Source organism: Falsiroseomonas selenitidurans (genome assembly GCF_012103215.1).
Taxonomy (GTDB): domain Bacteria; phylum Pseudomonadota; class Alphaproteobacteria; order Acetobacterales; family Acetobacteraceae; genus Falsiroseomonas; species Falsiroseomonas selenitidurans.
Map to the genome: position 1 here is coordinate 1 of NZ_JAAVNE010000036.1, position 55,546 is coordinate 55,546.

The 55,546-nt window shown below is 71.8% G+C and carries 50 protein-coding genes and 1 pseudogene; 21 read left to right on the forward strand and 30 right to left on the reverse strand.

All coding sequences use genetic code 11. The annotated features are described in order from the left end of the window. Both HEQ75_RS19135 and HEQ75_RS19140 read left to right on the forward strand, forming a co-directional pair. The coding region (locus HEQ75_RS19135) for an AAA family ATPase (protein ID WP_209318649.1) at positions 1 to 1,920 on the forward strand (1,920 nt) is incomplete at its 5' end. Between the two features lie 40 nt (positions 1,921 to 1,960). Beyond that, positions 1,961 to 2,620: an MBL fold metallo-hydrolase gene (locus tag HEQ75_RS19140; protein WP_168033691.1), complete on the forward strand. Its 660-nt coding sequence runs from the start codon at positions 1,961 to 1,963 to the stop codon at positions 2,618 to 2,620. Positions 2,621 to 2,646: 26 nt separating this feature from the next. On the opposite strand, the gene HEQ75_RS19145 is transcribed toward HEQ75_RS19140, so the two are convergent. Then, positions 2,647 to 3,504: a DMT family transporter gene (locus HEQ75_RS19145; RefSeq protein WP_328734428.1), complete on the reverse strand. Its 858-nt coding sequence runs from the start codon at positions 3,502 to 3,504 to the stop codon at positions 2,647 to 2,649. 137 nt (positions 3,505 to 3,641) lie between these two features. On the opposite strand from HEQ75_RS19145, the gene HEQ75_RS19150 reads away from it, so the two are divergent. The 5 genes from HEQ75_RS19150 (at position 3,642) to HEQ75_RS19170 (ending at position 8,197) form a co-directional block, all read left to right on the forward strand. Next, positions 3,642 to 4,709, forward strand: a complete 1,068-nt coding sequence (locus HEQ75_RS19150) for a quinone-dependent dihydroorotate dehydrogenase (RefSeq protein ID WP_168033693.1) — start codon at positions 3,642 to 3,644, stop codon at positions 4,707 to 4,709. After that, on the forward strand, positions 4,706 to 5,569 hold the full coding sequence (locus HEQ75_RS19155) for a TIGR01459 family HAD-type hydrolase (RefSeq protein ID WP_168033695.1): 864 nt from the start codon (positions 4,706 to 4,708) through the stop codon (positions 5,567 to 5,569). The genes HEQ75_RS19150 and HEQ75_RS19155 overlap by 4 nt, the downstream gene beginning before the upstream one ends. 32 nt (positions 5,570 to 5,601) lie before the next feature. Next, positions 5,602 to 6,822, forward strand: coding sequence for a multidrug effflux MFS transporter (locus HEQ75_RS19160; RefSeq protein ID WP_168033697.1), 1,221 nt, complete (start codon positions 5,602 to 5,604; stop codon positions 6,820 to 6,822). Positions 6,823 to 6,908: 86 nt separating this feature from the next. Beyond that, on the forward strand, positions 6,909 to 7,958 hold the full coding sequence (locus HEQ75_RS19165) for a dienelactone hydrolase family protein (protein WP_168033699.1): 1,050 nt from the start codon (positions 6,909 to 6,911) through the stop codon (positions 7,956 to 7,958). Between the two features lie 29 nt (positions 7,959 to 7,987). After that, positions 7,988 to 8,197: a hypothetical protein gene (locus tag HEQ75_RS19170; protein ID WP_168033701.1), complete on the forward strand. Its 210-nt coding sequence runs from the start codon at positions 7,988 to 7,990 to the stop codon at positions 8,195 to 8,197. A gap of 3 nt (positions 8,198 to 8,200) precedes the next feature. On the opposite strand, the gene HEQ75_RS19175 is transcribed toward HEQ75_RS19170, so the two are convergent. The 5 genes from HEQ75_RS19175 to HEQ75_RS19195 all read right to left on the reverse strand — a co-directional run bounded on the left by HEQ75_RS19175 (position 8,201) and on the right by HEQ75_RS19195 (position 13,612). After that, on the reverse strand, positions 8,201 to 9,178 hold the full coding sequence (locus tag HEQ75_RS19175; protein WP_235961967.1) for a M14 family metallopeptidase: 978 nt from the start codon (positions 9,176 to 9,178) through the stop codon (positions 8,201 to 8,203). Next, entirely contained in the window at positions 9,175 to 10,335 is a 1,161-nt protein-coding gene (gene argE / locus HEQ75_RS19180; protein WP_168033703.1) for an acetylornithine deacetylase, read from the reverse strand. The genes HEQ75_RS19175 and argE overlap by 4 nt, the downstream gene beginning before the upstream one ends. Before the next feature lie 88 nt (positions 10,336 to 10,423). Further along, the gene (locus tag HEQ75_RS19185) at positions 10,424 to 11,386 is read right to left on the reverse strand and encodes a Bug family tripartite tricarboxylate transporter substrate binding protein (protein WP_168033705.1); all 963 of its coding nucleotides are present in this window, start codon (positions 11,384 to 11,386) and stop codon (positions 10,424 to 10,426) included. A 91-nt stretch (positions 11,387 to 11,477) separates the two neighbouring features. Next, positions 11,478 to 12,227 (reverse strand): DsbA family protein, encoded by a 750-nt coding sequence (locus HEQ75_RS19190; protein ID WP_168033707.1) that lies wholly within the window; start codon positions 12,225 to 12,227, stop codon positions 11,478 to 11,480. 8 nt (positions 12,228 to 12,235) lie between these two features. Further along, positions 12,236 to 13,612, reverse strand: coding sequence for a M48 family metalloprotease (locus tag HEQ75_RS19195; RefSeq protein WP_168033709.1), 1,377 nt, complete (start codon positions 13,610 to 13,612; stop codon positions 12,236 to 12,238). Here HEQ75_RS19195 and HEQ75_RS28840 point away from each other — a divergent pair. Both HEQ75_RS28840 and HEQ75_RS19205 read left to right on the forward strand, forming a co-directional pair. Next, positions 13,578 to 15,071 carry a gamma-glutamyltransferase gene (locus tag HEQ75_RS28840; protein ID WP_168033711.1) on the forward strand — a complete coding sequence of 498 codons (1,494 nt, stop codon included), beginning with the start codon at positions 13,578 to 13,580 and terminating at the stop codon, positions 15,069 to 15,071. The genes HEQ75_RS19195 and HEQ75_RS28840 overlap by 35 nt on opposite strands. Then, positions 15,071 to 16,240: a pyridoxal phosphate-dependent aminotransferase gene (locus HEQ75_RS19205; protein ID WP_168033713.1), complete on the forward strand. Its 1,170-nt coding sequence runs from the start codon at positions 15,071 to 15,073 to the stop codon at positions 16,238 to 16,240. Before HEQ75_RS28840 ends, HEQ75_RS19205 begins: the two co-directional genes overlap by 1 nt. On the opposite strand, the gene HEQ75_RS19210 is transcribed toward HEQ75_RS19205, so the two are convergent. Together HEQ75_RS19210 and HEQ75_RS19215 are read right to left on the reverse strand one after the other, a co-directional pair. Next, positions 16,218 to 17,069, reverse strand: a complete 852-nt coding sequence (locus HEQ75_RS19210; protein WP_168033715.1) for a 4-(cytidine 5'-diphospho)-2-C-methyl-D-erythritol kinase — start codon at positions 17,067 to 17,069, stop codon at positions 16,218 to 16,220. The two genes, HEQ75_RS19205 and HEQ75_RS19210, sit on opposite strands and share 23 nt — an antisense overlap. 1 nt (position 17,070) lies before the next feature. Next, a complete protein-coding gene (locus tag HEQ75_RS19215) occupies positions 17,071 to 18,777 on the reverse strand; it encodes a tetratricopeptide repeat protein (protein WP_168033717.1) in 1,707 nt (568 codons plus the stop codon). 159 nt (positions 18,778 to 18,936) lie between these two features. Here HEQ75_RS19215 and HEQ75_RS19220 point away from each other — a divergent pair, with 159 nt between their 5' ends. After that, on the forward strand, positions 18,937 to 19,557 hold the full coding sequence (locus HEQ75_RS19220) for a Tat pathway signal protein (RefSeq protein ID WP_168033719.1): 621 nt from the start codon (positions 18,937 to 18,939) through the stop codon (positions 19,555 to 19,557). Between the two features lie 283 nt (positions 19,558 to 19,840). On the opposite strand, the gene HEQ75_RS19225 is transcribed toward HEQ75_RS19220, so the two are convergent. From HEQ75_RS19225 to HEQ75_RS19240, 4 genes are all read right to left on the reverse strand, one after another. Next, a complete protein-coding gene (locus HEQ75_RS19225; protein WP_168033721.1) occupies positions 19,841 to 20,131 on the reverse strand; it encodes a hypothetical protein in 291 nt (96 codons plus the stop codon). Positions 20,132 to 20,168: 37 nt separating this feature from the next. After that, entirely contained in the window at positions 20,169 to 20,483 is a 315-nt protein-coding gene (locus HEQ75_RS19230; protein ID WP_168033723.1) for a YggT family protein, read from the reverse strand. 110 nt (positions 20,484 to 20,593) lie between these two features. Further along, positions 20,594 to 22,381, reverse strand: a complete 1,788-nt coding sequence (locus HEQ75_RS19235; RefSeq protein ID WP_168033725.1) for a sodium:solute symporter family protein — start codon at positions 22,379 to 22,381, stop codon at positions 20,594 to 20,596. A gap of 1 nt (position 22,382) precedes the next feature. Next, positions 22,383 to 22,637, reverse strand: coding sequence for a DUF4212 domain-containing protein (locus tag HEQ75_RS19240; RefSeq protein ID WP_328734436.1), 255 nt, complete (start codon positions 22,635 to 22,637; stop codon positions 22,383 to 22,385). A gap of 213 nt (positions 22,638 to 22,850) precedes the next feature. Between HEQ75_RS19240 and HEQ75_RS19245 the strand changes: the two genes are divergently transcribed. From HEQ75_RS19245 to HEQ75_RS19260, 4 genes are all read left to right on the forward strand, one after another. After that, a complete protein-coding gene (locus tag HEQ75_RS19245; RefSeq protein ID WP_168033729.1) occupies positions 22,851 to 23,456 on the forward strand; it encodes a hypothetical protein in 606 nt (201 codons plus the stop codon). 133 nt (positions 23,457 to 23,589) lie between these two features. After that, positions 23,590 to 24,396 (forward strand): enoyl-CoA hydratase, encoded by an 807-nt coding sequence (locus tag HEQ75_RS19250; protein ID WP_168033731.1) that lies wholly within the window; start codon positions 23,590 to 23,592, stop codon positions 24,394 to 24,396. A 191-nt stretch (positions 24,397 to 24,587) separates the two neighbouring features. Then, positions 24,588 to 26,228, forward strand: a complete 1,641-nt coding sequence (locus HEQ75_RS19255) for an acyl-CoA synthetase (RefSeq protein WP_168033733.1) — start codon at positions 24,588 to 24,590, stop codon at positions 26,226 to 26,228. A gap of 375 nt (positions 26,229 to 26,603) precedes the next feature. After that, the gene (locus tag HEQ75_RS19260) at positions 26,604 to 27,635 is read left to right on the forward strand and encodes an amino acid ABC transporter substrate-binding protein (protein WP_168033735.1); all 1,032 of its coding nucleotides are present in this window, start codon (positions 26,604 to 26,606) and stop codon (positions 27,633 to 27,635) included. A 117-nt stretch (positions 27,636 to 27,752) separates the two neighbouring features. Here the strand turns inward: HEQ75_RS19260 and HEQ75_RS19265 are convergent, their stop codons facing one another. Genes HEQ75_RS19265 through xseA form a run of 3 tightly spaced genes read right to left on the reverse strand, consistent with a single transcriptional unit; the run spans position 27,753 to position 30,789 of the window. Beyond that, positions 27,753 to 28,499, reverse strand: a complete 747-nt coding sequence (locus HEQ75_RS19265; RefSeq protein ID WP_168033737.1) for an SDR family NAD(P)-dependent oxidoreductase — start codon at positions 28,497 to 28,499, stop codon at positions 27,753 to 27,755. Positions 28,500 to 28,504: 5 nt separating this feature from the next. Beyond that, on the reverse strand, positions 28,505 to 29,311 hold the full coding sequence (locus tag HEQ75_RS19270; RefSeq protein ID WP_209318650.1) for a M23 family metallopeptidase: 807 nt from the start codon (positions 29,309 to 29,311) through the stop codon (positions 28,505 to 28,507). Next, a complete protein-coding gene (gene xseA, locus HEQ75_RS19275; protein WP_168033741.1) occupies positions 29,311 to 30,789 on the reverse strand; it encodes an exodeoxyribonuclease VII large subunit in 1,479 nt (492 codons plus the stop codon). The genes HEQ75_RS19270 and xseA overlap by 1 nt, the downstream gene beginning before the upstream one ends. A gap of 54 nt (positions 30,790 to 30,843) precedes the next feature. On the opposite strand from xseA, the gene purD reads away from it, so the two are divergent. Continuing rightward, positions 30,844 to 32,124, forward strand: a complete 1,281-nt coding sequence (gene purD / locus HEQ75_RS19280; protein WP_168033743.1) for a phosphoribosylamine--glycine ligase — start codon at positions 30,844 to 30,846, stop codon at positions 32,122 to 32,124. A 59-nt stretch (positions 32,125 to 32,183) separates the two neighbouring features. Beyond that, positions 32,184 to 33,173, forward strand: coding sequence for a MerR family transcriptional regulator (locus HEQ75_RS19285; protein WP_168033745.1), 990 nt, complete (start codon positions 32,184 to 32,186; stop codon positions 33,171 to 33,173). 36 nt (positions 33,174 to 33,209) lie between these two features. On the opposite strand, the gene HEQ75_RS19290 is transcribed toward HEQ75_RS19285, so the two are convergent. Together HEQ75_RS19290 and HEQ75_RS19295 are read right to left on the reverse strand one after the other, a co-directional pair. Next, complete coding sequence (locus tag HEQ75_RS19290; RefSeq protein WP_168033747.1) at positions 33,210 to 35,384, reverse strand: glycosyltransferase; 2,175 nt, start codon at positions 35,382 to 35,384, stop codon at positions 33,210 to 33,212. A 54-nt stretch (positions 35,385 to 35,438) separates the two neighbouring features. Next, positions 35,439 to 36,878, reverse strand: a complete 1,440-nt coding sequence (locus HEQ75_RS19295; RefSeq protein ID WP_168033749.1) for a mannose-1-phosphate guanylyltransferase/mannose-6-phosphate isomerase — start codon at positions 36,876 to 36,878, stop codon at positions 35,439 to 35,441. A 254-nt stretch (positions 36,879 to 37,132) separates the two neighbouring features. On the opposite strand from HEQ75_RS19295, the gene HEQ75_RS19300 reads away from it, so the two are divergent. Then, positions 37,133 to 38,488, forward strand: coding sequence for a glycosyltransferase family 4 protein (locus HEQ75_RS19300; RefSeq protein WP_328734442.1), 1,356 nt, complete (start codon positions 37,133 to 37,135; stop codon positions 38,486 to 38,488). A gap of 99 nt (positions 38,489 to 38,587) precedes the next feature. Here HEQ75_RS19300 and HEQ75_RS19305 read toward each other — a convergent pair whose 3' ends face one another. The 5 genes and pseudogenes from HEQ75_RS19305 to HEQ75_RS19325 all read right to left on the reverse strand — a co-directional run bounded on the left by HEQ75_RS19305 (position 38,588) and on the right by HEQ75_RS19325 (position 44,198). Further along, entirely contained in the window at positions 38,588 to 40,057 is a 1,470-nt protein-coding gene (locus tag HEQ75_RS19305) for a PAS domain-containing methyl-accepting chemotaxis protein (RefSeq protein ID WP_168033753.1), read from the reverse strand. 246 nt (positions 40,058 to 40,303) lie between these two features. Beyond that, positions 40,304 to 41,746, reverse strand: a complete 1,443-nt coding sequence (locus HEQ75_RS19310; RefSeq protein ID WP_328734443.1) for a methyl-accepting chemotaxis protein — start codon at positions 41,744 to 41,746, stop codon at positions 40,304 to 40,306. A 229-nt stretch (positions 41,747 to 41,975) separates the two neighbouring features. Next, on the reverse strand, positions 41,976 to 42,533 hold the full coding sequence (gene rsmD / locus HEQ75_RS19315; protein ID WP_168033757.1) for a 16S rRNA (guanine(966)-N(2))-methyltransferase RsmD: 558 nt from the start codon (positions 42,531 to 42,533) through the stop codon (positions 41,976 to 41,978). A gap of 169 nt (positions 42,534 to 42,702) precedes the next feature. Beyond that, a pseudogene (locus HEQ75_RS19320) lies at positions 42,703 to 43,488 on the reverse strand (pseudouridine synthase); the annotation flags it as partial. Beyond that, positions 43,485 to 44,198 (reverse strand): gamma-glutamyl-gamma-aminobutyrate hydrolase family protein, encoded by a 714-nt coding sequence (locus HEQ75_RS19325; protein WP_168033761.1) that lies wholly within the window; start codon positions 44,196 to 44,198, stop codon positions 43,485 to 43,487. The pseudogene HEQ75_RS19320 and the gene HEQ75_RS19325, both read right to left, overlap by 4 nt. Before the next feature lie 98 nt (positions 44,199 to 44,296). On the opposite strand from HEQ75_RS19325, the gene HEQ75_RS19330 reads away from it, so the two are divergent. From HEQ75_RS19330 to HEQ75_RS19340, 3 genes are all read left to right on the forward strand, one after another. After that, entirely contained in the window at positions 44,297 to 44,737 is a 441-nt protein-coding gene (locus HEQ75_RS19330; RefSeq protein WP_168033762.1) for a nucleoside deaminase, read from the forward strand. Between the two features lie 101 nt (positions 44,738 to 44,838). Continuing rightward, positions 44,839 to 46,632: a hypothetical protein gene (locus HEQ75_RS19335; protein WP_168033763.1), complete on the forward strand. Its 1,794-nt coding sequence runs from the start codon at positions 44,839 to 44,841 to the stop codon at positions 46,630 to 46,632. Next, on the forward strand, positions 46,633 to 46,911 hold the full coding sequence (locus HEQ75_RS19340) for a hypothetical protein (protein ID WP_168033764.1): 279 nt from the start codon (positions 46,633 to 46,635) through the stop codon (positions 46,909 to 46,911). Here HEQ75_RS19340 and HEQ75_RS19345 read toward each other — a convergent pair. The 8 genes from HEQ75_RS19345 to HEQ75_RS19380 form a co-directional block, all read right to left on the reverse strand. Then, complete coding sequence (locus tag HEQ75_RS19345; RefSeq protein WP_168033765.1) at positions 46,908 to 47,888, reverse strand: CorA family divalent cation transporter; 981 nt, start codon at positions 47,886 to 47,888, stop codon at positions 46,908 to 46,910. The genes HEQ75_RS19340 and HEQ75_RS19345 overlap by 4 nt on opposite strands. Before the next feature lie 52 nt (positions 47,889 to 47,940). Further along, complete coding sequence (locus HEQ75_RS19350) at positions 47,941 to 48,852, reverse strand: hypothetical protein (RefSeq protein ID WP_168033766.1); 912 nt, start codon at positions 48,850 to 48,852, stop codon at positions 47,941 to 47,943. Positions 48,853 to 48,925: 73 nt separating this feature from the next. Next, positions 48,926 to 49,906 (reverse strand): tripartite tricarboxylate transporter substrate binding protein, encoded by a 981-nt coding sequence (locus tag HEQ75_RS19355; protein WP_209318652.1) that lies wholly within the window; start codon positions 49,904 to 49,906, stop codon positions 48,926 to 48,928. 134 nt (positions 49,907 to 50,040) lie between these two features. Continuing rightward, on the reverse strand, positions 50,041 to 51,807 hold the full coding sequence (locus HEQ75_RS19360) for a polysaccharide biosynthesis/export family protein (protein ID WP_168033767.1): 1,767 nt from the start codon (positions 51,805 to 51,807) through the stop codon (positions 50,041 to 50,043). A 115-nt stretch (positions 51,808 to 51,922) separates the two neighbouring features. After that, a complete protein-coding gene (locus HEQ75_RS19365; protein WP_168033768.1) occupies positions 51,923 to 53,140 on the reverse strand; it encodes a capsule biosynthesis protein in 1,218 nt (405 codons plus the stop codon). Next, entirely contained in the window at positions 53,109 to 53,759 is a 651-nt protein-coding gene (locus HEQ75_RS19370; RefSeq protein ID WP_168033769.1) for an ABC transporter ATP-binding protein, read from the reverse strand. The genes HEQ75_RS19365 and HEQ75_RS19370 overlap by 32 nt, the downstream gene beginning before the upstream one ends. Positions 53,760 to 53,768: 9 nt before the next feature. Beyond that, complete coding sequence (locus HEQ75_RS19375) at positions 53,769 to 54,602, reverse strand: ABC transporter permease (protein WP_168033770.1); 834 nt, start codon at positions 54,600 to 54,602, stop codon at positions 53,769 to 53,771. A 7-nt stretch (positions 54,603 to 54,609) separates the two neighbouring features. Then, on the reverse strand, positions 54,610 to 55,101 hold the full coding sequence (locus tag HEQ75_RS19380) for a DVU3141 family protein (protein ID WP_168033771.1): 492 nt from the start codon (positions 55,099 to 55,101) through the stop codon (positions 54,610 to 54,612). Positions 55,102 to 55,139: 38 nt separating this feature from the next. Here HEQ75_RS19380 and HEQ75_RS19385 point away from each other — a divergent pair. Next, a partial coding sequence (locus tag HEQ75_RS19385) for a hypothetical protein (RefSeq protein ID WP_209318653.1) occupies positions 55,140 to 55,546 on the forward strand: 407 nt, incomplete at its 3' end.

A 55,546-nucleotide genomic window follows, 5' to 3' on the forward strand; every position in this document is an offset into this window, starting at 1 on the left:
CCGCCACCATTGCCGCCCCCTCGCCAAGCACGAAGGACAGCGAATCACACTCGCCGTGACCGTGGGAACACTCATGAGTCACTGCAGGACGCCGGGCGTATTAGACTAATCCGCTTCAAGAAATTTACGAATACAGTGGTTAAATTGCATAGCCCCGGGATATCGTATCTGGCAGGGGGCAATAATTCTGGCAAATCGACTTTGCTACAAGCTGTTGCTGTTTGGGATTTTTGTCGATCGGTTCTTGAAAATGAACGTGGCATCAAGAGCCTTCTGACAGGCTACGGCGGACAAGGTCTTGGTCTTGCCGACGATGAGTTTTCACCGATAGCTCTTGCAAGTTTGAAGCACCTTTGGACCAATCTAAAGAGCCAAATACCGGATGATGGATATTCATTGTCAGTAGAATGTCGATGGCTCAATCCAAACAAAGAAGAACGCCATCTTAGACTCGCACTCGCGCTGACCAACGATAGGCTTTTTATAAAGCCGACTGCCTCAAATCTAACCGCCAGTGACGCTTTGCCGTCAGTTGCCTATCTACCGCCATTCGCCGGCATTACTAGCCGCGAAAACAAAATGTCGGGCGCAGAGCGCCGGGCCATGATCGGGCGCGGTCTGGCAGGCGGAATCATACGAAATCTTCTTCATGATATGCATCAAGATAATCTATCCGAGCGGGATAAACTGAAAATCGGGCGGTCAAAAATTAAGAACTCTGATCTTGCACGGCTCCGGCAGTCCGATCCCTGGGAAATCCTCCAGACCGCACTTTCTACTAATTTTAACCTTCAACTTAACGTAGAACCATTTAACGATATTTTTCACACTTACATTAAAGTTAGCTGCACGAAGGTAACTCTAGATGACAATAAAATTAAACGAATTCCCGCGTATAACTCGCGAGATTTAATGGCGGAAGGCAGCGGCTTTTTACAATGGCTGAGTGTCTACGTCTTGGCGCTCAGCCCCAGCAACAGCACGCTGCTCTTGGATGAACCAGATGCGCATCTGCATCCTGCCCTTCAAGCGCGGTTGGTTGAAACCTTGGAAGATATAGCGCAGAAGAATGGCAAGCAGATTCTTCTTGCGACTCACAGCACAGAAATACTTCGCACGGCAGAACATGCGAAAATATTGCAGTTTAGGGGCGGCACAGCGAAATATTTGAACCGTGACACACAAAAAATCGACCTGTTCATAGGGCTTGGGAGTGACTATGCCCCCAAAATTGATCCACTTCGTCGACACAAAAAAATGCTTATTGTTGAAGCCGAGAGCGACGCGCGGCTCTTGACGATTTGGGCGGAGAAGCTCGGCGTGAAATGGCCGCAAAACGTCATAATATGGCCATACACCGCAAGCAACAAGGACCGCAAACAATTGTTCATTCAACTGAAAGCTGAAATTCCGGATCTAGTTGCAGTTAGCTTGCGAGATCGGGACGACGAAAGTCCGAACTCTGTCGACAAAGAGACTTTGCGCGACAAATCAATAAATTCACCGCAAGACTCGATCTATTTCCGAGTTTGGCGGCGCCGTCATATTGAGAATTACCTGCTTTCGCCGACAGCTATCGCACGCGCAGCAGGATGCAGCGTCGCAGCAGTTGAAAAATTCATGGCTGAACATGGGCTATTTGTACCTGAAAACTTTACCTCGCGCGATGTTGCCGCGTCAATGCTTGATGCGCGGGGCAAAGAAATAATGCAGGAATCGGAGCGATCAATCAAGCACGTCTTCGATATTTCAAGCACCGACATTGCCCGAAATATGGAACGGCAAGAAATCCCTGAAGATGTAATCGTATTTATAAACTTGGTTTCATCGATCTGTGAGGGAAAATTGCCCCCAGGTCCGACTCAAGGCAACAAATCAATCGTGTCGCTCGCTCCGTTGCCAGGACATGAGCTTCTTTAGGATTGACGACCGCCCTCTCCCCCCTCCACCACTCCCCCCCATGCCCAAGCTCCAAGCCGCCCAGATCCCCGTCACCCCCTTCCAGCAGAACTGCGCCCTGATCTGGGATGCCGAGACCCTGCGCGGCACGGTCATCGACCCGGGTGGCGAGGCGCCGCGCCTCCTCGCCGCCATCGCCAAGGCCGGCATCACCGTGGACAACATCCTGCTCACCCATGGCCATCTGGACCATGCCGGCGGGGCGGAGGCGTTGCGGGCGGCGCTTGCGGCAAGCCAGGGCGCGCCGGTGCCGCTCCTCGGCCCGCATCGGGATGATGAATTCCTGCTCTCGGGCATCGCCGCCCAGGCCCGGCAATACGGCATCGAGGGCCTGGCCGATGCCGCGCCCGACCGCTTCCTGGAGGAAGGGGAGGTGGTCTCCATCGCCGGCCAGCCCTTCGGCGTGCTGCATTGCCCGGGCCATGCGCCCGGCCATGTGGTCTTCGTCAGCCAGGCGCTCGGCTTCGCGGTGGTGGGGGATGTGCTGTTCCGCGGCTCCATCGGCCGCACGGATTTCCCCTATGGCGACCATGCGGCGCTGATCCACGCCATCGCCACCAAGCTGCTGCCGCTGGGGGATGAGATGCGCTTCCTCTGCGGCCATGGGCCGGGGTCCACCTTCGGGGCGGAGCGGAAGGGGAACCCGTTTCTGAAGGGGTAGCGCCGGCCCCCCGCCCCCAGGGGCCGTCAGGCGGGGCGGGTGGCAGCGCGTTCGCTCATGATGCAGGCGAAGACCACCAGCGCGGCGCCGGCCAGCATCGGCCCGCCGGGCACCAGCCCCCAGATGAGAAAATCCCAGCCCAGGCTCCACACCAGCCCGGAATAGCCGAAGGGCGCCAGCCGCGCCGCATCCGCATGGCGGAAGGCCTCGGCCAGGGCCACCGTCGCCGCCCCCACCAGCAGCCCGTTGCCCAGCATCTGCGCCAGGGACAGCGCGGTGGGCGCCGTCCAGCTCGCCACCCCCGGCACCGCCATCACCGCCAGCCCGAGCAGGGATGGCCAGACCAGCACGCGGCCGATCCCCGGCTCCCCCCGCAGCTTGCGGTTCAGGATGAAGACGGCGGAATAGCACAGCGTGCCGCCCAGCGCGTAGGCGTAGCCCAGCAGCGGCCCGCCCGCGGCCCCGGCCAGCCCCGGCGCCAGCCCCAGCGCCACGCCGCCGAAGCCCACCGCGCACCAGGCCCAGGCGGCGGGGCGCGGCCGTTCCCCCAGCAGCCAGGCGGACAGCAGCAGCACCAGGAAGGGGGAGGTGAAGAACACCAGGTAGCCCTCCGCCAGCGGCAGGCGGGAGAAGGCCTGGAAGAAGCAGATGGCGCTGCCCAGCATCACCACGGCACGAAGGGCGTGCAGCCGCGGGAAGCGCGTGGTCAGCGGGCCGCCCCAGCCGGGCCAGATCCGCCGCGCCAGCCACACCGCCAGCAGCAGCGCCGCGAAGCGCACCAGCAGCACCTGCCACACCGGATGCCCGGCGGACAGCAGCTTGTTGTTCGCGTCCAGCAATCCGAACAGGCCGATCCCGGCCAGCATCAGCGCGGGACCGCGCACATCATCCCTCCCCCGGTTAAGGCGCGGGTTGTGGCGCCGCGCCGCATCGCTGGCAATCTCGGCTTCGGCGACCGATGGCCGAATTGTGCGCTGCACGCTTCCCCTCGGCGCGCATTGCAGGCACAAGCCGCCGCGCCATGACCCCGCAACTCGCCTCCGTGCTGATGCCGCTGATCCGCGGCATGGACCCCGAACGTGCGCATGACCTCGCGCTGCGCGCGCTTCGCTTCGGCCTGGCCGGGGCGGACCGCAGCGCGGACGACCCGCTGCTGGCCACCCGTGCGCTGGGCCTCGATTTCCGCAACCCCATCGGCCTCGCCGCCGGCTTCGACAAATCGGCGGTCGCCGTGGCGCCGCTGATGCGGCTGGGCTTCGGCTTCGTGGAAGCCGGCTCCGTCACCCCCCGCCCGCAATTCGGCAACCCGAAGCCCCGCCTGTTCCGGCTGGTGGAGGACCGGGCGGTGATCAACCGGATGGGCATGAACAATGCCGGCCTGGCGCCCTTCCTGGCGCGGCTGGCGCAGCTGCCGGCCGCGCGGCCGGCGGTGCTGGGCGTGAACATCGCCATCAACAAGGACAATGCGGCGCCGCTGCGGGATTATCCGGCGCTCTATGCCGCCGTCGCGCCGCATGCCGCCTATGTCGCGATCAACGTCTCCTCCCCCAACACGCCCGGCCTGCGCGACCTGCAGGGGGAGGCGATGCTGCGGGACATCCTGGCGGCGCTGGCCGAGACCCGTGACGGCCTGGCCGGCCCGCGCCCGCCCATCCTGGTGAAGATCGCCCCCGACCTCTCCCAGGGTGCGGTGGAGCCGGTGGTGGAGGCGGTGGTGACCCAGGGGATGCAGGGGCTGATCGTCTCCAACACCACCATCGCCCGGCCGGCGCCGCTGCGCTCGGCGCAGAAATCCCAGGCCGGCGGGCTTTCCGGCCCGCCGCTGCGCGCACCCTCGACCGAGATGCTGAAGCGCGTGGCGCGGCTGGCGCGCGGCCGCGGCCTCACGCTCATCGGCTGCGGCGGCGTCGGTTCGGGCGCCGATGCGCTGGAGAAGATCCGCGCCGGCGCCGCGCTGGTGCAGCTCTATGCCGCCTTCGCCTATGACGGGCCGGCGCTGATCCCGCGCCTCAAGCGGGAATTGGCGGCGGCGCTGCGGCGCGATGGCTTCCGCCATGTTTCAGAGGCCGTGGGGGTGGATGCGCAATGAAGGTTCTGGACGGTGTCGCCGCGCTGGCGGCGGATTATGATGGCTTCATCCTGGACCTCTGGGGCGTGGTGCATGATGGCCGCCGCCCCTACCCGGGTGTCGCGGAGGCGCTGGGCCGGCTGAAGGCGCAGGGCAAGCGCATCGCCTTCCTCTCCAACGCGCCGCGCCGGTCCTTCGTGGTGGATGCGCTGCTGACGGGGATGGGCCTGGACCGGGCGCTGTGGGACGGCACCATGACCTCCGGCGAGATCGCCTGGCGCCACCTGAAGCACCGCGAGCGCGCGGATTTCCGGGCGCTGGGCGTCAAGGCGCTGCATATCGGCCCGGAACGCGACCTCTCCGTGCCGGCGGACACCGATGTGGTGCTGGTGCGGACGGCAGATGAGGCCGACTTCGTGCTGAACACGGGGCCGGAGCCGGCGCGCGGCAACCATGACATCGAGCCCTACCGCCCGGCGCTGGAAGCCTGCGCGGCGCGGCGCCTGCCGATGCTCTGCGTCAATCCGGACCGGCATGTGATGGTGGGCGATGAGCGGGTGATCTGCGCCGGGGCGCTGGCCGACCTGTACCGGGACCTCGGCGGGCCGCAGGCGATCGAGATCGGCAAGCCGGACCCGGATTGCTACCCGCCGGTGCTGGAACTGCTCGGCCTGACGGACCGCGCCCGCGTGGTGGCCATCGGCGACAGCCCGCACACGGACCTCGCCGGCGCCCAGGCCGCCGGCATCGATGCGGTCTGGGCGCTGACCGGTCTCGCCGCGCACGCGCATGGCGAAAGCCCGGACCCGGTGCGGCTGGCGGCGGTGGCGGCGGCCGAGGGCGTGCGGCCCGTCGCCGCGCTGATGGGCCTGCGCTGGTAGGCGGGGCGGGGCCGGGCCTACACTCCCACCCCGTGAAGCCCCAACCCGCCCCCGGCACCGCCGGCCTGCCGCGCCCGCCCGCCCTGCGGCCGCCGATCTGGCTGCTGGTGGCGATGATCGCCATCGGCCCCTTCACCATGCAGGTGCTGGTGCCCTCCCTGCCCGCCATGGGGCGGGACCTCGGCGCCAGCACGGCGATGGTGCAGCTGACCGTCACGCTGTACCTGCTGGGGGTCGGCGCCGGGCAGCTGGTCTATGGCCCGCTGTCGGACCGCTTCGGGCGGCGGCCGCTGCTGATGGGCGGGCTCGCGCTGTATGCGCTGGCTTCGCTGGCGGCGGCGCTGGCGGGGGGCATCGGCGCGCTGGTGGCGGCGCGGGTGGCGCAGGCGGTCGGGGCCTGCGCCGGGGTGGTGCTGACCCGTGCCGTGATCCGCGACGTCTGGCCGCGCGACCAGGCGGCCAGCGTGCTGGGCTACGTCACCATGGGCATGACCATCGCGCCGATGCTGGCGCCGATCCTGGGCAGCGTGCTGGAACAGGCCTTCGGCTGGCGCACCAGCATGTGGGCCTGCCTGGCCTTCGGCCTGCCGCTGGCGCTGGTGGCCTGGCTGCGGCTGCCGGAGACGCTGGCGGTGCCGCAGAGCCTGCCCGGCCTGTCCGCCATCTGGGGCGCCTATCGCAGCCTGTGGGCGGTGCCGGCCTTCCGCGCCTATACCGCGCTGACCGCCTGCGCCACCGGCATCTTCTTCGCCTTCCTCGGCGGCGCGCCCTATGTGGTGGTGCAGGGCATGGGCTATTCGCCGGTGCAGTTCGCCTTTGCCTTCGCCGCCATCTCCGTGTTCTTCGCCGGCGGCAACTGGCTGGCCGGGCGGCTTTCGGCGCGGCTCGGCATCCTGCGCATGCTGGTGGTCGGCACCTCCGTCACCACGCTGGGCGCGGTGGGGGCGGCCATCGCCATGGCGGCCTTCCCGCCGCACATCCTGGTGTTCTTCGTGCCCATGGCGGCGGTGGCGGTGGGCAATGGCATGACGCAGCCCAACGCCATCGCCGGTGCGCTGAGCGCCAAGCCGCAACTGGCTGGCACCGCCTCCGCCCTGGTGGGCGCGTTGCAGATGGGCTTCGGCGCGCTGCTGACCTTCGTGGTCGGGCTGGTGGAATATGGCAGCGGGCTCGGCACCTCCCTCACCATGGCGGCGACGGGGGTGGGCTGCTTCATGGCGCTGCGCGGGGCCCGCCGCGCCTCGGGCGGCTGAGACGTGGCGCCCAAGGTTCCGAGCCGCGGCCCGTGCCGCGAAGCCAAGGGGCGGGGACGCGGCCTGCCCGTCATGTGGGGGCCATCATGGTGAAACCTTCCTGCGCCGGGCATGACGCGATGCGCCGCGCCCTGGCCCTGCTGCTGGCGCTTCTGCTGGCCGCGCCGGCGCTGGCGCAGCCGGAGCCCGCACGCCGGGTGCCGGCGCAGCAGCGCCGCAGCCTGGCGGAGCGCCCGGTGGTGCCGGGCGAGCCCGTCAGCTTCCCCAGCCGCACCCCCTCCGGCCCCAGCGCCCTGCTGGCCGGGGAAGGCGCACCGGCCACCATCCGTGCCTGGCTGACGGTGCCGGCGGGTGCCACGGGCCCCTTGCCTGCCATGGTCATCGCCCATGGCAGCGGCGGCATCCTGCCGGGGCGGGAGGTCGACTGGGCCGCCCGTCTGCAGGCGCTGGGCCTGGCGACGCTGGTGGTGGACAGTTTCGGCCCCCGCGGGGTGGCGGCGACGGGTGACGACCAGTCCCGCCTGCCGCTGGCCGCCAGCATCGCCGACCATGTCGCGGCGCTGGCCTTCCTGGCGGCCGATCCGCGCATCGATGCGGCGCGAATCGGCATCATCGGCTTCTCCAAGGGCGGGCAGATGGCGCTGTACACGGCGCTGGAGCCCTTCGCGCGCGGGGCCGGCGGGGCGCGCTATGCGCTGCACATCGCGCTCTATGCCTCCTGCTCCATCCCCTATTTCGCCCCGGCGGTGACCGGCGCGCCGGTGGTCTTCCTGCTGGGCGGGGCGGATGACTACACCCCGGCCGCGCCCTGCGCCCGCTACGCGGACTGGTTCGCGGCGCGTGGTGCCCCGGTGCGCCAGGTGGTGTTCCCCGGCGCGCATCACGGCTTCGACCTGCCGACGCCACCGCGCTTCCTGCCCCGCGCGCAATCCGCCCGCGCCTGCGACCTGGACCTGCACCTGGAACCGGCGGGCGCCGCGCGGCGCGACGGCACGCCACTGCCGGCCGAGGCCATCGGCGCCACGCTGCGCGCCTGCATGGAATACGGCGCCACCTTCGGCGGCGACGCGACGGCGCTGGCGGGCGCGGTGGCGGAGGTGACGGCGGCGGTACGGGCGCATCTGCTGGCGCGGTAGGCGGGTGGGACGATCAGGGAGAGCCGGCAATGGGCGACCGCTACATGCAGGACCAGGCCGAGGCGCTGGCGCAGCACCTGCGGCTGAATGATGGGAAATCCGGCTACGTCGAAGCGACGGCGGATGGTTTTCGCGTGTTCCTGCGCCGGAAGTGGCCCGGCAAGCCCCTGATGAGCTGGGACGGGCTGCCGGTGGAGTGGAACGAGAATGTGGGGACGCACAAGGCGAGTGGGCGGTAGCCCCTACCCCTCGAACCGCGCCAGCCGCACCGCGGTGTGCCCGCGCATCGCGTGCGGGCTCGGCATCACCAGCAGGCAGTCGTCATGCGGGGTGCGCACCTCCGCCTCCCCATCCAGGGCGATCAGCGTGTTGCGGCGGGGGATCACCTCGCCGCCGCGGTAGTCGCGCAGGAAGGCGAAGGCGCTGGTGGTCGCCGTCACCGTGCGCGTCACCCGCGCCAGCCGTCCCGGCGGCAAGGGCGCATCCGGCGGCAGGGCCGCGGCTTCCTCCGCCATGCCGAGGTGCCGCAGCAGCCGGGCGGCGGCCTGCTCCATCTGCACCAGCGTCTCCGGCTGCCAATGCGGCCCGGCTTCCAGCAGCAGGGCGGCGGCCTCGGCGCCGAAATGGCCGTGGTCGATCATCCGCATGCCCGCCGCATGGCCATCATCCGCCACCACCAGCGGCGGCGTGCCGATCGCCTGCCCCAGGGCGCGGGACGCCGCACCGGGACCGGACAGGAACAGCGGGTCCGAGGGCCACAGCATGGAATGCAGGTCCAGCAGCACATCCACCTGCGCCAGCAGCGGCAGCAGCGCCCGCGCCCGGTCCAGTTCCGTGGAGCGCCGGGCGCCGCCCAGCAGCGTCGGCGCCCAGACCCGGTTGAGATCCTCGTCCACGAAGCGGCTGGCCGTCGGGTCCGCCGGGTCGAAGCGCTCCAGCGCCGCCAGATTGGCGAAGACCAGCGTCAGCCGCCCGCGACGCGGCCGCACCCTGTCCCGCAGCCAGCGTTCCAGCAGCAGCGCCCCGGCGATCTCATTGCCATGCACCCCGGCGGAGACCATCAGATGCGGCCCGGGCTCGGCGCCGGCGAAGTGCCAGGCGCCGGGGATGCCACCATTGCCGGCGCGCCAGCGCCCGCCCTCCGGCCGCGGCAGCCGGACCTCCAGCGGCGGCAGGCCGATCTCGGCCAGCCGGCCGGGCATGGCCCGGTCGCCGCTCATGCCGCCAGCCTGTCGCCGAGCCGGTCCAGGAAGGCGCAGCAGGCGGCGATCTCGGAGTCGGCGATCCATTCCTCCGGCTGGTGCGCCTGCGCCACCTGGCCCGGGCCGCAGACCAGGGTGGCGATGCCGGCGCGCTGGAACACCCCGGCTTCCGTGGCGAAGGGCACCCGCGCCGGCGCCCCTACCGCGCCGCACGCCCGCGCCAGGGCCAGCAGCGGCGAGGCCTCCGGCAGGTCCAGCGGCGGCGCGTCGCAGCGGCGGCGGATGCGGAACTCGGCCTCCGGCGCGGTGGCGCGCAAGGCCGGCAGCAGCGTGCCCTGGGCCAGATCCTCCACCGCCGCGCGCACCGCCTCCGCCGGGTCGCCCGGCACGCTGCGCACCTCGAAGACGAATTCCGCCAGGTCGGGCACGATGTTGAGGATGCTGCCGGCGTGGAAGGTGCCGGTGTGCACGGTGGTCCAGGGCGGCTCGAAGCCTTCGGCCCGGCGGCCCTCGGCGGCGTAGCGGCGGGCCAGCTGCTTCAGCAGCGCCACCGCCTCCGCCGCCGCTTCCAGCGCATTGGCGGTGCGGTGGGTCTGGGAGGAATGGCCGGTGCGCCCCGTCACCGTCACCTCCCAGGAGGCATAGCCCTTGTGCGCCACCACGGGCGCCATGCCGGAAGGCTCGCCGACGATGCACCAGGCCGGCGGCGGCCCCGTCTCGCCCAGGCTGGCGACCAGCAGCGGGGCGCCGGCGAAGGTGGTTTCCTCATCGAAGGACAGGCACAGATGCACCGGCCGCTTCAGCTGCTTCGCCCGCAGCCCGGGCACCGCGGCCATCACGCAGGCCCAGAAGCCCTTCATGTCCACCGTGCCGCGCCCGATCAGGCGCCCGGCGGCGCGGCGCAGCACGAAGGGGTCCGCCTGCCACGCCTGGCCTTCCACCGGCACGCAATCCGCATGCGCGGACAGCGCCACGCCGCCGGCGACCGCCGGGCCGATCACGGCATGCAGCGCCGCCTTCTGCCCGCCGGGGTCGGGCACGCGCCGGCAGGTCACGCCATGGCTGGCGAGCGCCTGCTCCACGAACTGCACAAGGTCCAGGTTGCTGCGCGCGCTGGTGGTATCGAAACCCACCAGCCGATCCAGCAAGCGGACCGCTTCCGCCTCGGCCGCCATGCGTAAAGTCCCCCGACGACCACTTTATACGGTGGCCGCAACAGGGCAACTCGCGGTGGTGCCGCAGAGCGTAACGCCGGGCCCGCTGCTACTGGGCCAGCCCCAGCTCCCGCAGCACGGTGCGGTTCATGGTGCTCTCCGCGGCGAAGCGGGCCTGGAAGGCGGCGCCGGGCAGATAGCGCGGCACCGCGTTCAGCCGCTCCGCCGCCAGGCGGAAGCTGTCGCTGGCCACCGCGGTGGCGCAGGCGCGCTCCAGCGTCGCGGCCGCGGCGTCCGGCATCCCGGCCGGGCCGACCAGCCCGCCGGCGGAACTGCCCTCGATCGGGTGGCCGAGCTCCGCCACCGTCGGCACCTGCGGCAGGGCGGCCATGCGGTCCCGGCCGAACACCGCCAGCATGGGCAGGTTGTTGTTGGTGGGGATGGAGGGGCTTTCAACGAAGGCCTGGATCTGCCCGCCCAGCGCGGCGGTGGCCATCGGCCCGGCGCCGGTGAAGGGCACGTGCAGGCCATCCACGCCCGCCGCCTTCAGCAGCGCCGCCATCAGGATATGCTGCGTGCTGCCCTGGCCGGGGGAGCCATAGACCAGCGCCTCCCGCCCCGATTTCGCATGGGCGATCATGCCGGCGAAATCCTGGAACGGCGCGCCGCGGCCGGCCACCAGCACCTGCGGGTTGTCATAGACCAGGCAGAGGAAGCGGAAGCTGTCCAGGGCATAGGACAGCTGCTGCAGGTGCGGCTGCGCCGTCAGCGGGTTGTTCGGCGACATGCCGATCGTGTAGCCATCCGCCGCCGCGCGGGCGACGGCCGCATCCCCGATGGTCCCGGCCGCGCCGCCGCGGTTGACGATGACCACGGTCTGCCCCAGGGCGCGGGAGAGTTCCGGCTGCAGGGCGCGCGCCATCAGGTCGGTATTGCCGCCGGGCGGATAGGGAACCACCAGCTGGATGGGGCGGGTGGGGTAGTTTTCCTGCGCCAGGGCGGCGCCAATCGTGGCCAGCGGCATGGCCAGCAGCGTTGCAAGGGCGAGGGCGTGACGGCGCAGCACGGACATGGCGTTGTTTTCCCGGTTCCTGGACGCGCCGAGACGCTCGCGCAGGCCCGGGGAGGCGGTCAAGGCCGACATGCCCCGGCGGGGGCCGCCTTCACCGCCCGGCGCGCGCCTCCGCCACCAGCCGCTCCAGCGTCGGCAGGTCCACCGCGCCGGGCACCAGCGTGCGGCCGATCACCAGCGCCGGCGTGCCGTCCACCCCCAGCGCCTGGGCCAGCCGCAGATTGGCCTCGATCCGCGCCTGCAGCGCCGGATCGGCCATGTCCCGGCGCAGCCTTGCCCAGTCCAGCCCGACGCGTTCCGCCTGCTGGCGCAGCACGGCCTCCGTCGGCTCCACCCGCAGCGCCATCAGCGCGTCGTAGAAGGGCCCATAGCGGCCCTGGCGCTGGGCGGCGAGCAGGGCGCGCGTCGCCACCACGCTGGCCGGGCCCAGGATCGGCAGGTCCTTCATCACCACGCGCAGGTTGCGGTCGCGGCGCAGCAGCGCCTCCATCGTCGGGTGCAGCTGCTTGCAGTAGCCGCAGCGCGCGTCGAAGAACTCCACCACCGTCAGGTCGCCCTCCGGGTTGCCCTTCACCGGGTCCGCCGGGTCGCGGAACAGCGCATCGGCCTGGCTGACGATGGCCTGGCGCTGCGCTTCCGCCCGCGCCGCCTGCTCCGCCTGTTCCAGCCCGCCGATCGCGTCCCGCAGGATGGTGGGGTCTTCGCGCAGCGCCTGGCGCAGGATCTCGATGATCTCGGCCCGCTGCGCCGGGGTGAAGCCCTGCGCCAGGGCGGCGGAGCCGAGCGCCGGCACCAGGGTGAGCGCCAGCAGCAGCGCGCGGCGGCGCCAAGGTCGGGGCATGGGAATCCTCATCGGCTGGGCAGGTTCTCGGGCGCGGCGGCGTTGCGCAGGTCCTGGGCGCGCAGGCGCTGCGGCCCGGCGGGCAGCGCTTCCTCCGCGCGGCGGGCCAGCAGGCGGGCGGTGCGGGCATTGCCCAGCAGCAGGGCTTCCTCCGCCAGCGCCAGGTCGGCCTGCGGCAGGTTGCCCAGGCGGCCCTGGGCGATCGCCATCTGCCGCCAGACGAAGGGGCTTTCGCGTTCGCGGGCCAGCGTCGCCTCCAGCTCCGCCACCGCCTGGCGCAGCTGCGCCGGCTGGCCGAGCTCGATCAGCACCCGGGCGTAGGAAAGGCGGATCAGCGGCTCATCCGGCGCCAGGCGGCTGGCGCGGGCATAGGGGGCGAGCGCCTCCGCCGGGCGATGGCCCTCGAACAGGATCTGGCCCTTCAACTCGTTCAGCCAGGGGCTGTTCGGGTCCTCCGCCAGCAGCCCGTCGATCATCTGCACCGCCAGCGGAATGCGGCCGGAGCGGAACTGCGCGATGGTGCGGGCATAGCGCGCGGGGGCGGAGGTATCGCTGGGCGGGTAGCGGCGCCAGGTGCTGGCGGGCGCATCGATGAAGCCGTCCAGCTTGGCGCGCACCATGGCGAAGGCCGAATCGAAGCCCGGCGGCATCGGCGCATCCGCGAAGCGGGATCGCGCGATATGTTCCCGGGCGAATTCCAGCCGGTCGCGCGACAGCGGGTGGGTGCGGAAATACGGGTCCTGCCGGCCGACGACGAGCAGTTCCTGATCCAGCAGCTTCTCCAGCAGCGCCTCCATGCCGCGGGAGGACCAGCCGAGCCGGTCCAGATAGGTCACCGCCGCCTGGTCGGCCGATTGCTCCTGGCTGCGGGTGAAGGCGTAGAATTCCCCCATCGCGCTGGCCTGGCCGCCCAGCATGCCCGCCGCCAGCGCGCCGGACTGGCCGGATGCGGCGGCGGCGACGCCGCCCAGCAGCATGGCGGCGACGGAGCGCAGCATGGCCGCGCGCATCTCCTCCGGCAGCCGGGCCAGGTGGCCGCCGGCGATGTGGCCGGTCTCATGCGCCAGCACGCCGACCAGCTCCCGCACCGTACCGGATTGCTGGATCAGGCCGGTGTGGATGAACAGCCGGTTGCCGGTGCTGACGAAGGCGTTTATGGCGCGGTTCTGGATCAGCGTGATCCGAACCAGTCCGGGATCGACGCCCGCCGTCCGGAACAGCGGGTGTGACAGGCGACGGACCAGGTTTTCGGTCTCCGCGTCCCGGATGGTGACGATCCGCTGCGGCGCGGACTGCGCCACGGCCCGTCCCGGGGCGACCAGCGCGACGAGGAAGGCGAGGACGACCAGGATGACGACCAGCTTGGTGGCGGTGTTCGGGGCCATGCGCGGCAGCCTAGCGCGATCGGCGCGCGCCTCCCACCCTTGGGCGTGTAACCGGCCGGCCCGGCGGCTGGCCCTGTTGCTGGCCCTGGCCCTGCCCGGCTGCGGCGGGCTGGCGGGCACGGAAGGCCCGCAGGCCGGGGAGGAGGGCTTCGTCCGCGGCTTCCTGGGCGGCGTCGCCGGGTCCGACCCGCGCGCCGTGCTGGCCGGGCGCGAGGTGCTGACGCGCGGCGGCTCCGCCGCTGACGCCGTGGTGGCGGCGGCCCTGATGATGAGCGTCACCCAGCCGTCCCGTGCCGGGCTCGGCGGCGGCGGCGCCTGCCTCGTCTATGTGCCGGTGCGCAATGCGGTGGAGGCCATCGTCTTCCCGCCCGGCCCGCGCAGCGGCGCCCCGGCCGGGGCCGACCGCCCGGCTGCCGTGCCGCTGATGGCGCGCGGCCTCTTCGCCCTGCACGCCCGCGCGGGGCGCCGGAATTTCGAGGAATTGATCGCCCCCGCCGAACAGGCAGCGCGCTTCGGCACGGAAGTCAGCCGCGCGCTCGCCGCAGACCTTGCCGTGGTCGCCGCGCCGCTGCTGGCGGACCCCGCCGCCGCGGCGATCTTCGCCGGCCCCGGCGGCCAGCCGCTGCGCGCCGGAGACCGGCTGGTGCAGCCGGATCTGGGGGCGACCCTCGCCACGCTCCGCACCGCCGGCGTCGGCGACCTGCACCAGGGCGGGCTCGCCCGGCGGCTGGAGGAAACCTCCCGCGCCGCCGGCGGCATGCTGACGGTGGAGGAACTGCGCGAAGCGGTGCCGCGGGTGATGGAGCCGGTGCAGGTCTCGGTGGGCAACGATATCGCCAGCTTCCTGCCGCCGCCGGCCGATGGCGGGCTGGCCGCGGCAGCCGCCTTCACCGCGCTGCAGGGCCGCGCGGCGCCTGATGCCGCGGCGGCACGCGCCGCTTCCGTGGCGGCCGCTTGGCGCGCCCGCGGCGGGGCGCCCATGGCCATCCTGGCGGCCACCGACCTGCCAGCCGGCGATCCGGGCCTGCTGCCGGCGTCCGCCGGGCTGGTGGCGCTGGACCGGGACGGCATGGCGGTGACCTGCGTCTTCACCATGAACAACCTGTTCGGCACCGGCCGCGTGGCGCCCGGCACCGGCGTGCTGCTGGCCGCGGCGCCGGGGCTCGGCCGGGTGCAGCCGGCGCTGCTGTCCGCCGGCCTCATCCACAGCCCGAACATCCGCGCCTTCCGCGCGGCCGTCAGCGGCAGTGGCCAGCAGGCTGCGCCGATGGCGGTCGCCCTGCCGCTGTCCCGCCTGGTGGCCGGCGCCCCGGTGACGGAGGCGGTGGCCGCGGTGCCGGAGCCCGGGCGCAGCCAGATGGTGGCCTGCCCGCGCTACCTGCCGGGCGACGCCGCCAGCTGCCAGGTGGTGACGGACCCGCGCGGCGCCGGCCTGGCGCTGGGCGCCGTGGATCGCTGATGGCGCTCAAGACCGGACGGGGGGCGGCGGCACCGCCCTTCCTGGTGATGGACGTGATCGCGGCCGCCAATGCGCGCGCCGCCACCCTACCCCCCGGCGCGCCCGGGGTGCTGCGGATGGAGGTCGGCCAGCCCGGCGGCGGCGCCCCGCGCGGCGCGGCCGAAGCCGCCATCCGCGCGCTGCGGGAAGACCGGCCGATGGGCTATACGGAGGCCTTCGGCCTGCCCGGCCTGCGCGCCCGCATCGCCGACCACTACCGGTCGACCTATGGCGTGGCGGTGCCGGCTTCGCGCATCGCGGTGACGGTGGGGGCCTCCGGCGCCTTCCCCCTGGCCTTCCTGGCCGCCTTCGATGCCGGCGACCGGGTGGCCATGGCCGCCCCCTTCTACCCGCCCTATGCCAACATCCTGACCGCTTTGGGCATGCAGCCGGTGCTGCTGCCCTGCGACGCCACCACCCGCTTCCAGCCGACTCTGGCGATGCTGGAAAAGCTGGACCCGCTGCCGGACGGGCTGATCGTCGCCAGCCCCTGCAACCCGGCCGGCACCATGCTGGCGCCGGCGGAATTGTCCGCCATTGCCCGCTGGTGCCATGCGCAGGGGGTGCGGCTGGTCTCCGACGAGATCTATCACGGGCTGTCCTGGGGCACGGTGGCGGAGAGCACCGCCGCGGCCTTCAGCGACAGCGCCATCGTGGTGAACAGCTTCTCCAAGTATTTCTCCATGACCGGCTGGCGGATCGGCTGGCTGGTGCTGCCGGAGGATCTGTGCCGGCCGGTGGAATGCCTGGCGCAGAACCTGTTCATCAGCGCGCCCCACATCGCCCAGCTCGCCGCCGAGGCCGCCTTCGACTGCGGCGTGGAACTGGAGGAGCGGAAAGAGGGCTACCGCCGCGCCCGCGCCGCCCTGCTGGAAGGCCTGCCAGGGGCGGGGTTCGACCGCGTCGCCGCGGCCGATGGCGCCTTCTATTTGTGGTGCGACATCGGCCACCTGACCAATGACAGCCTGGCCTTCTGCGCCGGGATGCTGGCAGGCGCCGACATCGCCGCCACCCCCGGCGTGGATTTCGACCGCGAGCGCGGCCACCGCTTCCTGCGCTTCAGCTATTGCGGGGCGGAGGCGGAAGTGGTGCAGGCCCCGGCCCGGCTCAGGGCCTGGCTGCGCCGCTGAGGCCGCCGCCCCAGCGCCACCAGGCGGCGGGCAGCGCAGCCGCCGCGGCCTCGGCCCGGTTGGCGTCGGCGAACAGGCCGAAGCAGGTGGCGCCGGAGCCGCTCATGCGGGCCAGCAGGCAGCCCGGAAGGGCGGCGATGGCTTCCAGAACGGTCGCCACGGGCGGGCACAGGCCGATGGCCGCCGCCTCGAGGTCGTTGCCCAGCGGCCGCAGCCAATCGGCCAGCGCGGCGGCATCCGGCCAGGCGGGGGGCGCCGGCGCGGGCGCAGAAAAGCCGCCCTGCCGTGCCCGGAACACCGCCGGCGTGGCCAGGGCCAGGCGCGGATTGGCCAGCAGCAGGCCGCATCGCGGCAGCGGCGGCACCAGCGACAGCACCTCCCCGATTCCCTGCATGCGCATCGGCCGGCTGGCGAGGCAGACCGGCACATCCGCCCCCAGCCCGGCCGCCACCGTGGCGGGGTCCACCTGCGCGCCCCAAAGCGCGGCCAGCACCCGCAGCGCCGCCGCCGCGTCGGCCGAGCCGCCGCCGATGCCGGAGGCTACCGGCAGGCGCTTGTCCAGCACCAGCGCCGCCGCCGGCGCCACGCCGACGGCCTCCGCCAGGGCGCGCGCCGCGCGCAGCACCAGATTGTCCGGCTCCGCCCCCAGGGCGGCCGCTTCCGGCCCGCGCAGCGCCAGGGTCAGCGCCACCGCCGGCGCCGCCGAGACCCGGTCCCCCACCCCGGCGAAGACCGCCAGGCTGTCCAGCAGGTGGTAGCCATCCGCGCGTTGCCCGGTGACGCGCAGATACAGGTTCACCTTCGCCGGGGCGAAGCCCGCATCCGCCATGTCAGTCGGTGCGCTGTGCCGTCGCGGCCGGCGATTCGGGCAGTCCGTCGCGCAGCTTGGCGGTGATCTTCGCCAGATCGTCCGGCTCCGGCTCCAGCCCCAGGGCACGGGACCATTGGAAGCGGGCTTCCTGCTGCCGGCCGGCGCGCCAATAGGCATCGCCCAAATGGTCGTTGATGACCGAATTGCGCGGCTCCAGCTCCACCGCGCGTTCCAGCCAGCGGATCGCGCCGGGGATGTCGCCCATGCGGAACAGCGCCCAGCCGAGGCTGTCGACGATGTTGCCGTCGTTCGGCCGCAGCTCCACCGCGCGTTCCAGCATCCGCCGCGCCGCCGGCAGGTCGCGGCCCTGCTCGACCCAGGTATAGGCCAGGTAGTTCATGACGTAGGGCTGTTCCGGGGCCAGTTCCAGCGCCCGCTGGAAATCGGCCTCGGCCCGTGGCCAGTTGCCGGCGCGCTCATTCGCGATGCCGCGGGCGTAGAACAACGGCCAATCGCTCGACCGCGCCTCCGGGATGCGCGCGGCGGCCTGGTCATAGGCGGTGACGGCTTCGGGGAAGCGGCTGCGGGCGCGGAACAGGTCGCCCAGGCGCACCAGGGGCTGCGGCGCGGCGGGCAGGGCCTCGGCCAGCCCGCGCAGCGCCTGCTCGGCTTCCGGGACGCGGTCCATGCGGTCGAACAGCGCCGCCCGGCGCAATGCCACCACCGGCGCCAGCGCATCGCCCGGCGGCACCTGGCCCAGCACACGCAGCGCCGATTCGGGGTGGCGTTCCTCGGCGTAGTTCTCGGCGATCAGCAGCAGGGTGGGGCCGAAATCCGGGCGCAGCCGCAGTGCCAGCCGCGCCAGGATCAGCGCGGCATCATTGGCGCCCTGCGGTCGCAGCGCGGCGGCCAGCGCGTGATAGGCCTCCGCGATCCCCTCCACCGGGGAGGCGACGCTGCGGGCTTCCAGCAGCGCGCGGCGTGCCGCTTCTGTGCCGGCGGCCAGCGCATAGTCGGACAGGCCACGCGACAGGCCATCCACCAGCCGCATCGCCTCCGCGTCCCGGCCGCTGCGGGCCAGCACGGCGGTGGCCAGTTGCAGCAGGCGCAGCGTCGGCTCCGGCGTTTCCGCCAGCGCGGTGCGCATGGCGCGCTCCGCCTCCCGCGGTCGGCCGGCGAGGTCGGCGATCAATGCCATGTGCAGCGCGTGCAGGCCGCGCAACCGTCCGGCCTCGGCCAGGGGACGCAGCGTGGCCAGGGCCGCGTCGGTCTGGCCCAGCCCCTGCTGCACCCAGGCCAGCAGCAGCGGCTGCAGCAGCTGCGCCGGCCCCTGGCGCGGCAGGGCGCGCACCCGCTGTTCCGCCTGCGCCCAGCGGCCGGCCAGCGCCTCGCTGCCCACCAGCAGCAGCGCGGCGGCCTGGTTCTGCGGCAGGCGGCGGGCCAGGCGCTGCGCTTCCGCCCGCCCGTCCAGCAGGGCGGCGGCGAAGGCGCGGTTCAGCACCTCCGGCTCATCCGGGTCGCGGCGCAGGGCTTCCAGCAGCCGGTCCGCGGCGGCTTCGGTATCCGTCTCGGATTGGGCGAAGCGGCCCGAGAGGTAGGTGCCGAAGACGCTCTCGGCGCGCGCGATACCTTGGAGGCCGGGGCTCGGCGTGCCGGCGGCGGCGCAACCGGAGAGCAGGGCGGCCGCGAGCAGCAGCGCGCGGCGGGGCGGGACGGACCATGTCATGGCGGGAGCCTAGCAGGCGATCGCGGCGCACCGCCAGGACGCCGTGGCCGCAGCGCAGCATCGCAACAGGGCGCAACAAAGTGACATGGCTTTCATCCAGCGGTCAGGGACGCCGCTGTTACATTCCAGCGCTTGAGAGGAAATCCAGGAGCCGATCCGATGCGTCGCCACGCCCTTGCCCTGTTCGCGCTGCTTGCCGGCCTCGTGGCCGCCGGCTCGGCGCAGGCGCAGAACCGATTCTGGCTGATCAACGAAACCGGCCGGACGATCGAGCGTGCCTATGTCTCCGCCTCCCGCGTCTCCGACTGGGGGCCGGACATCCTCGGCACCTCGGTGCTGCCGCGCGGCGAAAGGGTGTGGGTGACACCGCATTTCGGCGACTGCGTCCTGGATGTCCGCGTCACCTTCCAGGGTGGCGGCGAATCCTCCCGCATGCAGGTCAATGCGTGCAGCATCAGCCGGATCGTGTTCGGCGGCGGCGGCGGCGGGGCCGGCGCGCAGGTGGCCCCGGCGCGGCCGGTGGCGGCCAACCCGTCCTTCAACTTCGTCAACGGCACCGGCAGCACGATCCGCGAGCTGTATGTCTCGCTCTCCACCGATGGCGGCTGGGGGCCGGACCGGCTGGGCACGCAGGTGCTGGGGCCACGCCAGCAGATCGCAGTGCGGCTGCCCGCCGGCGTGACCTGCGCCGTGGATATGCGGGTGGTCTACATGAACGGCCAGGCCGTTGAGCGCCGGCGGCAGGAAACCTGCCACCTGAACAACTTCGTCTGGCGCTAGAGCCGTTTCACCGCAAGCGAAGACGGTGAAACCGCTCTAGCTTATTGTCTTGGCGCATTTTCCGAGGCGCCTTGCGAAGCCGCAAGACTTGCAAATGCTCCAGCACTTCGCGTTCAGGGGGAATCATCTGAACGCATGTCTTGCTCTCGAATCATGGACTTCCAGGGCCGATCCGCGCCGGGGGAGGCGCGGATCGGGCTCGCTCTGTCTGGCCCCCCGCATCTTCCGACTCGTCAGGCGATCCCGCCTGACCTGGCAATGCTGGAGCAGGCCGCCGCCCGCTTCAGGCCACCCCGAGCAGCAGCAGCAGCGCGGCGCCACCGGCCCAGAAGCCCATGGTGGCGACCGGGCCGGCGCCCAGGCGCTCGGCGATGGCGGCCGGGATGGCGGCGCTCAGCAGCGTCGCCGTCGCCACGATCAGGCTGGCGCCGTAGTAGATCAGTTCCTGCACCGGGGTGACCACCTGCGGGTACCACAGCGGCCACAGGCCGAAGACCAGGCCGGTGGCGGGGCTGACCATGCCGTTCAGCAGGCTGGCGGACATCGTCACCAGGAACAGGGTCTGCGGGCTCATGCGCCGTCACTCCCACGCGGCCTCATGGGGGCGATCCTCATGGCGGCGCCAGCCGCGGCGCCAGCCCGGCCGCCAGCATGGTGATGCCGAAGGCCAGGCGGAAGGTGAAGATCCAGAAGGCGGCGACCAGCGGCAGCCAGGTCTGCGCCACATAGCGCGGCACCAGGAAGGCGGCGGCGCGCACCGCCCAATCCGTCAGCAGCCGAAAGAAGCGCCAGATATACAGGCGGCTGTCCGGCGGCACGAAGAACTGCATCAGGAAGCGCCCGAACAGCGTCCAGCCCACCACGGCCAGGGAATAGGTCACCAGCCAGAAGGGCAGGTGGCCGAAGATGAAATGCGGCTGGTCCATGCGGCCCCTGGGCTGGAAGCGGATCTGGCGCGGACACGCGTCGGGTTCGGACGCGAATCGGGCGGGGCACCCTCCGGCACCCCGCCCGTTTCAGGCACGCCGGCGAAGGATCAGTCCAGAACCTTCTCGCCGGAGACCATCCGCACGCCGCCGCGCGGGGTGCGGATGCTGTCGATGAAGTCCTGCATCGCCTGCGAGGGCGCCTGGGTCATCAGGCTGACCACGAAGGTGGTGAGGAAGGCGGCCGGGATGCCGAACAGGCCGCAGGAGATGTTGCGGATGCCGAACCACAGCGGCATGCCCATGTACTGGGTGCCGATGAGGTAGAACAGGCAGACGCCATAGCCGACCACCATGCCGGCCACCGCGCCGGCCGAGGTGGTGCGTTTCCACCAGACGCCCATCACCAGCGCCGGGAACAGCCCGGATGCGGCGATCGAGAAGGCCCAGGCCACCATGGCCAGGATGCCCGCCGGCCTCGTGCTGGCCACCCAGGCGGCCACCAGCGCCACCACGATCAGCAGCACGCGCGCCACCACGAGGCGGCGCTTGGAATCCGCCTGCGGGTCGATCATCCGGTAGTAGATGTCGTGGCTCAGCGCATTGGCGATGGCCAGCAGCAGCCCGTCCGCGGTGGACAGCGCCGCGGCCAGGCCGCCGGCCGCGACCAGCCCCGCGATGACATAGGGCAGGCCGGCGATCTCGGGCGTCGCCAGCACGATGGCGTCCGCGTTGATGACGAATTCGCGGAACTGCAGGATGCCGTCCGCATTCGCATCCGTCACCCGCACCAGGCCGATATTGGTCCAGATGCTGACCCATTCCGGCAGGCTGGCGATCGGCGCGCCGATGACGTTGGTGAAGACTTCCAGCTTGGCGAAGGCGGCATAGGCCGGCGCCGTGAAGTACAGCAGGAAGATGAAGAACAGGCTCCACGCCACGGATTGCCGCGCATCGCGCACGGAAGGCGTGGTGAAGTAGCGCATCAGGATGTGCGGCAGCGACGCGGTGCCGAGCATCAGGCAGAAGATCAGCCCGAAGAAGTTGATCGGGTCCGAATTGATGAAGGGCGTGATGTGCGACGGCGCACCGGCCAGCGCCTCCTTCGTCGCGCGCAGCGCCTCGATCTGTTCCAGCGCCTGGCCGTACATCAGCTGCGGCACCGGCACGCCGGTGACCTTGGCGGACAGCAGCACCACCGGCAGCAGGTAGGCGATGATCAGGATGATGTACTGCGCCACCTGGGTCCAGGTGACGGCGCGCATGCCGCCCAGCATGGAACACACCAGGATGCCGGCGAGGCCGACGAAGACCGACAGCTCGAAGGAGATGCCAAGGAAGCGGGAGGCGATGATGCCGGTGCCGAAGATCTGCGCCACCACATAGGTGAAGGACGCCGACATCAGCACGATCACGCCGGCCAGCCGCGCCAGGTTGCCGCCGTAGCGCGCGCCGAGGAAGTCCGGCACCGTATAGGCGCCGAATTTGCGCAGATAGGGCGCGAGCAGGATGGCCACCAGCACATAGCCGCCGGTCCAGCCCAGCACGAAGGCCAGGCCGTCATAGCCCTGCAGGTACAGCGTGCCGGCCATGCCGATGAAGGAGGCGGCGGACATCCAGTCCGAGCCCGTCGCCATGCCGTTGTAGAGCGCGGGCACCCTTCGACCCGCCACGTAGTATTCCGAGACCTGCGCGGTGCGCGACAGGTAGCCGATCAGCGCGTAGACGCCGATGGTCAGGAAGACGAAGAGGTAGCCGATGATGCGGTTGGGGACGCCCACCTGCTCCAGCACCGCCAGCACCAGCACGAAGGCGGCGAAGCCGCCCGTGTACCAGCCATAGATCTTGCCGAGGTTGGAAAGGAAGTCGCCCGACTGGGCCTTGGGGGAATCGGACATCTTATTCCTCCTCCACGCCGAATTCCTCGTCGATGGCGTTCTGCTTCCGGGCGAACCAGAACAGCGACACGACGAAGATGATCAGGCTGCCCTGGGCGGCCATGTAGAAGCCCAGCGGAAAGCCGAACACCGTGATGGTGTTCAGGCTGGTGGCGAAGAGGTGGACGCCGAAGCCTGCCACCGCCCAGATCGCCAGCATGGTCCACATCAGGCCGGAGGTGCGTGCCCAGTAGGCTTCGCCCGTGGCCTTGTCCACGGTGGCCGAACTGGCCCCGCGCGGTATCTTTCCGTCCTCGACGAGAGGCATCCTGTTTCTCCCCACCCAATCCGCCGGCTTGGCCCGGCTGCTGTCCCACCATGTCCGGCCCGCGCGATCGGCTTGCCGGTTGGTGAATTCCGCTTTGCTTTCCGGCTATCACGTCCCGAAAGCGTCACGCAATATCGTTGCTGAACCAGGAGCCCAACCGCAATGCTTTCGTGGCTCAGCCGCCACTTTCATCGCCCCCGCAGCGCCGATCCGACCACCTTCGGGGACTTCCTGGCCGGCGAAGCCGCCTTCCTCGGCCAGAAGCCGGCGCTGGACTACTGCAAGGTGAAGGCCGGGCGGGGCGAACGCGCGCTGCTGGAGGACCCGGATTTCCGCGCCGCCCTGGCGCATTGCCGCTGGCAGAGCTTCGCCGGCAGCACGCTGGACGTGCTGGCGCTGGCGGAAGGCTGGCTGCGCCCGCATGCCGCCGGCGCCGAACCGCAACTCGCCTTGCGCCTGGCCGGCCTCGCCGCCGGATTCCTGGACGCCGCCCCGGTGCCGGAGGCGGAGCGGGAGACGCTGGCGGCGGTGAAGGCGGAACTGCCCGACTGGCTCACCCGCCAGCAAGCCGCGCCCCCGGTGCCGGCGGACCGGCGGGCGATGCGGGTGGAGGCGCCGCTGCTCGCCACCCTGCCCATCCACCCGGACCAGCGGCGGGGGGAAACGCCGGCAATCCGCGGCGCCCTGCGCTTCCACCTGGTGGCCGCGCAGCAGCGGATGGAGAAGCTGTTCGATCCGGCGCCGCTCGCCGCGCGGCTGCTGGCCTGAGGCGCCGCGCGGTGGCAAGCTCCGGCCGGGGCGCCGGGCCCGGCGGCCAAGCCGGGCAGGAAACACAGCAGAAGGGCGAGCCAGGGATGCAGGACAGCGGCACCACCACGCCCCGCGGCCGGGCGCACTGACCATGCCCGAAGGCAGCACCCCCTTGCTGCTGCGCCAGGACAGCGCGGCCGGCGTCACCCGTCTCACCCTCAACCGGCCGGACAGCCGCAATGCGCTGTCCTTCGCCATGCTCGGCGCGCTGCACCATGCGCTGGCGGAGATCGCCCTGGATGACAGCGTGCGGGTGGTGGTGCTGGCCGCCGCCGGCCCGGTGTTCTGCGCCGGGCACGACCTGCGGGAGATCACGGCGCATCGCAACGACGAGGATGGCGGCCGCGCCTTCTTCACCGCCGCCATGGACCGCTGCGCGGCGGTGATGCAGGCGGTGGTCGCCCTGCCGCAGCCGGTGATCGCCAGCGTCCAGGGCATCGCCACCGCCGCCGGCTGCCAGCTTGTCGCCAGCTGCGACCTGGCGGTGGCCAGCGCGGCGGCCAGGTTCTGCACGCCGGGCGTCGATATCGGCCTGTTCTGCTCCACCCCCGCCGTGGCCCTGTCCCGCGCCGTGGCGGCCAAGCCGGCGATGGAGATGCTGCTGACCGGGGAGATGGTGCCGGCCGAGGAAGCCCGGCGGATCGGCCTGGTGAACCGGGTAGTGCCGGCCGAGGGGCTGGCGGCCGCGACCGATCAGCTGGCCGGGCAGATCGCCGCGCGCTCTGCCCATACCGTCCGTCTCGGCAAGGCCGCCTTCCACCGCCAGCGCGGCCTGCCGCTCGATGCCGCCTACGCGCATTGCGCGGCGGTGATGACGGAGAATCTGATGGCCGCCGATGCGGCGGAAGGCATCGGCGCCTTCCTCGCGAAGCGGAAGCCGGTCTGGCAGGATCGCTGAAAGGTTGTGGACCGATGCCCGCAAGCGCCAGGGTGGCAGGACAAAGCCGAGCGATGGCATCGGGCATCGCAGCCCGCCCCCGATTCGCACGCATGCTCTGATCGGCTGATCCAGATCATTGCCGAAACCGGCGCGCCCGGCGCCAGATGCCCGGGCGCGCCCCAAGAAGACCGGTCCAAGGAAGATTCCTGATGGCTGCCTCCGACTACGATGCCCTGCCCCGCACGCCGGCCAACCACCAGCCGCTCACGCCGCTGCTGTTCCTGGAACGCGCCGCGCTGGCCTTCCCGGACCAGGTGGCCGTGGTGCATGGCGCGACCCGCCGGACCTATCGCGCGCTGCGCGCGCGCTGCGTGGCGCTGGCCGATGCGCTGGCCCGGCGCGGCGTGGCGCGGGGCGACACGGTGGCGGTGCTGCTGCCGAACATCCCCGCCATGCTGGAATGCCACTACGGCGTGCCGATGTCGGGCGGCGTGCTGAACACGCTGAACACGCGGCTGGATGCCGGGACCATCGCCTATTGCCTCGACCATGGGGAGGCGAAGGTGCTGGTGGTGGACCGCGAATTCGCCCCCCTGGCCCGCATGGCACTGACGCTCTGCACGGTGAAGCCGCTGCTGGTGGAGGTGGACGACCCGGAGGCGAGCGACGCCGCCCGCGCCAACCGGCTGGAGGGGGCGCTGGATTACGAGGCGCTGGTGGCCGAGGGGTCGGCGGACTACGCCTGGGCGCTGCCGGGCGATGAGTGGGACGCGATCTCGCTGAACTACACCTCCGGCACCACCGGCCGTCCGAAGGGCGTGGTGTACCATCATCGCGGCGCGCAGCTGCTGGCCATCGGCAACATGCTCTCCGCCGGCATCGGCAAGCATCCGGTCTATCTCTGGACGCTGCCGATGTTCCACTGCAATGGCTGGTGCTTCCCCTGGTCCGTCACCGCCCAGGCCGGCACGCATGTCTGCCTGCGCGCCGTGCGCGGCAATGCGATGTGGGCGCTGATGGCCGCCGAAGGCGTGACACACATGTGCGGCGCGCCGATCGTCATGGCGACGCTGCTGGCCACCGCGGAGGCCGAGAAGAAGCCGCTGCCGCACCAGGTGCAGTTCGTCACCGCCGGCGCCCCGCCGCCGGAGGCCGTTCTGGGCGCGATGAAGGAAGCCGGCTTCGCCGTCTGCCATGTCTATGGCCTGACGGAATGCTACGGCCCCTCCGTGGTGAATGAATGGAACCATGCCTGGGATGCGAAGCCGGCGCCGGAACAGGCGGCGCTGATGGCGCGCCAGGGCGTGCGCTACATCGCGCTCGAGGGCCTGGCCGTGATGGACCCGGACAGCATGGCGCCGATCCCCGCCGATGGCACCGCCATGGGCGAGGTGATGATGCGCGGCAATGTCGTGATGAAGGGCTATCTGAAGGACCCGGCCGCGACGGAAAAGGCCTTCGCCGGCGGCTGGTTCCACACCGGCGACCTCGCCGTGACCTACCCCGATGGCTACATCCAGCTCAAGGACCGGTCCAAGGACATCATCATTTCGGGCGGGGAGAACATCTCCTCGATCGAGATCGAGGACGCGCTGTACAAGCACCCCGCCGTGGCGGTGGCCGCCGTGGTCGCCAGGCCGGATGAGAAATGGGGCGAGACGCCCTGCGCCTTCATCGAGCTGAAGCCGGGGGCGGAGGCAACGGCGGAAGACCTCGTCGCCTGGTGCAAGGGCCGGCTGGCCGGCTTCAAGGTGCCGCGCCACGTCGTCTTCGCCGAATTGCCGAAGACCAGCACGGGCAAGATCCAGAAGCACATCCTGCGCGCCCAGGCGCGGGAGGGTGCGGGCTGAACCGGCGGTGCGGCAAGCCCGGCGCGCGCCCGGCGCATGAGGGCTCGGAGCGCCTGCGAAACTTTGCTTGCGGTGCGGCAGCTTCCTCCCCATCATCCGCTCCAGTCGTCAACAACCGAAAGGAGGTGATCCAGTGTCTCATGGTATCAAGGCGGGCATCCGTTCCGCGGCCTGGATCATCGCCACCGCCAGCGCGGCGGCGAGTCACTAGGCTCAAGGCGGCAACGCCACAGGATCCATGCAAAAGGCCCCGGCGGAGCGATCCGCCGGGGTTTTTTCTTGCCCCCGCCCGGACCAGAGCCGGGAGGCTCATTGACAGCCGCGCCCGGGCGGCGTGACCATTCCCCCCGCCAATCAATCAGGGGGCTTCAATCAATGTCTTGGGCACGGGGCCTCGCGGCCGCGGCTTTCGCCGCTTGCGCGACCTTCTTCCAACCCACGCCGGCCGAAGCCGGCCCGACGCTGGATGCGATCCGCGCGCGCGGCCTGCTGGTCTGCGGCATCCACACCGGCGTCGCCGGCTTCGCGCTGCCGGACAGCCGCGGCGAATGGCAGGGCATGGATGTGGATCTCTGCCGCGGCGTCGCGGTGGCAATCTTCAACGACGCGTCGAAGGTGCGCTTCGTCCCGCTCTCCTCCTCCACCCGCTTCACCGCGCTGGGCTCGGGTGAGGTGGATGTGCTGTTCCGCACCTCCACCCAGACCATGCTGCGCGACACCACGCTCGGCCTGCGCCATGCCGTGACCTATTTCTACGACGGCCATGGCTTCATGGTGCGCGCCAATCTCGGCGTCTCCAAGGTGGCGGAGATGCGCGGCGCCACCATCTGCCTGATCCAGGGCACGACGAACGAGCAGGTGACGGCGGATTATTTCCGCTCCATCAACGTGCCCTTCAGCCCGGTGCTCTACGAGCGCACGGATCAGGCCAGCGCCGCGCTGCAGGCCGGCCGCTGCGACGCCTTCGGCACCGATGCCTCCCAGCTTGCCGGTGTGCGCTCCTCCATGCCGCGCCCGGCGGACTGGACCATCCTGGACGAGCGTTTCTCCAAGGAGCCCTACGGCGCCTATATCCGCCGCGGCGACGATGAGTGGTTCGACCTGGTCCGCTGGTACACCTATGCGGTGATCGAGGCCGAGGAACAGGGCGTGACGCGCGCGAATGCGGAGACGATGCGCCGCACCAGCGTGAACCCGAACACCCGCCGCCTGCTGGGCGTGACGCCGGAACTCGGCCAGTCCCTGAAGCTGGACCCGGCCTGGGCCTACAACGTCGTCCGCGCGCTGGGCAATTACGGCGAGATCTACGACCGGCATTTCGGCCCGAGCACCCCGGTGAACCTGCCGCGCGGCCCGAACCGGCTGTGGACCGGCGGCGGCCTGATCTACGCGCTGCCCTTGCGGTAGGAAGCTCACGCGCCGCGGGGCTCGCCGCAGCTGCGGCCGGCGCCATGCGGCGCCTCGGCCGCCCCCGGCGGCCGCCGTTGAACCCCCTCAGGGGCAGGGCGGTGCGGGCGGCGGGGTTCAGACCCCGCCGCCATCCACCACGAAATACTGCGCCGTCACCATCGCGCTGTCGTCGGCGGCCAGCCACAGCACCATCCGCGCGATGTCAGGCGGCATGACCTTCCGCTTCAGGCACTGCTTCTCCAGATGCCGTGCCACCGCTTCCGGCGCCGCCCACAGCGCTTCCTGCCGTTCCGTGAACACCCAGCCGGGCACCACCTCGTTCACGCGGATGCCATCCACGCCGAGATCCCGCGCGAGGCCCCGGGTCAGGCCGCGCACGGCGGATTTCGCCGCCGTGTAGGCCGGCATGCCGCCCTGCGCGCCCATCCAGCTGACGCTGCCCATGTTGATGATGGACCCCGCCCCGGCGGCGCGCATGCCTGGCGCCACAGCCTGGGCGCAGAAGAACATGTGGCGCAGGTTGGTCGCCATGCGTTCGTCCCAGTAATCCGGCTCCACCGTCTCCAGCCCGTGGCGGTCGTCGCGTGCGGCGTTGTTCACCAGCACCTGCACCGGGCCGAAGCGCGCCACGACATCGGCGATGGCGGCCCGCAGCGCGGCGATGTCGCGCAGGTCGCAGGCGACGAAGAACGCCCCGGTCTCCCCCGCCACCCGCTGGCCGCCGGCCTGGTCGAAATCCAGGAAGGCGGTTTGCGCGCCCTGCCGGGCGAACTGCGCCACCATCTCCGCGCCGATGCCGGAAGCCCCGCCGGTGATCAGCACCACCTTCCCCGCCAGGGACGGGTAGCCTGCAAAATCCATCACCGTCATCCCTGTTCGCGGGGCAGCAGCGGCTGCGGGTCGAGGAAGGTCTGATACCAGGACAGCGAGAAATGCAGGTGCGGTCCGGTGACGCGGCCGGTGGCGCCGATCAGCCCGATGCGCTCCCCCTGCGCCACCACCTGCCCTTCCCGCGCGAGGCGCTCGGACAGATGCGCATACAGCGTGTTCACCCCATGCCCGTGGTCCAGCACAAGCAGCTGCCCGAAGAAGTAGAAATCGCCGGACAGCGAAACCCGCCCGGGCAGCGCGGCGGCCACCGGCGTGCCGGTGGGCGCGGCCACGTCCAGCCCGTAATGCGGCTGGCGCGGCTGGCCGTTCAGGATTCGCTGGCTGCCATAGACGCCACTGATGCGGCCCCGCGCCGGCCAGGCCATCTCCGCCGTGAAGCCGGTGCCGGCGGCATCCAGGCCGCGCGCCGCCGCCAGCCGGGCGCGTTCGTCGGTGATGCGGCGCAGCGCCGCTTCCCCCGGCGTCACCATCGCCGGCGGCAGGCCGGCGATGCGCTGCACATCCCAATCCCGCTTCTCCACCGGCAGGCGCCGCGTCTCCCGCCGCCCCTCCGGGTGGGTAATGGACAGGCTGGCGCTGGCATCATGGTCGCGGCCGAAGCCCAGCGCGAAATGCCCCTGCGGCGCCACGCGCACGGCACGGCCATCCAGGGCCAGGCGCGTGCCCGGCGCCGCCTGGCCGCGCACCAGCGCGCCCTGCGCCGGCACCCCGCGCCAGGTGATGGCGAGGGCCGGCCGCGCCAGCAGCAGGGCGGGCGCGGCCAGCAGAAGGCGTCGACGCATCACAGCAGGCTCTCCTGCGCCGGGGCCTTCCGGCTGGCGCGGCCGCGCTTCGGCGCCTCGCCCTCCGCGGTCGCCGCCACCGCCGCATCGGCGAAGACGATGGACAGCTTCGCGCCGGGCGCCACCTGCGCGGCGCGGGTCAGCGCCTGGCCCTCGGCGTCGCGCACCAGGGCGAAGCCGCGGGCGAGCACGGATTGGTATGACCCGGCCTCCAGCCGCGCCGAAAGCCCGGCGAGTTTCGCCGCCTTCTCCCGCACCAGGCTGGCGAGTGGCGCAGCGGAGAAGGCGGCCAGGGCGCGGGCGCCCTGGGCGCGCTGCACCAGCCGGGCGAAGGCGGCACCCTGGCGGCCCTGCAGCAGCGCCAGCGCGCCGCGCCGGGCGGCGATGCCGGCGCGCGGGTGTGGCATGGGCAGCCGGGCCAGCGCCTCCCGCCGCCGATCGACGAAATGGCGCAGCGCGGGGGCCAGGCACTCCTCCGCCTCGTCCAGGCGGCGGCGGAGGTCCGTCAGGCGGGCGGGCACGTCCGGCAGGCGGCGTTCCAGCCGCAGCAGCACCGTCTCCGCCGCGCGCAACTGCCGCGTCATCGCGCCACGCAGCCGCGCCTCCCGCTGCGCCAGGTCGGCCAGCAGGTCGCTGCGCGCCGGCACCGCCAACTCCGCCGCGGCGGTCGGCGTCGGCGCCCGCTGGTCGGAGGCGAAGTCGATCAGCGTGGTGTCCGTCTCATGCCCCACGGCGGAGATCAGCGGGATGGCGGAAGCGGCGGCGGCGCGCACCACCACCTCCTCGTTGAAGGCCATCAGATCCTCCAGGCTGCCGCCGCCGCGCGCCACGATCAGCACATCGGGGCGGGGGATCGGCCCGCCCGGCCGCAGCGCGTTGAACCCGGCGATCGCCGCCGCGATCTTCTCCGCCGCCCCCTGCCCCTGCACCGGCACCGGCCACAGGATGACGTGGCGCGGGAAGCGCCGGGCGATGGTGGTGCGGATGTCCTGGATCACCGCCCCGGCCTCGCTGGAGACCACGCCGACCACCACCGGCAGGCGCGGCAGCGGGCGCTTCTTCGAGTCTTCGAACAGCCCCTCCGCCAGCAGCTTCTTCCGCAGCATCTCGATGCGGGCCAGCAGCGCGCCCGCGCCGGCGAATTCCAGCCGGTCGATGACAAGCTGGTATTTGGAGCGATCGGCATAGGTGGTGATCCGGCCGGTGGCGATCACCTCCACGCCATTCTCCGGCTGGATCGCCAGCCGCGGCACGGTGGTCTTCCAGATCACCGATTCGAGCTTGGCGTTCTCATCCTTCAGCGACAGGTACCAATGGCCGGACGGGTAGCGCTTCGCCTCGCACACCTCGCCGCGCACCCGCACCCGGCCGAAGGCACCTTCCAGCGTGCGGCGGACGGCGCCGGCGATCTCGGAGACCGCGTATTCGGGGACGTTGCCCAGGGGGGGGCTGGGCGGGGCGGCGGGCGTCGTGTCCATGCCCCGACCCTATGCTAAGGGGCCGCCAGCGCGAAGCCGGGCGGAGAGATCGTGATGCGGGTGCTGGTGGTGGGCGGCGGCGGCCGGGAACATGCGCTGTGCTGGGCCATCGCCCGCTCGCCGCGGCTGGAGGCGCTGTGGTGCGCCCCGGGCAACCCCGGCATCGAATCGGTGGCGGACTGCGTGCCGATCGGCACCGAGGATATTGCCGCCCTTGTCGCCTTCGCGCGCGAGAAGGCGGTGGCGTTGGTGGTGGCGGGGCCGGAGGCGCCGCTGACGCTGGGCCTCGCCGATGCCTGCGCCGCAGCCGGCATTGCCTGCTTCGGGCCTTCCGCCGCCGCCGCGCAGCTCGAAGGCAGCAAGGCCTTCTGCAAGCAGGTGGCGGATGCCGCCGGCGTGCCCACCGCCGGGTGGGCAAGGTTCGAGGACGCCGCCGCCGCACGCGCCCATGTGCGGGCGAAGGGCGCCCCCATCGTGGTGAAGGCCGATGGCCTGGCCGCCGGCAAGGGCGTGGTGGTGGCGACGACCCTGGCGGAGGCCGAGGCTGCCATCGCCGCCATCATGGAGGACCGCATCCATGGCAGCGCCGGCGCCGCCGTGGTGATCGAGGAATTTCTCGACGGCGAGGAGGTCTCCTTCTTCGCCCTGTGCGACGGGGCCGATGCGCTGGCCTTCGGCGCGGCGCAGGACCACAAGCGCGTCGGCGAGGGCGATACCGGCCCGAATACCGGCGGCATGGGCGCCTATTCCCCCGCTCCCGCCTTCACCGATGCCCTTCGGGACGAGGTGATGAACCGCTTCATCCGCCCGACGCTCGCGGAGCTGGCCCGCCGCGGCACGCCCTTCCGCGGCGTGCTCTTCGCCGGGCTGATGCTGACCGCCGCCGGCCCGAAGCTGATCGAGTACAACGTCCGCTTCGGCGATCCGGAATGCGAGACGCTGCTGCCCCTGCTGCGATCCGACCTGCTGCCCGTGCTCGCCGCCGCTGCCACCGGCAGCCTGGCCGGGGTAACGCTGGACTGGGCGGCCGCCCATAGCCTGGTGGTGATCCTGGCCGCCGAGGGCTATCCCGGCACGCCCCGCCGCGGCACCGCCATCCGGGGGCTGGAGGCGGCGGCCGCCATCCCTGGCGCGAGACTCTTCCACGCCGGCACCGGGCGGGACGCGGCGGGGACGATCCGCGCCCAGGGCGGCCGGGTGCTGGCGGTGCAGGCCCAGGGCGAAACCCTGGCCGCGGCGCGGGACGCCGCCTATGCGGCGGTGGCGGCGATCGACTGGCCGGAGGGCTTCTGCCGGCGCGACATCGGCTGGCGGGCGCTGCCGGAAACCGCTTGACCCCGCCCCTGGGGCCGCCCCCAGAAGCGGGGGCTCAACCCCGCAGGGACGAGACCGCCATGTGCGCCAGCACCGCCTTCCACAGCCCCGCCGAGGCCGCCCGGCAGATCGGGCTCTCGGCCAAGGCCCTACGCCTTTACGAACAGCGCGGGCTGGTGGCACCGCTGCGCGATGCCGCCGGCTGGCGCCACTATGGCCCGGTGCAGATGGCCAGGCTGAACCAGATCGCCATGCTGCGCCGGCTGGGCCTGAGCCTGGCCGGCATCGCCCGGGTGCTGGAAGGCGACAGCGCGACGCTGGCCGCTGCGCTGGCGGCGCACCAGGCCGGGCTGGAGGGGCGGATGCGCGACCTCGCCGGCCAGGCGGAACGGCTGCGTGGCCTGCGCGCGGGCCTCGCCGCCGGCGCGGCCACGCCGGCGGAGGCGCTGGCCGGGCTGGCGGCGCCCTGGATCGCGCTGGACCTGCCCTGGCCCTGGGGCGGGGAGCGGTTCGAACTGGCGGCGCCGCGGCCGCTGGTCTTCCTCACCGGGCCGCTCGGCAGCGGCAAGACGCGGCTGGGCCGGGCGCTGGCGGCGGCGGTGCCGGGCGGCGCCTTCCTAGCCCTGGACCGGCGGCTGCCGCCGGGGCTGGTGCCGGGGGATGCCGCCGCATCGCTGGCCTGGCTGGTGGAGGATGGCGCCACGCCCTGCCCGGCGCTGGAATGCCTGCTGGCGGCGCTGGCGGCGGAGGGGCCGCGCCTCTGGGTGGTGGACATGGTGGAGCAGGGGCTGGATGCGGCGACGCAACAGGCCCTGGTCGCGCATCTGCGCCGCCGCGGCCCGGCCGCGACGCCGCTGGTGCTGATGACCCGGTCCTGCGCCATCCTGGACCTGCCGGCGCTGGAGGAAGCGGAGGCGGTGCTGTTCTGCCCCGCCAGCCACGCCCCGCCCCTGCTGGTGCCCCCCTGCCCCGGCGCCCCGGGGCAGGAGGCGGTGGCAAGCTGCCTGGCCCCGCCCGAGGTGCGCGCCAGGACGGAGGGGATGGTCGCGGTGCTGCCGGGGCGGTGCTGATCCGGCAGGCTGCGGAACTTCGCTTCCGCAGCCGGCTCAGACCGGCTCGGGCCAGACGAAGCGCTGGCGTTCGAGGTAGGCCAGGCGCGCCGCCAGGTCGCCGGCGGCGCAGGCCATGACGGAGACGACGCCGATGCCGACATCGCGCGAGCCGGGGGCCGCGCTTTCCGGTGCCGGCTCGGCCTCGATGGCCAGGTCCAGCGGGCCGGTCGAAGGCGGCAGTTCCAGCGCCGCCACCGCCTGCGCCTCCGCCGCCAGTTCCAGCACCAGCGGCTCCCCCCCCGGCGCCGCCAGCGTCACCCGCTGCGCCCTGGCGGGCGCGCGCAGCATCAGGTGCAGGCGAACCAGCCCGTCCGACGCGGGGCCGCCCTCGGCCCCATCGGCCGCGGGCAGGTCCAGCCGCAGCACGGCGCGGCCCGGGCGGGTCCAGCAGCCCCAGGCTTCCGCCCGGTGCCAGCCTTCGCCCGCGCGCAGCAGATCGGCACGCGCCATGGCCGGCTCGGGCAGCGGGGCGGCGATCTCCGCCAGGCGGTGGACCACGCCCAGCGGCGCCGGCGGGGGCGTCGCCTCGGCGGCCGGTGCCCCCGCCAGAAGGTCCAGCAGCCCCGCCGCCACCTGCGGCCAGCTGCGCAGCCGCAGCCCGGCGCGCACCTTCGCCTCCTGCGCCTGGCGGAAGGCTGGGTCGAAGACCAGGCGCTCCACCGCCTCCAGGAAATCCGGCTCGCTCTGGTGGCGGAAATGCAGGGCGAGGCCCAACCCGGCCTCCTTCAGCCCGGTGTGGTCCGGCGCCAGCACCGCCTTGCCGTGCGACAGCGCCTCCGTCACCGGCAGGCCCCAGCCCTCGTGGAAGGAGTTGTACAGGGCGAACAGCGCGCCCTCATACAGCCCGCCCAGCGCCGAATCCGGCACATCCGACAGCAGCCGCACGCCGTCGCGCAGCGCCGGCGCGTTGCGCAGCAGGGCCAGGGCGGGGTCGGAGAGGTAGCCGGGCCGCCCCACCAGCACCAGCAGCGGCAGCTTCGCCGCGCCATGCCGGCGGATCAGCGCCAGCCAGGCATTCAGCACGAACAGGTGGTTCTTGCGGGATTCCAGCGTGCCGACGAACAGCGCATAGGGCCGCCCGGCCAGCGCCGCGGCGCCCGGATGCGGCCGCAGGGCCGGCGGCACCCGCACCGGCGCCGCATCCAGCCGCAGCACGGCGACCGGCGGCGCCGGCAGGCCGGGCAGATACTGGCCGCGCAGCCGTTCCAGATCAACCCTGGTGGAGTCCGACACCGCCAGCAGCAGGTCCGCATGCGCGCCGAGCCCGGCGAACCAGCGGGCGAATTCCGCCACCATTGCCGGGGCATTGTGTTCCGGCACCACCAGCGGCCCGCAATCATGCACCAGGGCGGCATAGCGCACGCCATGCCGCGCCTTGGCCACCCGCAGCGCCCGGTGGTAGTCGCCCAGCCACCAGGCGGAGCCGAGGTTCACCAGCCAGGCGCCCTGCGGGAAGGCCAGTTCCGGCGCCGCCGCCACGGAAGCCTGGGCCAGCCCCACCGCTTCCCGCCAGGCCGGCTCAAGCGGGTCCGCCCCGGCGCGGGCCAGGCTGGCCAGGCGCAGGAAGATCTCCCGCGGCAGGGCGCGCCAGCAGGCGGCTTCCGCGTCGAACACCGCCAGCAGCACGGTGGCGGCCGGCCCGCCCGGCCGCAGCGCCGGGCCGACGATCTCCATCTGCACCCGCTGGATGCCGGACGGCGCGCGGTTGGTGCCGAACCAGGACAGCAGGTCCGAAAGGTCGAACACCACGGACAGGTCGCCCAGCAGGGTCAGCCCGGTGGCGGCTTCCGCCGCCGCGCCGCCTTCCGCCAGCAGCGTTGCCACTTCCCGCCACGCCAGGTCGCTGTCCGGGCCGAGTTCCAGCGCGCGGGCATAGGCGGCGCGCGCCCCGGCACGGTCCCCGGCCCGCTTCAGCGCGTGGCCGATCTGCATCTGCACATCCGGGTCGTCCGGCATCCCGCGCTCGGCCTGCCGGTAGGAGGCCAGGGCCCCCAGCGGGTCGCCCTGTTCCTTCACGCAATGGCCGTGCTGGACCCAGATGCCCCAATCCTGCGGGTGCTGGGCCAGCCAGGCGGCGTAATGCTCGGCCGCGGCGCGCCAGTCCCGGGCATCGCGCCGGCGATCCGCCTCACCCAGCAACCCCGCCGCCTCGCCCTGCGCCCCGTCCATGCCGCAATCCCCTGGAAGCCGACCAGCCCCAGGGATAGCGCAAAGCGCCGCGCCTCACACCCGGCCGTAATTGTCCTCGATGCGGACGATGTCGTCCTCGCCCAGATAGGAGCCGGACTGCACCTCGATCAGCGTCAGCGGGATCATGCCCGGATTCTCCATCCGGTGGACGCAGCCCAGCGGCAGGTAGACGCTCTCATTCTCCCGCAGCAGGATGCGCTCCCCGTCGCGCTCGACGATCGCCGTACCGGCCACCACCACCCAATGCTCCGCCCGGTGGTAGTGCTTCTGCAGGCTCAGCTTGCCGCCCGGCCGCACGGTGATCTTCTTCACCTGGAACCGGGTGCCGAGCGCCACGCCCTCATAGGACCCCCAGGGGCGGTAGACGCGGCGGTGCTCCGTCGCCTCCTTCCGCCCGGCGGCCTTCAACTGCTCCACCATCTTCTTCACGTCCTGGGCGCGGTCCCGGTGGCAGGCCAGCACCGCGTCGTCCGTCACCACCAGCACCACGTCGTCCAGCCCGACCACGGCGGTCAGGATGCCTTCCGAGCGCACATAGCAGCGCCGGGCGCCCAGCAGCGCCGCCGGGCCCATGGTGGCATTGCCCGCCGCATCCTTGGGCGCGATGTCCCACAGCGAGGACCAGTTGCCGACATCGGACCAGCCCGGGTCGCAGGGCACCACGGCGGCCAGCGCCGTGCGCTCCATCACCGCGGTGTCGATGGAGACGGAGGGTGCGGCGGCGAAGCCGGCGCCGAGCCGGACGAAGCCGAGGTCGCGCGTGCCTTCCGCCACCGCGGCGCGGGACGCGGCCAGCACCTCCGGCGCATGGTTTGCCAGCTCCGCCACCAGGGTGGCGGCGGTGGCGACGAACATGCCGCTGTTCCACAGGTGCCGGCCGCCTTCCAGGAAGCGGGTGGCGGTGGCGGCGTCCGGCTTTTCCACGAACCGGGCGATCTGCAGGGCCCCTGCGACGCCGTCCAGCGCCGGCCCGGCCTCGATGTAGCCATAGCCGGTCTCCGCCACGGTGGGGCGGATGCCGAAGGTGCAGATCCGGCCGGTGGCCGCCGCCGCCGCCGCGGCCTCCAGCGCCCGGCGCAGGGCCGGCACATCCTGCACCGCGGCATCGGCGGCCATGATCCACAGCACGGCGCCGGGCGTTTCCTCCCCCACCAGCACGGCGGCGGCGGCGATGGCGGCGGCGGAATTGCGCGCCTCCGGCTCCAGCACGATGCGGGGGTCGCGGATGCCGGCCTCGCGCAGCTGTTCCGCCACCAGGAAGCGATGCGCCTCCCCGCACACGATCACGGGCGGCGCGAAGCCGGCGCCGCGGGCGCGATCGGCGGTTTCCTGCAGCATGGTGCCCTGGGAGACCAGCGGCCAGAACTGCTTCGGGTAGCCTTCCCGCGACAGCGGCCACAACCGGCTGCCGGTGCCGCCGCAGAGGATCACGGGCACGATCAGGCCACCGGCCTGATCCTCGGTGCGAGCCATCCTGGCGACCGGCACGGCGTCTTGGGGCATGGGGGCGGGACCTCATCGAGAGCGTCCGGGTATGTCCCGGTTGTTGGGAAAAAGAAAGGCGGCCGCGGGGTGGAACCGTGTCAGCCTGCGCGCCCAGGTTGCCGGGGCGCGGCGGGGCTGCATGGTTGACGTGGCGCGCGGCTGGCCGCTTAACCCTGGCGCAGCATGGCGCCCGGCCGCCCTTGTCGGGGTGGATGCCGGAGCCGGTCAGGAAAGGGTTGCCCGTGTCGAAGCCCCGCATCGCGATCGACGGCTACAACCTGGCGTTGGACCAGGGGACCGGGGTGGCGACCTATGCCCGCAACCTGTCGCACCGCCTCGGCGCCATGGGGGCGGAGGTTGGCGTGCTGTACGGCCAGCGCGGCTCCACCGGCACCGATGAATTGCTGCGGGAGGTGACGCTGTACGATGCGCGGCCGAAGCCGCCGCACTGGCTGAAGCGCGCCATCGACGACAGCATCCATGGCGTGAAGCTGTCCTTCGGCCAGGACGCCAAGCGGGTGCCGCTGACCGACCGGGTGATCCGCCGCGGGCTGGAGGCGCGCCTGCCCCATGCCGACACGCTGTGGAACATCCCGGAGCTGTTCCGCGCCGCGGTGCAGAGCTTCGGCCTGAAGAACAAGATGGGCCGCGTGCGCCTGCCCGATGCCCAGGATGTGATGCACTGGACCTACCCCCTGCCGCTGCGGGTGGAGGGCACGAAGAACATCTACACCATCCACGACCTGGTGCCGCTGCGCATGCCCTATGCGACGCTGGACGTGAAGCGCCGCTACCTCGGCACCTGCCGTGCCATCGCCGCCAGCGCCGACCACATCGTGACGGTCAGCGAAGCCTCGAAGCAGGACATCGTGAACCTGCTGGGCATCCCGGCGGAGAAGATCTCCAACACCTACCAATCCGTGGAAATCCCGGACCGCCTGGCGCGCAAGCCGGAAAACCTGGCGCGGGCCGAGGTGCAGGGCGCCTTCGGGCTGGAATGGGGCCAGTACTGGCTGTTCTTCGGCGCCATCGAGCCGAAGAAGAATGTCGGCCGGCTGATCGAGGCCTACCTCGCCTCCGGCAGCACCCTGCCGCTGGTGATCTGCGGCAAGCAGGCCTGGCAGATGCGCCAGGAGCTTGGCCTGATCTATGAGGACGACCAGCGCGTGATGGCCGACCCCGGCCCCTTCGACGGCGTGCAGGCGCTGACACGCAAGCTGCGCGACCGCGTCATCCTGCTGGACTACGCGCCCTTCCGCCTGCTGGTCAGCCTGGTGCGCGGCGCCCGCGCGCTGCTGTTCCCCTCCCTCTACGAAGGCTTCGGCCTGCCGGCGCTGGAGGCGATGCTGCTCGGCACCCCGGTGATGACCAGCAACACCTCCTCCCTTCCCGAGGTGGTGGGCGAGGCGGCCCTGACGGTCGACCCCTATGACACCCGCGCGATGGCGGAGGCGATCCAGGCGCTGGACGGCAATGCGGAGCTGCGGGCGGAGCTTTCGGCCCGCGGCCCGCGCCAGGCGGTGCTGTTCGACGCCGACCATTACGCGCAGCGCCTGGCGGCGATGTACGCCCGGATCGGCATCCGCCTGGAAGGCTGACGCCGCCTGGCCCGGGCCCGGCGCGGAGGAAGCGCGGACCCTCATCCAGCTTCTCGATGGGGCCCGCTCCGCAGCCGCTTCCGCCCCGACCTGGAAGCCCTACCGCACCAGGACCTCCGCCGCCTCCCGCGTCTTGCTCACCGCCCGGGCGGCCTGGGCAATGGCGGCGGAGATCCCGGCGATGTTGGCGGAGACGGTGGTCACGGCGGCTGACGCCGTGTGCATGCTGGCCGACATGCCGCGCGTGACCACGCTCTGCTCCTCGACCGCGGACGCCGTGGCGGTGACACTCTCGCGCACCGTGGTCACGGCGCTGCGGATCGCGCCGAGCGCCTCGGCGACGCTGGCGGAGGTGGCCTGGATGCCGTCGATCTCGGCAGAGATCTGCTGCGTCGCCTGCGCCGCCTGCACCGCCAGGTTCTTCACCTCGCTCGCCACCACGGCGAAGCCCTTCCCCGCCTCCCCGGCGCGCGCCGCCTCGATCGTCGCGTTCAGCGCCAGCAGGTTGATCTGGCTGGCGACGTCGCGGATCAGGCCGACGATGTTCGACATGGCCTGCGCCGCGCCGGCCAGCGATTCGGTGTTGCTGGCCACCGAGACGGTCTGCTCGAAGGCGGCATCGGTGGCGATGCGGGACTGTGCCATGCTGCGCGCGATCTCGCTGATCGAGGCGGCGAGCTGCTCGGCGCTGGCGGCCACCTGCTGCACGCCCTGCGCGGCCTCGTCGGCAGCGCCGGATGCGGACGCCGCCTCGGACGTGCTGCGGGCGATGCCGCTGTCCACTTCGGCGAAGTTGCGGTCGATCAGCGTCTTCAGGTCGGACAGCAGCCGCATCTGCGGCGAGATGTCGGTGGCGAACTTCACCACCTTGCAGGGCTTGCCCGTGGCATCGAGGATCGGGTTGTAGGCGCCCTCGATCCAGACCAGCTGCCCCGCCTTGCCGATGCGGCGGAACTGGCCGGACTGGAAGTCGCCGCGCCGCAGCTTCTCCCAGAAAAGACGGTAGTCGGCGCCATCGCGCTGCGCCGGCTCGACGAAGATGCCGTGCTGCCGGCCGCGCACCTCCGCCAGCGTGTAGCCCATCAGCTGCAGGAACTTCTCATTGGCCGTGAGGATGGTGCCGTCCAGCCCGAGTTCCACCACCGCCAGGTTCCGCCCGATGGCTGCGATCTGGCCGGCATAGTCGACATTCTGCAACCGCGCCTGTGCGTCCGCCCATTCGACCACGAAGCCGTCATGGCGGTCCTTCTCGACCAGTGGCGTCACCAGCAGGTCGAAGACCCGGCGGCCGACCCGGATCGTCGCGGCATGCGGCTTCTGCAGCGCCTTCAGCATGCCGCGCTGGTGCCGGGGGTCCTTGTGGAACACGTCGATGTTGCTGCCGACCAGGCGGGCGGCGCTGAAGCCCGGCAATTCCGCCTGCAGCTCCGCCTCCGCCTCCTGCATCAGCCGCCGCGCCGCCGCGTTCACGTAGCGGATCGTCAGGCTGGAATCCGCCACCATCACGCAGGTGCGCAGCGCCTCAAGCGCCGGGTAGGCTGGCGGCTTGCTCGGCCGAATCAGGGACATGAACATGGGGCATTCCGGCTTCCTGGTGCCCGCGACTAGTCTCACCCGATTGTGAACAATTTGCTGCGCGTCGACGGATGCGAATCTCTTGAAATGTTTGGCGGTATTGAGAACCAGGACGATTGCGACGGGGCGCAGGGCCTGCACGGCCGGCATCGGGGCCTGGTCGCACGGATCCGCCGCCGGCCATGGCGCCGGCGGCAGGTGGACCAGCGGGGCCGCGCCTCGTTCGGCGGGGCGCGCGCCCTACCGCACCAGGACCTCCGCCGCCTCCCGCGTCTGGGCCACGGCCTGCGCCGCCTCGCCGATCGCCGAGGAGATGCCGGCGATGTTGGCGGAGACGGTGGTCACGGCGGCCGACGCGGTGTGCATGCTGGCCGACATGCCGCGCGTGACCACGCTCTGCTCCTCGACCGCAGACGCCGTGGCGGTGACACTCTCGCGCACCGTGGTCACGGCGCTGCGGATCGCGCCGAGCGCCTCGGCGACGCTGGCGGAGGTGGCCTGGATGCCGTCGATCTCGGCGGAGATCTGCTGCGTCGCCTGCGCCGCCTGCACCGCCAGGTTCTTCACCTCGCTCGCCACCACGGCGAAGCCCTTCCCCGCCTCCCCGGCGCGCGCCGCCTCGATCGTCGCGTTCAGCGCCAGCAGGTTGATCTGGCTGGCGACATTGCGGATCAGGCCGACGATGTTCGACATGGCCTGCGCCGCGCCGGCCAGCGATTCGGTGTTGCTGGCCACCGAGACGGTCTGCTCGAAGGCGGCATCGGTGGCGATGCGGGACTGCGCCATGCTGCGCGCGATCTCGCTGATCGAGGCGGCGAGCTGCTCGGCGCTGGCGGCCACCTGCTGCACGCCCTGCGCAGCATCATCGGCGGCGCCGGATGCGGACGCCGCCTCGGACGTGCTGCGGGCCATGGCGTTGTCGATATCGGCGAAGTTGCGGTCGATCAGCGTCTTCAGGTCGGACAGCAGCCGCATCTGCGGCGAGATGTCGGTGGCGAACTTCACCACCTTGCAGGGCTTGCCCGTGGCATCGAGGATCGGGTTGTAGGCGCCCTCGATCCAGACCAGCTGCCCCGCCTTGCCGATGCGGCGGAACTGGCCGTACTGGAATTCGCCGCGCCGCAGCTTCTCCCAGAACCCCAGATACTCCGCGCTGTCATGCAAGGCCGGCTCGACGAAGATGGTATGGTTGCGGCCGCGCACCTCCTCCAGCGTGTAGCCCAGCGCCTTCAGGAAATTGACGTTGGCCGTGAGGATGGTGCCGTCCAGCCCGAGTTCCACCACCGCCTGGGATCGCCCGATGGCTGCGATCTGGCCGGCATAGTCGACATTCTGCAACCGCGCCTGTGCGTCCGCCCATTCGACCACGAAGCCGTCATGGCGGTCCTTCTCGATCAGTGGCGTCACCAGCAGGTCGAAGACCCGGCGGCCGACCCGGATCGTCGCGGCATGCGGCTTCTGCAGCGCCTTCAGCATGCCGCGCTGGTGCCGGGGGTCCTTGTGGAACACGTCGATGTTGCTGCCGACCAGGCAGGCGGCGCTGAACCCCGGCAATTCCGCCTGCAGCTCCGCCTCCGCCTCCTGCATCAGCCGCCGCGCCGCCGCGTTCACGTAGCGGATCGTCAGGCTGGAATCCGCCACCATCACGCAGGTGCGCAGTGCCTCAAGCGCCGGAGACTGCACCGACGGGCTCTGACGAATCAACGACATGAACATGAACAACTCCGGCTCGCATCGAAGCGCCGAAGGCTACTCACCAATTCGTGAAGGAAGTGCTGCGCCCGGGCCGGTGGGACCTGCGTCATGCGGGCGAGGTGGCGCCCGAGCCCAATCCTGCGGGGCGCCTGCCGCAGCGTTGCCGCCTCCCCCGGGCTTTCCGCGCCCTCCGCCACCGGCTGATGCACGGCCGCGGTCACGCGGCGCGCAGGAAGGCCACCCGCGCCGCGCCATGGTCCCGCGCCGCCACCTCCGCCCAGCCGGGCAGCGCCAGCGCCTCCTCCCGCCCCGTCTCCGCCACCAGCAGCGCCCCCGCCGCCAGCCAGCCCGCACCGGCCAGCGCGGCGACGGCGCGCGGCACCAGGTCCTTCCCATAGGGAGGGTCGAGGAACACCAGGCCGCAGGGCGCGGGCGCGGCGCGCGGGCGCAGCGCGTCGCCCGGCAGCACCAGGCAGCGCGGCTCCTCCCGCAGCGCCGCGATGTTCTGCCGAAGCACCGCCAGCGCCACGCGGTCCTGCTCGATGAAGCACGCCCGCGCCGCGCCGCGGGACAGCGCCTCCAGCCCCATGGCGCCGGTGCCGGCGAAGGCGTCCAGCACCAGCGCGCCCTCCACCGCTGCCCTTCCCGCCCAGGGGGCGTGCCACAGCATGTCGAAGACCGCCTGGCGGACCCGGTCGCTGGTGGGCCGCGTCGCCTCCCCCGGCGGGGCGGCGAGCCTACGCCCGCGGTGGAGTCCGGCGACCACGCGCAGCACGCGCCGGCCTCCGTGGCTCGGCGTTGCGGGCGCGCGGGATGTTGCCCGGGCGCGGCGGGCGCTTCGGCTTGATGGCCTCGGCCGGCGGGCTGCCGGCGCCCTCCGCCTGGGTGGCGGCTTCCGCCGCGGCCTTGGCGCCGGCTTCCGCCGCCGCATCGGCTTCCCGCCGCCGGCGCCGGGCCGGGGCCTCGCCGATGCCGAGCTGCTCGCGCATCACCTTCGGATGCACCTCCTCCACCGCGCCCTTGGGCAGGGTGCCGAGCTGGAAGGGGCCGTAGGCGGTGCGGATCAGCCTTGTGACCTGCAGGCCGAGATGCGCCATCACCCGGCGGATCTCGCGGTTCTTGCCCTCCTTCAGGCTGACGGTCAGCCAGGCGATGCCGCCCTGCCGGCTGTCCAGCCCGCATTCGATGGGGCCATAGGCGACGCCCTCGATGGTCAGGCCACGGGCCAGGGCAGCGAAGGCGCGTTCATCCACATGGCCGAAGACCCGCACGCGGTAGCGGCGCAGCCAGCCATTGCTCGGCAGTTCCAGCCGGCGGGCCAGGGCGCCGTCATTGGTCAGCAGCAGCAGCCCCTCGCTCGTCAGGTCCAGCCGGCCGATCGAGACCACGCGGCCGATCGCCGGCGGCAGGCGCTCGAACACCGTGGGGCGGCCTTGCGGGTCCTTGTGGGTGGTGACCACGCCATCCGGCTTGTGGTGCCGGAACAGCCGCGTGCGTTCCGCCGTCGCCACCGTCTTGCCGGCAACGGAGACCCGGTCGCCCGGCTTCACGAAGGTGGCGGGGCCTTCCACCTTCTTGCCGTTCAGCTTCACCACGCCATCGGCGATCAGCTTCTCCGCATCGCGGCGGGAGGCGATGCCGGCGCGAGCCAGGTATTTCGCGATGCGCTCGCCGCGCTCGGCCTCCTCCTCGGCGGCTTCGGGCGGCGGATCCTGGGGCTCATCGGTCATCGACGGGCCGCCTCGACGAAGGCGGCCAGGATATCCGGGTCGCGCGGGTCCACGGCATATTCCGGGTGCCATTGCACGCCCAGCGCAAAACGGTGGCCGGGCGCCTCGATGCCCTCCACCACCCCGTCCGGGGCGCGGGCATTGACCACGCCGGTCCCGGGCGTCGCCACCGCCTGGTGATGCGCCGAGTTCACCGCCATGTGGCGGCCGCCGACGATGCGCGCCAGCAGCGTGTCCGCGGCGATGGCCACGTCATGCCCCGGCTCGGTGCGCGGGTTCGGCTGTTCATGCGCCAGCGCGCCCGGCACCTCGTCCGGGATGTGCTGGATCAGCGTGCCGCCGAGGGCAACCGCCAGCAATTGCTGGCCGCCGCAGATGCCGAGCACCGGCATGTCCCGGTTCAGCGCGGCGCGGGTGGCCGCCAGTTCGAAATCGGTCCGCCCCGGCTTCAGCGTGACCTTCGGATGCGGCGCCCCGCCGCCCCACAGCGCCGGGTCCACGTCGAAGGCGCCGCCGGTCACCAGCAACCCGTCGATCGCGTCCAGATAGTCCACGGCGAGTTCGGGGTGATGCGGCAGCGCCACCGGCAGGCCACCGGCCGCGATGATGCTGGAGAAGTAATTCTGGCGGAGCGCGTACCAGGGCAGCTTGGACCAGCCGCCGGCCGGTTCCGCATCCAGGGTCACGCCGATGACCGGGCGTCTGTTCATGCGCGCGTCATAGCACGTCCGGCGCCGGCATCACGCGGCCGGCGGCGGATTTCGACAGGGGCCTCGACCGGCTGCGCGGGCCGGGGCATGCAGGGCGGATGACGCCGATGGAGATCGCCCTGCAGGAAGCCCGCGCCGCCGCCGCGCGGGGCGAGGTGCCGGTCGGCGCCGTGGTGACGGACGCTGCCGGCCAGGTGCTGGCGCGCGCCGGCAATGCGGTGGAGGCGCTGCGCGATGCCTCGGCCCATGCCGAGATGCTGGCGCTGCGCGCCGCCGCCGCCGCGGTGGGCGAGAAGGTGCTGCCCGGCGCGACCCTGTGGGTGACGCTGGAGCCCTGCGCCATGTGCGCCCAGGCCATCGCGCATTTCCGGGTGAAGCGCCTGGTCTTCGGCGCCTATGACCCGAAGGGCGGCGCGGTGGACCACGGCCCCCGCCTGTTCCACCAGGCCACCTGCCACCATGCGCCGGAAGTGGTGGGCGGGGTGCGGGAGAATGAGGCGGCGGCGCTGCTGCGGGGGTTCTTCGCGGGGCTGCGGTGAAAGGGGGCGACCTTGACGCGGCAAAGTGCACCGCGTAACGATCTTGTGACATTTACGATTCGTTCCGGATCGTCCGTCTTGGGTTGGGAGGGTCACGCCGGATGGTCGCCTGGACGGAACAGGATGCAGCGCTGTTGTCCGCGTCCTGGATCGGCGAGCGGATCCTGGTGGCCGCCTTCCACGGCACCGATGGGCTGGGCGTGGCGCCGCCAGGCACCCCCCGAGTCGAGACCGATGGCCTGCTGAGCCCCGCCGCCGAGGCGATCGAGCGGTTGCAGCCCGAGGCGCAGAGGGCGCTGTTCACGGCGCTCGGCCGACTTGGCCCGGATGCCCTGGACCGCCTGGCCGCCCTGCGCGCGGACTATGCCGCGCCGATCGTGGCGGCGCGCCGCGATGCCGCCGCACCGGCAATGGCCCTCGGCGCCGGCGATGCCTGGCGCCCGATGGCACTTGCCGGCGCCATCGTGGTGCTGTTGACCGTGGCGACAACGGAAGTGCGGGTTGCATGGGACAGCGCCGCCGGCCTCGTTGCCGCGGAGATCCACAAGCACCCCGGCGTGCCGGCCGAGGTCGCGGCCATCGTGGCGACCGTCGCAGGCGTTTTTGCCGGCACCCAGCGAGGCGGCACGGCGCCCACGGCCGAGCCGCCGGACATTCCACCGGCCGGCACGTCGCCCACGGCCGAGCCGCCGGTTGCAAAGACGCCCAACGGCAAGTCGCCCGCCGCCAAGGCACAGGGCGCAGCCGGCAGCGCCAAGGCCCTGCCGGCCCCGTCGCAGAACGGACCACCGCCCCGGACCCTGCCGCTCGACGACGCGCAGGCACTGCGCGCGGAAGTGGAGCGCCTGGCGGAGCGGGATGGCTGGCTGGACCCGGATCGCTGGAAGCAGGGCCGTCTGCCAAGGGCAAGCCACTACCCCGGCGCCGCCAGGTTCGATGATTCGGCGCTTCCCTCGACCCTCGGCCTCGGTCTGATGCGGGTCCAGGACAGCACGCACAACGCGCCACGCTTTCGTGTCGCGGCGCGGCTCGGCACACGGAAAATCCTGCTCCCGCGTGCGATTTCCAGGCTGCGGGCCACCTTGCACGACCAGTTCGGCCATGCGGTGAGCTTTCGCTCAGCCACCCCCGCGGTCGCGCTGGCAGGGTCCCTGCAGAGCGGCTCCTCCATCGCCGCGGAGACGGGTGGCGTCGGCGCCGTCGCCCTGCTTCTGGCCGATCCGGAGGGGCGGAACTTCTTCGCGCTGAGCGCCGGACACGTCTTCCTCGACCGCAACCGCACCGCCCTTCTGGGCCATGATGTGCATTCGCCGGCCCTGCCGGAGGACCCGAGAACCCGAATCGGTACGGTCGCTCACGTTTCCTTGTTCCCGACCCGCGAAGATCCCGCGCCGACCGGCGGAGACCTCGGACTCGTGAAGATCTCGGATTCCGGCTTCCTGCCGACGCCGGACAAGCGCCAGCTCTTCGATCAGAGAGTGTTCCGCCGCGCGTTCTATCCCTTCAACCCCGAGACGGTGTCGCAGGAACTGGCTGTGGTGAAGGCTTCCGCCGCCACCCCCTTCGCCCAGGCGACGCTGACAGCCATCGACGTCACCATCAAATACTTCTACCCGATGACACGGCAGATGTTTGCCGCCACGGGCCTGCAGGAAATCACCCTGGCCGACTCGGATGAAAAACAACCATTTCGTCTCGCACCGGGCGACAGTGGCGCATTAATTTGCGTGGATCACGAGGGCTACACGCCACTCGGCCTCATCGTGGCGGGGTCGGTTCTGGCGCCGACGCCACCCCCCGGCCATATAAGTGCAAGAATTGCCCGCGACCGAGTGGTAGGCTACGTGCAGACCTTCCACGAAAACATCCACCTTCAGGGCTTGGGGATCCACTAGATGGCCGCGTATCGAGACGCCCAGGCTGTCCGCGACCTCATCCTGCGGGAGGGCGACAGGCTGTTCGGGATGGAGCCAAGGGCCGTCGGCCTTTTCGTCATCGCGCAGGGCGATTTCGGCGTGAAGGTGACGCTGCCGAGGCCGGGGCGTGACCTGCCGAGAGAAGCGGCCGGTGTCCCGCTGCGGATCGATATCGAGGTTGTGCCGGCAGAGGCCCTCGGCGCGGCGGGCGGCAGCTGGTCCTCCTATCCGCCGGCCAAGCAGCGCCGCACCGGCTAAAGCAGCCGCCCAAGCCGCAGCGCCACCAGCACCCCGGCGACGGAGGCGGCGATCAGCGCCAGGGCCATGGCGAAGCCGCCCGGCTCCTCCACCCCCGGCACGCCGGTCACGTTCATGCCGAAGATCCCCGCCACCAGGCTCGCCGGCAGCATGGCCGCGGAGATCACCGACAGCACCAGCAAACGCCGGTTCGTCTCCTCTGCCGCGCGGGAGGCGGCGTGGTCCTGGGCAATGCGGCCGCGCTCCAGCACCGCGGCCAGGGTCCGCACCGCGGCCCGCGCGCGCCGGCCCTCGTGCAGCATCGGCCCGGCGAGCGACGCGAGGGATGGCGGCGCGTCCTCCTCCAACTCCTCCAGCGCCTCGACCAGCGGATCCAGCTGGCGCGACAGGCGCAGCGCTTCCCGCCGCACCGCCGCCAGGCGGTCGCGCGGCGGGTCGTCGCCGGGGCGCAGCAACTGATCCTCGATCCGTGCCATATGCTGCGCCAGGACCGCGATGCCCTGGGCGAAGGCGGAAATGGCGTGGTGCAGCGCGCGGCCCAGCGCCGCCTCCGCCGTCTCCACCACCGGTGCCTGCAGCGCGGCATGCACGCCGCGCAGCGGATGGCGCCGGGCGGTCACCAGCAGGCCGGGCCGCAGCGCGAAATGCAGCAGGCCCACCGCCGACGCCTCCCGATGCTCGGCATCGTAGTGGCTGTCCGGCAGGCAGCCGAACAGGGCACCATCGGCCGCCTCGATCCGCGTCGCCTCCTCGGTTTCCACCAGCGCCGCGCGGGCGGCCTCCGGCAAGGTGGGCAGGGCCAGGAGGAACTGGCGGGCCCTTGTGTCCACCAGGTCGAAATGCAGCCAAAGCGGCTGCCCGCCGGCCAGTACCCGCTGGCGAACCGTCTCCGCCTCCAGCTTCTCGGGCACCAGGCCCAGCCGCCAGGCGGCGATCAGCCCATGGCAGGGCGGCAGGCTGGGGATCATGTCGGGCATGGCACCTGCGGGGGAGGCTTCCCGGACCTTATAGCCCTCGTCGGGCGCGTGGTCAGGCCGCCTGGTACACGCCGGCGGCGCGCGGATCCCACCACCAAAGCGGTTCGGGCCCCACCATGACGCCGCCCTGGAAGCGCGGCGCCGGCCGGTGGCGGGCCTGGCCGGCCAGCACGGCATGGCCGCGCTCCGTCACCTGCCAGGGCGTCTCGCGGCTGATCAGCCGGCGCGGCCCGGTGGCCAGGCGCTGCGCCACCTCCTTCACGATCAGGTCGGTGACGTGGAACACCGGGTCCGCCCGGCGCAGCACCTGGAAGGCGGCTTCCAGCCCCGTCGCACCCTCCGCCACCGCGCGCAGCAGCCGGCGTTCGGTCAGCGCCAGGCCGTCGCTGCGCCAGGGCAGGTCCTGCAGGTGGCGGCGCATGGAAGCGGCCAGGTGCGGCAGCGGCAGGCTGCGCCGCGCCAGCCGGTCCAGCGCCGTCGGGTCCGGGCTGGCGAAGGCGGCCCAGGCCTCGGCCCCGGCCTGCAGCTGCAGCGCGGTCAGCGGCTCCGGCTGCAGCGCCGCCAGCGCCTCCACCGGCATTTCCGCGAAGGCCTGCCTGCCATCCGCCGGCATCAGGAACAGCCGGCCCTCCAGCGGCGCGCGGTCCGCCAGCAGGGACAGCACGCGGATCAGCACCGCCTGGTCCCACAGATCATGCTCGAACCACAGCAGCACGCGGTCGAACCGCGCCAGGCTGCCGAGCGCCATGTATTCCCGGCCCAGGCGCAGCCGCGCCTCCTGCGCATCCACCCCGGCATGCAGCGCGATGACGCGGGCGCGGCGGCCGAGATAGGCCATCAGCTCCCCATCATCCACCGCGCCGACGCAGACCGGGTCGGCGATGCCGTGATAGGGGCCGGTCCAGCCGGCTTCGGGCAGCAGGCGGCGCAGATCATCGCCGCAGCGGAGATGGGCCGTGGTCATCCCCCCGCATGCCATGTCCGGGGCGGATGGGCGAGCCCCGCCCGTCCGCCCCGCCCCTCACCCCGCGGCGCTGCTACAGGCGCAGCCCCAGGCGGCGGATCATCACGCCCTCTTCCTCATACTGCCGGCGGGCAAAGGCCGCGTAATCCGCCGGGTTCAGGTAGAAGGGCGCCATGTCGAAGCGGTCGAGGATGGCGATATGCGCCGGGTCGTACAGCGCTTCCTTGAAGGCGTCGTGCAGGATCCGCAGTCGCTCCGCCGGCATGCCCTTGGGCCCGGCCAGCCCGTAGGGCGAGGCGGAGACGATGTCGATGCCGCTCTCCCGCAGCGTCGGCACGTTGGGGAAGCGCTTGGCGCGTTCCGCCGTCCAGGTGGTCAGCAGCCGCATCCGGCCGGACAGCACGAGTTCGGACCAGCCGGAGCTGTCGGCGCTGGCCTGGATCTGCCCGCCAAGCAGCGCCTGGCTGTTCTCCGCCCAGCCGCGGAACGGCACATGCGTCCATTCGATGCCGCGCTGGCCGGCGATCTGTTCCATGGTGATGTGCAGCGAGGTGCCGACGCCCGGCGTGCCGTAGTTCACCTTGCCCGGATTGGCCTTGGCGTAGCTGAGGAATTCCTCCAGCGTCTTCCAGGGCGCATCGGCGGCAACGACGATGCCGAACAGGTAGCCGGTCAGGTGGATGACCCAGCTGTAGTCCTCCAGCGGGTTGAACAGCGCCCGCTGCGCCATCTGCGGGTGGCGGAACACGCTGATCGGCATCTGCCCCAGCACGTAGCCATCCGGCCGCTCCGCGGCCAGCGCCTGCGGGCCCAGCACGCCGCCGGCACCGGCCTTGTTCTCCACCACGATGGGCTGGCCCAGGCGGCGGCTGGCCTGTTCGCACAGCACGCGCATCTGGATGTCGGTGGTGCCGCCGGCGCCCCAGGGCACGATCATGCGGATCGGCCGGTTCGGGAAACGCTCCTGCGCCAGGGCCGGCGCAGCGATTGCCGCGGCGCCGAGGCCGAGCGCGGCACGGCGGCCGAGGGTGAGACGGTCGGGGTGATTGATCAAGGTACGGCCTCCCTGCCAGATGCCGGCCTTGGGGCCGGTCACGCCCTGATCTGGTATCGCGCCCCGCGCCGCGCCGCAATCGTCCCGGCGCGGCGCCGCATCGCCCCGGCCGGGCGCGGCGGCGACGATCGCGCTCAGTTCATGAAGACGCGGGCGGACAGCGCGGACTGGAAGATCAGGTTCAGCAGGTCGCGGGTGATCTGGAAGTTCTTCGGGTCCAGCCGCGGCAGCGCGATCAACTCGTCGCCCGGCGCCGGGCCTTCCTCCGGCTCCAGGATCAGCTCGCCGCTCGCCTTGCGGATCATCACCTGCGCCTCGCTGCCGCGCTCCGCCAGGCCGCCGGCGGCGCGGATGTAGTCCGGGATGCGCATGTTCGGGCGCCAGACCACGGCCTGCGGCACCGCCACCTCGCCGGAGACGAGCACCGTCTGCACCCGTTCCGGGATGACGACGACATCGCCATCCTCCAGCCGCACATTGGCGCAGCGGCCGCCGCGGTCCATCACCACCAGCCGGCCTTCCGGCCGGGTGCGGCGGGCGCGCTGGATGTAGGTGGCGACCAGCTGCGCCTCCGCCGCGCGGATCTCGGCGACGCCGGTGGTGGAGGAAACGGTGAGGAACAATTGGCGTTCCAGCCGGTCCATCGCCTCATTGATCACGCGCGTCTGCTGCGCGGCGACAGAGGGGCGCAGCAGGAAGACGCCCTGCGGGTTGGCCAGCTGCGGGTCCACCGCGACATAGTCCAGCAGGGTGCACAGCGTGGTGTCGCGGTCCGCGATCAGCACGGAGGGCCCGATGCGGCTGCCCTCGATGGAAACGCGGACGGTCGGCGCCGGCGCGTCGGTGATGAAGGTGACGGTGTCCTGGTCCAGCAATTGCAGCCGCGCCAGTTCGCGCACCGTGGCATAGCGCGCGAAGGGCTGGCCGTTGCGGGTGCCGCGCACCACGGCGTTGGTGGCCGATGGCAGCGGCGAGGCCAGGCGCAGCAGCTCGTCGCCCGCCATGGTCCGGCCGCTGACCTCGAACAGGAAGTTGTTGCGCACCGCGCCATCCGCCCCGACCATGGCGCCCTGCGGCGCAACCACCACCGTGTCACCTTCCTGCAAGGTGATGTTGGGCAGCTGGCCGGTCAGCAGGAAGCGGTACAGATCCACCCGCGCCACCGTGCGGCCGCCGCGGTTGATGGCGATGTCACGGTAGGAGCCGCGGCCGGGGTCCACCCCGCCGGCGCGCGTCAGGTAGTCCAGGATGCTGTCCGACCCGGCGCCGAGGTGGCGCCCCGGCAGGCGGACATAGCCGGCGACGAAGACGCCGACCTGGCTGGCGTTCAGCAGCACGGCATAGACCTGCACCTGCTGCGAGTAGACGCGGCGCACCTCCGCCTCCACCACCCGCTGCACGTCGCCGGCGCGGGTGCCGGCCATGCGGATCGGGCCGATCTGTGGCAGGAACAGATTGCCCTCCGGGTCCACCACGCCGACCACGGACGCCTCGACGAAGCCCCAGACGGTGACCGAAATGCGGTCGCCCGGGCGGATCACGTAGTTCGGGTTGGGCGTGTCCGTCGCGGAAGCCGCGGCGCGGGTGAACAGCGCCGCGCCGAACACCACCGTCGCCGGCCCGGCGACCCGCGCCGGATCGCCGATCGGCCCCACCGCGATCGGCCCGCCTTCCGCCGCCGTCGCCGATCCGGCGCGGGAGGTGGTGATCGGGTCGGTGTTGCCGAGCAGCGACGGCAGCGTGCCGACGCTCGGGCCGCGCGTCATCGCCGCCGGCACGCCGGGCGGCGCCACCTGCGCCTGTGCCAGGCCGGGGCCCAGCAGCGCCAGCAGCAGCAGCGCGCGGCCGGCCAGCCGGCGCAGCGCGAAGGGGGCGGAGGGACGGCATTGGGTCTGGAACATGTCGGGCAATCCGGAAGAGGGGCCGGCATGGTGCGGGCCGGCCAGAGGGCATGCTGGCGCGGGCTGCTGCGCCGCGCCAGCCGGTTGGCCGGGCCAGCGCCCGGCCGGCTGGGTTTCAGCTTGCGTGCTCGCGCGCCCCGGCCACCAGCAGCCAGCCCACGGCGTAGAGCACCGACAGCCCCACCAGCAGCGTGATCGTGTTGAAGAAGGCCTTGGGATAGGTGGCACGCTCCGCCAGGTTCGGCTCCACGACCCGCATCAGGAAGACCTGCTGGCGCTGCGCATCGGCCCGCGCCGCCTCCAGCGAGGCGATGGCCGAGGCATAGATGCGCTCGGCGAATTCCCGCTCCAGCTGCAGGCGCTCATAGCCCGAGATCTGCTGCGTCAGCGTCTCGGTGCCGCTGGTCCGGCGCGCGCGCTCCAGGCCGATCTGCGCCGACAGCGCCGCGATGCGGTTGTTCAGCACCTGGATCTGCGGATTGTCGCGCCGCATGAAGGCCTGCTTTTCCTGCAGCTCCGTCCGTGCCTCGGCCAGCGCCGCTTCCAGCCGCGCCACGGTCTGCACGGCGCTGCCGGCGGCGGCGGTGGGGTCCAGCGTCTGCTCGCGCTCGCGGAAGGCGGTCAGCGCCTCACGTGCCGCGAGGACGCGACGCTCGGCGATGGCCACCTCCTCCCGCCCGACGCGCAGCGTGTCGGCCGAGGTACGGGCGGAGAAGCGGTTCACCAGTTCCTCGGAAAGTCGGATCAGGCCCTGCGCGATCGCCAGCGAATCCTCCGGCCGGTAGGCCAGGACCTGCAGCGTGGCGATGCCGGTCTCGATCTCGTATTTCACGGCGACGCGGCGGCGGTAGTATTTCAGCAGCCGCTCGGCCGCCGGATCCTCGTAATGCAGGCGGGAAATCAGGTCGGCTTCCGGCCGGCGCCAGATCGCGGGCAGGTCGAGTTCGCGCTGCAGCCCGGTCACGGCATCCAGGCTGTCGATGAAGGACACCACGGCCTGCGCCTCCTCCGCGCCCGGGCGCATCGACCCGGCGGTGGCACCGAGGATGCTGGCAAGGCCCGCCCCGGCCCCGCCGCCGCCACTCGCGCCCGGACGGCCGCGCACCAGGATGCGCGCCTCGGTCTCGTACAGGTCGGCGGCGTAGAAGGTGTAGTAGCCGGCGCAAAGCAGCGTCGGCAGCAGCACCAGCAACGCATACCAGGCAAGCGGCGTGCGTGGCCGGAGCCGCGCCAGCAGCGCCTGGCGTGGCCGCCTGGCGCCGGGCCGCGATACCGGCTCGACGCCGGAGGCGGTCAGGGTTTCAGAGGGCTTTATAGGTGGCGACAGCTTCATCGACGTCCTCGAAGAAGGTCAGGCTGCCTTCATTCAGCACCGCAGCCGAGCGGCAGTACAGCTTCAGGTGTTCCGGCACATGGGTGACCAGAACCAGGGACCGGCCTCGGGTCTTCTCCGCCAGGATCTGTTGCGCCCGGTTGACGAAGCGCTGATCGCCCGTCGCGGTCACCTCGTCGATCAGGTAGCAGTCGAAGTCCACGGCAAAGGACAGCCCCAGCAGCAGCCGCCCCATCATGCCGACCGAGTAGGTCCGGACCGGCATGGCCATGTAGGGGCCGAGTTCGGCGAAATTCTCGACGAAGTCCAGCACCTTTTTGAAGGGCTGGTTGTAGATCCGCGCGATGAAGCGCGCATTGTCGGAGCCCGACATCGTGGTCTGCAACCCGACGCCGTGCGCCAGCGGCCAGGAGACGGACATGCGCCGCTCGATCCGGCCGGAGGAGGGGTGCTCCACCCCCGCCAGCATCCGCACCAGGGTGGATTTGCCGGCGCCGTTGCGGCCCAGGATGCCGATCGAATCGCCCGGGCGGATGATGCCGGAGACGTTGCGCAGCACATGCTTCTTGCCGCCGCCGCGGAGTTCGTAATGCTTGAAGACGCGGTCGAAGTAGATCATGGCGCGGCGTCAGAATTCGAGGCGCGAGCGCACGGCACGCACCGCAGCCAGGCCGAGCAGATTCACCCCAAGGACCCAGGCAAGCACGTAGGGAAAGTCGTAATAGGCCGGGATCAGGTCGCCGAACATGCCGTCGCGCACCATCTCATGCAGGTTGGCCTGCGGGTTCCAAAGCAGGGCCTCCCTGAATTCCTTCGGCATGCTGTGCAGGGAGAACAGCGCGCCGGAAAAGGGCAGGGAGATGTAGGTGTAGATGTGGACGAAGCGCTCCAGCATCTCCCACCGGGCGCAGCCGGCAGCCACCAGCAGCGACAGGCCGTTCGCGAAGGCGAACAGCAGCAACATCGAGCCGACCACCATCGGCACCGATTGCGGCGTGAAGCCGATCACCCACAGCGCACCGGCCAGGATCACCACCAGCACGCAGGTCACCGCGGACATCTCCAGCAGGTTGCGCGCCAGCAGGATGTCCAGCAGGCGGACCTGCCGGTGGTACATCAGGGAGGAATTCGCCTGAAAGGCCGCAGAAGCCCGGTTGATGATGGCGCGGAAGGCGAAATAGGGCGCGTAGCCGACGACCGCGTAGAGGAAGGGCGGCACCGGCCCGCCTTCCCGCGTGAAGGATTTCAGCGCGCCGATCCCGATCGCCAGGATCAGCGGCTCCAGGAACAGCCAGAGGAAGCCGAGCTCGCCGCGACCGAAGCGCGTCTGCAATTCGCGCAGCAGCAGGGCGTGGATCACCCGCCCCTGGACCTGGAAGCCCTCGATGGTCTGGGCAAGGCCGCTCTTGCGCTGCGGAAAGCCCTCCGGCAGGCCGTTGGTGCCGCCGGTGTAGGTGCTCATCGGATCCTCACGGGCGGCCGGCGCCGCCGCCGCGCAGCAGCGGGCGCGCCTCCGCCCAGCTGCCATCCGGCGTGGCGCAGACCAGGCGGGAGCGTTCGACCATGCCGGCGCCGACCAGCAATTCGCGGCATTCCCGGCCACTGGCGGCATTGTAGGCGCGCACCAGGCGCACCTGGGCGGTCTGCCCATCGGCCAGCGTCAGGCGCTCGGCCGCCCCGGGCCGGGCGCGCCCGGCAAAGGCCACCACCGGATCCGCCGGCACCGCCGGCGCCGACGCTGGCGCCGCGGCGGTGGGGCCGGCAAGCGAGCCCAGCCCCCGGGCGCAGCCGGACAGCGCCAGCATCCCCAGCAGCAGGGCCGTGACACCGCGGCGCACCGCGCCGCGGCCACCGGGCGTGCCCTGTTCGAGAGACGCGCCGAGGGACCCAGGGTTGGCAGCCCCGGAAACCCGATCGCGGAAGCGCGGAATGGTCCCGAAGGCCGGTGTGCGATGCATCATGGCGCGGCAGACTAGCCGAAGCCCGGCCCATAGGCAAAATGCAAAAGGAGACGCGGGCGCAGCTCTGTCAAAACCGCAAGGTGCCGGACATCTTCCTGAAGCCCACCGAGGATCGCACGCTGGCGCAACTCCATCTGACTTCCGCACAACTGGCCGCCTACCCGCATCTGCCCGCCTTCTGGCCCGATCGTGCGGTGCGCGCCGGCCATCCGGCCGATGCCCTGCCGCTCGGCGCGCCGGGGATGGCGGCGCTGCGCTACACCCCGGGGCCCTTCCGGCCGCCCCGCCTGGCCGGGCGCGCCGTGCCGGTGCTGCTGGTGCTGGGCCCGGGGCCGGACCCGATCGGCGCGGCCCTCGCCGCGCGCCCGCCACAGGACCCTGTCCCGGTGGCGCGTGCGATGCGGGCGGTGCGGCAGGGGCGCATCGGCGATGGCGCCGTGCCTGG

What these genes read in the sequence shown, in the direction of transcription:
- argE (WP_168033703.1), bottom strand. Translation starts at nt 10,335, where the DNA reads ATGGCGGCCGAGGCGGAAGCGGTCCGCTTGCTGGATCGGCTGGTGGGT.
- HEQ75_RS19325 (WP_168033761.1), bottom strand. Translation starts at nt 44,198, where the DNA reads ATGAACAGACGCCCGGTCATCGGCGTGACCCTGGATGCGGAACCGGCC.
- HEQ75_RS19235 (WP_168033725.1), bottom strand. Translation starts at nt 22,381, where the DNA reads ATGTCCGATTCCCCCAAGGCCCAGTCGGGCGACTTCCTTTCCAACCTC.
- HEQ75_RS19260 (WP_168033735.1), top strand. Translation starts at nt 26,604, where the DNA reads ATGTCTTGGGCACGGGGCCTCGCGGCCGCGGCTTTCGCCGCTTGCGCG.
- HEQ75_RS19190 (WP_168033707.1), bottom strand. Translation starts at nt 12,227, where the DNA reads ATGCCCCGACCTTGGCGCCGCCGCGCGCTGCTGCTGGCGCTCACCCTG.
- HEQ75_RS19225 (WP_168033721.1), bottom strand. Translation starts at nt 20,131, where the DNA reads ATGAGCCCGCAGACCCTGTTCCTGGTGACGATGTCCGCCAGCCTGCTG.
- HEQ75_RS19375 (WP_168033770.1), bottom strand. Translation starts at nt 54,602, where the DNA reads ATGAGCACCTACACCGGCGGCACCAACGGCCTGCCGGAGGGCTTTCCG.
- HEQ75_RS19205 (WP_168033713.1), top strand. Translation starts at nt 15,071, where the DNA reads ATGGCGCTCAAGACCGGACGGGGGGCGGCGGCACCGCCCTTCCTGGTG.
- HEQ75_RS19345 (WP_168033765.1), bottom strand. Translation starts at nt 47,888, where the DNA reads ATGCCCGACATGATCCCCAGCCTGCCGCCCTGCCATGGGCTGATCGCC.
- HEQ75_RS19335 (WP_168033763.1), top strand. Translation starts at nt 44,839, where the DNA reads ATGGTCGCCTGGACGGAACAGGATGCAGCGCTGTTGTCCGCGTCCTGG.
- HEQ75_RS19305 (WP_168033753.1), bottom strand. Translation starts at nt 40,057, where the DNA reads ATGTCCCTGATTCGGCCGAGCAAGCCGCCAGCCTACCCGGCGCTTGAG.
- purD (WP_168033743.1), top strand. Translation starts at nt 30,844, where the DNA reads ATGCGGGTGCTGGTGGTGGGCGGCGGCGGCCGGGAACATGCGCTGTGC.
- HEQ75_RS19350 (WP_168033766.1), bottom strand. Translation starts at nt 48,852, where the DNA reads ATGACCACGGCCCATCTCCGCTGCGGCGATGATCTGCGCCGCCTGCTG.
- HEQ75_RS19290 (WP_168033747.1), bottom strand. Translation starts at nt 35,384, where the DNA reads ATGGACGGGGCGCAGGGCGAGGCGGCGGGGTTGCTGGGTGAGGCGGAT.
- HEQ75_RS19155 (WP_168033695.1), top strand. Translation starts at nt 4,706, where the DNA reads ATGAAGGTTCTGGACGGTGTCGCCGCGCTGGCGGCGGATTATGATGGC.
- xseA (WP_168033741.1), bottom strand. Translation starts at nt 30,789, where the DNA reads ATGGACACGACGCCCGCCGCCCCGCCCAGCCCCCCCCTGGGCAACGTC.
- HEQ75_RS19210 (WP_168033715.1), bottom strand. Translation starts at nt 17,069, where the DNA reads ATGGCGGATGCGGGCTTCGCCCCGGCGAAGGTGAACCTGTATCTGCGC.
- HEQ75_RS19330 (WP_168033762.1), top strand. Translation starts at nt 44,297, where the DNA reads ATGACGCCGATGGAGATCGCCCTGCAGGAAGCCCGCGCCGCCGCCGCG.
- HEQ75_RS19365 (WP_168033768.1), bottom strand. Translation starts at nt 53,140, where the DNA reads ATGAAGCTGTCGCCACCTATAAAGCCCTCTGAAACCCTGACCGCCTCC.
- HEQ75_RS19270 (WP_209318650.1), bottom strand. Translation starts at nt 29,311, where the DNA reads ATGCGTCGACGCCTTCTGCTGGCCGCGCCCGCCCTGCTGCTGGCGCGG.
- HEQ75_RS19165 (WP_168033699.1), top strand. Translation starts at nt 6,909, where the DNA reads ATGGTGAAACCTTCCTGCGCCGGGCATGACGCGATGCGCCGCGCCCTG.
- HEQ75_RS19255 (WP_168033733.1), top strand. Translation starts at nt 24,588, where the DNA reads ATGGCTGCCTCCGACTACGATGCCCTGCCCCGCACGCCGGCCAACCAC.
- HEQ75_RS19175 (WP_235961967.1), bottom strand. Translation starts at nt 9,178, where the DNA reads ATGAGCGGCGACCGGGCCATGCCCGGCCGGCTGGCCGAGATCGGCCTG.
- HEQ75_RS28840 (WP_168033711.1), top strand. Translation starts at nt 13,578, where the DNA reads ATGACGACCAGCTTGGTGGCGGTGTTCGGGGCCATGCGCGGCAGCCTA.
- HEQ75_RS19170 (WP_168033701.1), top strand. Translation starts at nt 7,988, where the DNA reads ATGGGCGACCGCTACATGCAGGACCAGGCCGAGGCGCTGGCGCAGCAC.
- HEQ75_RS19370 (WP_168033769.1), bottom strand. Translation starts at nt 53,759, where the DNA reads ATGATCTACTTCGACCGCGTCTTCAAGCATTACGAACTCCGCGGCGGC.
- HEQ75_RS19195 (WP_168033709.1), bottom strand. Translation starts at nt 13,612, where the DNA reads ATGGCCCCGAACACCGCCACCAAGCTGGTCGTCATCCTGGTCGTCCTC.
- HEQ75_RS19185 (WP_168033705.1), bottom strand. Translation starts at nt 11,386, where the DNA reads ATGTCCGTGCTGCGCCGTCACGCCCTCGCCCTTGCAACGCTGCTGGCC.
- HEQ75_RS19140 (WP_168033691.1), top strand. Translation starts at nt 1,961, where the DNA reads ATGCCCAAGCTCCAAGCCGCCCAGATCCCCGTCACCCCCTTCCAGCAG.
- HEQ75_RS19360 (WP_168033767.1), bottom strand. Translation starts at nt 51,807, where the DNA reads ATGTTCCAGACCCAATGCCGTCCCTCCGCCCCCTTCGCGCTGCGCCGG.
- HEQ75_RS19295 (WP_168033749.1), bottom strand. Translation starts at nt 36,878, where the DNA reads ATGGCTCGCACCGAGGATCAGGCCGGTGGCCTGATCGTGCCCGTGATC.
- HEQ75_RS19230 (WP_168033723.1), bottom strand. Translation starts at nt 20,483, where the DNA reads ATGGACCAGCCGCATTTCATCTTCGGCCACCTGCCCTTCTGGCTGGTG.
- HEQ75_RS19380 (WP_168033771.1), bottom strand. Translation starts at nt 55,101, where the DNA reads ATGATGCATCGCACACCGGCCTTCGGGACCATTCCGCGCTTCCGCGAT.
- HEQ75_RS19265 (WP_168033737.1), bottom strand. Translation starts at nt 28,499, where the DNA reads ATGGATTTTGCAGGCTACCCGTCCCTGGCGGGGAAGGTGGTGCTGATC.
- HEQ75_RS19150 (WP_168033693.1), top strand. Translation starts at nt 3,642, where the DNA reads ATGACCCCGCAACTCGCCTCCGTGCTGATGCCGCTGATCCGCGGCATG.
- HEQ75_RS19340 (WP_168033764.1), top strand. Translation starts at nt 46,633, where the DNA reads ATGGCCGCGTATCGAGACGCCCAGGCTGTCCGCGACCTCATCCTGCGG.
- HEQ75_RS19220 (WP_168033719.1), top strand. Translation starts at nt 18,937, where the DNA reads ATGCGTCGCCACGCCCTTGCCCTGTTCGCGCTGCTTGCCGGCCTCGTG.
- HEQ75_RS19250 (WP_168033731.1), top strand. Translation starts at nt 23,590, where the DNA reads ATGCCCGAAGGCAGCACCCCCTTGCTGCTGCGCCAGGACAGCGCGGCC.
- HEQ75_RS19215 (WP_168033717.1), bottom strand. Translation starts at nt 18,777, where the DNA reads ATGACATGGTCCGTCCCGCCCCGCCGCGCGCTGCTGCTCGCGGCCGCC.
- HEQ75_RS19245 (WP_168033729.1), top strand. Translation starts at nt 22,851, where the DNA reads ATGCTTTCGTGGCTCAGCCGCCACTTTCATCGCCCCCGCAGCGCCGAT.
- HEQ75_RS19285 (WP_168033745.1), top strand. Translation starts at nt 32,184, where the DNA reads ATGTGCGCCAGCACCGCCTTCCACAGCCCCGCCGAGGCCGCCCGGCAG.